Source organism: Nonomuraea sp. NPDC004580, from assembly GCF_040609855.1.
Lineage (GTDB): Bacteria > Actinomycetota > Actinomycetes > Streptosporangiales > Streptosporangiaceae > Nonomuraea > Nonomuraea salmonea.
In genome coordinates this window covers 388,207-432,750 of the sequence record NZ_JBEXLH010000002.1, presented here as the reverse complement: position 1 = coordinate 432,750, position 44,544 = coordinate 388,207, and the positions used below count along the sequence as shown (strand labels likewise).

Here is a 44,544-nt window from a genome sequence, read left to right as displayed (position 1 = left end):
TCAACGCCGCAATCTGGCACAACTGGAACACCGACGCACCGGTGAAACGGTCCCTGACCGCCTACGACCACTAACCAATTTCACATCAGCGATCTAGCCCCCGCGACGGCTTCGCTCAGGCGCCGCTTCCGACTACGGCGGTGGCGCGGATCTCGACGCGCATCTTCGGGGCGCCGAGTGCGGCGACGCCGATCTCCGTCCAGATGGGCGCGCGGTCACCCATGCGCTTGCGGAACTGCTCCACCATCACCCGGTTGTGCACCTCGCCGATGAAGTCCGGCGAGTCGGGGATGTGGTACGAGTCCACCGCCACGACGTCGCGCCAGGTGGCGCCGGCCGTGGCGAGGGTCCGCTCCACGTTGTCGAAGGCCCGCACGATCTCGTCCTCCAGGGACTCAGGGAAGTGGAAGTCGTCGTCCCACCCGCCCTGCCCCGAGATCTCCACCCGGTCGCCGATGCGCACCGCCTGGTGGTAATGCATGGTGGTCAGCTGCCGATCGCCGTACCCGGGGGTGGCGAAGAACTCCGGCTCACTCATCACGAATCCTCACTGGTTGACTTCACGCTTGAAGTGAAAGCTACCACCTATTCACTTCAAGCGTGAAGTGACGAGCCCCCGATAGGCTGAACCTCATGGCCAGCACCCCTGACGAGCCGCTGTGGCTGACCCCGGACGAGAAAGAGGCGTGGACCGGGCTCGTCTCCCTCGTCCTCCTGCTGCCGGGCAGGCTGGAGACGCCCCTGCAGCACGAGTCCGGCCTGAGCCTCTTCGAATACCTGGCGCTCAGCCACATCTCCGAGGCCCCCGGCCGCCGCCTGCGCATGAGCGAGCTGGCCTACCTGGCCAACGGCTCGCTCTCGCGCCTGTCCAACGTGGTCAAGCGCTTCGAGCAGCGCGGCTGGGTGGAGCGCTCGCCCGACCCGGAGGACGGCCGCTACACGATCGCCGCGCTCACCGACGCCGGCTACGAGGTGGTCGTCGCCGCCGCGCCCACCCACGTACGCTCGGTGCGGCGCTTCGTGCTCGACCCGCTCACCGCCGCCGACCAGAAGGCGCTGGCCCGCATCGCCGCCAAGCTGCGCATCCGGCCGATCGACCTGGCCTAGGCTCCGACGTCCTGGCTGCCGAGGACGTCGAGCAGGGCGAGCTTCTCGGCCGCGTCGCCCCCGGCCGGCGCGGTGAACCACAGCAGGCGCTGCGAGCCGTCCTCGCTCAGCAGGCTGAGGCAGTCGAGCTCGATGACGCCCAGCTCGGGGTGGACGAGCCGCTTGCGGTCGGCGCGGCGTACGGCCACCTCCTGCCGCGCCCAGAGCCCGGCGAACTCGGCGCTCGTGGCGAGCAGCTCGTCGATGAGCCCGCTCACCTGCTCGTCCCCACCGCGCCGCGCCGCCACGGCCCGCAGGTCGGCGACGAACACGCGCGACTGATGACCGTGCTCGTCCGGGTGGTAGCGGGAGCGGGCGTCCGGGTCGGTGAACCATCGGTGGACGAAGCTCGCAGCGCGGCCCTGAACGGGCGGGATCGGGCCGAGGAGCGCGGTGGCCAGGCGGTTCTGGACGAGGACGGCGTGCAGGTCGGTGATCACCGCGGCGGGCGTCGCGGGCAGGCGTTCCAGGAGGTCGAGCATGCCGGGGTGCACGTGGGCGGACAGGCTGTGCCGCGGCGGCACCGGGCGTCCTGCCAGGAAGTAGAGGTGGGAGCGCTCGTCGGCGGTGAGCCGCAGCGCGCGGGCCAGCGCCGCCACCATCTGCTCGGACGGCTGCGCGCCGCGCCCCTGCTCCAGCTGGTTGTAGTAGTCGGTGGACGCCCCCGCCAGCACCGCCACCTCGTCCCTGCGCAGCCCGGGGACCCGGTGCCGCGTCCCCGCCGGCAGCCCCACCTCGCCCGGCTTGATGCGGTCGCGCCGCGACCTCAGGAACGCCCCGAACTCCTGCAGATCCATGCCTTCCATTGTGGTCCCGCGGCCGAGGTGGAGGCAGGCGCTGCCATCACCAGTGTGAGCTCCGCCTTCCCGTACGGACCCGGCCAGGCGAGCGTGGGTCGCATGAAGGCACTGCAGTACACCGCGTACGGCGTCCGCCCGGTCGTCACCGAGATCCCCCAGCCGGAGCCCGGCCCAGGCGAGGTCCTGGTCGCGATCGCCGGGGCGGCGCTCAATCCGCTGGACGTCAAGATCGGCCACGGTCACGTCAAGGACTTCTTCCCGGTCACCTTCCCCTCGGTGGTGGGCACCGACCTCGCCGGCACCGTCGTCCGGCTCGGGCCCGGCGTCACCGGCCGGAGCGTCGGCGACGCGGTGCTCGCGCGTACGGACCCGGCCGGGGGCGGGGCCGTCGCCGAGTACGCCGCCGTCCCCGTCACCCATCTCACCGCCGCGCCGCCGGCGGTCCCGCTCGGCCTCGCCGCAGGGCTCGCGACCGCCGCCGCGACGGCCTGGCAGGCGGTGCACGAGGTGGCCGGGCTCCGGCCCGGCCAGAGGGTGCTGATCCACGGCGGCGCCGGGGGAGTGGGCGGCTTCGCCCTGCAACTGGCCAGGAAGGCGGGCGCCCACGTCCTCACCACCACCTCTCCGGCTGGCGCCTCGCTCGCCGGGAAGCTGGGCGCCCACGAGGTGATCGACTACACCGCGGCCGACTTCCGCGAGCGCGCCTCGGAGGTGGACGTGGTCATCGACCCGATCGGCGGCGACGTGGAGACCGCCTCCCTCGACGTCCTCGTCCCCGGCGGCCTGCTGCTCGCCCTGAACGTCCCACCGGACGCGGACCGCGCCGCCGCCCGCGGCCTGCGCGCCGCGTTCGTGCACCACGAGACGGACGCCGCCCGCCTCGCGAAGGTGGCCGCGGCGGGCCTGGAGATCGTCGCCGACCGCGCCGTCCCGCTGGCGGACGCCGCCGCCGCGTACGACCACGTCGCCGCGGGCCATGCCAAGGGCAAGGTCGTCGTCCAGCCGCTCAAGGCATAGAGACGACCCACTTGCCGCGCGGGCCCGGGTCTTGAGGCGGGGTCAGCTCAGAGCGGCGATCAGCGCGAGGGCGACGACCACGGCCTTGGCCAGGAACGCGTCCGAGCAGGTGGCGGCGTCCCTCGTGCGGAGGGGGTTGAGTGCGCCAGAACAGCACGAACGCCACCACCGCCACCACGAGTCCCGCCCACGACGACACCGCCGAGATGCCCGCGACCCATCCCAGCGCCCCAGCATCGTGAGGGCGTGAATCGTCACCGCGCTCCTGCTGCGGAGCCCCGCCGCCTTACCGCAACCAACAGGGTTGCGGTAAGGCGGCGAGCGGCAATCTCAGGCGTACTGAACTCCACGACCTGCGACGTCCCCGCTCGCCGCCGAGTTCCGGCGATGCGCGAAAGACCGCCCTGCCCCGGTGACGGGTAAATCAGGCCGCGGCCCAGAAATACCAGCCGATGTCATAGAAGCAAGGACGGGTCTGCGTCCCGCCCGCCTGCACGCCGTTCCTCCAGTATTCGCAGATGCCCTGCGTGGAGTAGGGCCCGTACCAGTGGCCGGCCGCCTCCTTGGCCTGCGCGGGGCTGACGGAGACCACGAGGGCCGCGAGCCCGCCGACCGCGGCGACGGCGATTCTTCCGGCTACTTTCCGTTTCATTTCACACGTCCTCTCGTCGTTGTTCTGGAAACGCTAATGTTTGCCGCGAGATAATGTCAGGTAATAAGCAGGGCATTCACCGGACATTTCCCGGCGTGAGAGAGGCCCTTCCTCGGTCCGGCCGGGGCGGTTATCGTGGACGGTGGTGCGAAGCCAGGTGCGGCGGTGACAGCCCGCCGGTTCCTCCCCGCAGGAGGAACGATCCGGTGCGATTCCGGAGCCATGCGGTGATACCCCGCCCCTTCTCGGACTCCGATGACCGGGTCCCTGACGCCATCGGCCACTTGTGCGAAGGGGAAGGGCATGTTCACCGGCAGAATCCACGAGATCGGCCTGATCGAGTCCGTCGGCGCGAACGACATCGAGATCCGGGCGGCCAAGAGCGCGGAGCGGCTGGCGAAGGGCGGTTCGCTGAACGTCGCGGGGGTCCAGCTGACCGCCGAGCACGTCGAGGGCGACCTGATCAGGGTGTCGGTCAGCACCGAGACCCGGCGCCGCACCACGTTCGACGAGATGCGGGAGCCGGGACGGCGGGTGAACCTGGAGACGCCGCTCGCCGTCGGCGACCCGCTCGACGGGCACCTGGTCCAGGGGTACGTCGACGGGGTCGGCAAGGTCGTGCGCGCCGACGACGACCCCGGGCTGGGGCGGCGGCTGTGGATCAGGCCGCCTGACCGGTTCATCGGCAAGGTCATGGCCAAGGGCTCCATCGCGGTCGACGGCGTGAGCCTGACCGTGGCCGAGGTGGTCAAGGACCGCTTCTCGGTGGCGCTGATCCCGTCCACGCTCGCCGGGACGACCCTGGCCGCGCTGTCCGTGGGCGACCGCGTCAACCTGGAGTCCGACATGGTGAGCCGGCTGGCGGCGGGCGGCCCGGCCTCCGCGAGCGCCCACGTCGCCAAGGCGGTCGCCGCGCTGGGCTGGGCCGGGCATCTGTCGGGCCGGGTCGGAGTGGAGAAGGTGGTGCGCCAGCTCGCCGCCGGCGGCGGTGTCATGGTGTGGGATCCGGCGCGCGAGGCCGAGGGCGACGTCATCTTCGCCGGGGCGGACCTGCGTCCTGCCGCGTTCACGTTCCTGCTGACCGAGGTGTACGGCTACCCGTGCGTCCCGTGCGCTCCCGAGGTCCTCGACCGGCTGGAGATCCCGGCACTGGAGGGCGCGGGAGACCGCCACGGCACGGCCTTCCACACGCCCGTCGACCTGGCCGCCTCGACCGGCACCGGGGTCAGCGCCGCAGAACGCGCCGCCACCGTACGCCACCTCGCCCGCCCCGACTCCACCCCCGCCGACTTCACCGCACCCGGCCACGTCATTCCGATCGCCTCCCGCCCCGGCCTGCTCCGGGAGCGCGCCGGCCACACGGAGTCGACCGTCGCGCTGTGCCTGGCCGCGGGCCTGCCGCCGGTGGGCGTGTGCTGCGAGGTGATGCGCCGCGACGGCACGATGGCCGGCGCGGCCGACCTGGAGGCCTCCGCTCTCCGCTGGGGCCTGCCCCTGGTCGACATCGACGACCTGCGTACGTGGTTGTGAGCCGCCTCGGCAAGGTGACGTTCAAATCCTGTTGGGGTTGAGCGGGGCTTGGAGGCGCGAGTGCCGGTGCCCGCCCGGGTGGAGCACCAAGAGCCGCTAAGTGCGGTCCGCACCTAGGGGAGTGGCTCACCTACTTGGCCTGGGACGGCGTGGCTATACCCAAAGGGTCACGTAGGACCAGGGCAGTAAGGGGGCCACTCGCCGTGGACGCGAACGGCATCGATGCCGCGCCCGGTTTCCGCGCGGCGCTGGCGGTGGCTGACTCCGTCCTGTACGAGGGCTACCTGCTCTATCCCTACCGGCGATCTTCGCCGAAGAACCAGGTCAGGTGGCAGTTCGGGGTGCTGCTGCCGGAGCGGTGGGCCAGGGCGCACGGGCTGGAGGGCGGCGGGGTCGCGGGCTCCGCCGAGTCGTGGTGGCAGCAGACCGAGTGCCTGCTCCTCGCGCCCTCCGACGCCGTCGTGCTCGGCAGGCTCCGCTTCCTGCAGGTGCGCCGCCGTACGCCCGAGGAGCGGCTGCCCGACGGCGGTCACCGTGCGGCGGATCGGGTCGGTGAGGCGCTGAGCTTCGACGAGGCGGTGCCGTGCGAGCTGGACGTCCAGGCGTCGGTGGCGGAGCTGCTGTCCGGTGAGAAGCGGCTCGACCTGCGGATTCCCGGCTCCGACACGGTCACCCCGCTGCCCGGCTCGGCCGGCCGGACGCGCCGCCGCACGTGGCCGCTGACCGCCCGTGTGACGCTGTCGCTGACTCCGTGCGAGGGGGAGTCGCTGTTCAGGCTCCGCGTACGGACGGAGAACGCCGCGCGGGAGCCCTCACCGGACACGCCCAGGGAAGAGGCGCTCCGGCACGCCCTGATCGCCTGTCACACCCTGCTGACCGTGCCGGGCGGCCGGTTCGTCTCGCTGCTCGACCCGCCTGACTGGGCGGAGAAGGCGGCGGCCGAGTGCGTGAACGCGCACACGTACCCGGTGCTGAGCGGCGACCAGGTGGTGCTGTCGTCGCCGATCCTGCTCTACGACAACCCGCGCGTCGCCCCGGAGAGCCACGGCGACCTGCACGACGCGGCGGAGATCGACGAGATCCTGTCGCTGCGCACCCTGACGCTCACCGACGCGGAGAAGCGCGAGGCGCGCGCCACCGACCCGCGCGCCGCCGACATCATCGACCGGGTCGAGGCGATGACCCCTGAGGACCTCGCCCGCCTGCACGGCACGATCAGGGATCCAGAGACGGAAGCGGACACGGACGTCGTCGAGGTGGCGGGGACGCTGGTCCGCAAGGGCAGCAGGGTGCGGCTGCGGCCCCGGCTGCGCGGCACCGACCCGCAGGACATGTTCCTCGACGGCAGGACGGCCGTGGTGGAGGCGGTGCTGCTCGACGTGGACGGCGCCCGCCACCTCGCCGTGACCCTGGAGGACGACCCGGCGGCCGAGCTGAACCAGTGGTACGGCCGCTACCGCTACTTCGCCCCCGAGGAGACCGAGCCGCTGGAGGGTGAGCCCGCATGAACAGGGTGCTGGTGGCCGGGATCGGCAACGTGTTCCTGGGCGACGACGGGTTCGGCGTCGAGGTGGTCAGGCGGGTGGACGCCGCCGCGCTGCCCGGCTCGGTGTCGGTGTCGGACTACGGGATCCGCGGCGTGCACCTGGCGTACGAGCTGCTCGGCGGCGCGTACGACACGCTGATCATGGTGGACGCGGTCGAGATCGACGGCCCGCCCGGCACCGTCGCGGTGCTGGAGATCGACGACGAGCCGGTGGGCCTGGCCCAGGTCGACGGGCACGGCATGCACCCGCAGGCCGTCCTCGACCTGCTCGCCAGGCTGGGCGGCCGGGTGCCCAGGGTGCTGCTGGTGGGCTGCAGGCCCCAGATCATCGACGAGGTCATGGGCCTGTCGGAGCCGGTGGCCGCCGCCGTCGAAGGCGCGGTCGCGGCGGTGACGGCGCTGGCACGTGACGAGGCGTACCGACGAACCGACAGGGAGCGCGCCGATGCATGAGACAGGGATGTGCGACGAGATCGTGGAGGCGGTCCTGCGCAGGGCGGAGGGACGGCAGGTGGCCGCGGTACGCGTCCGCGTCCCCTTCGCCGGGCACCGGCCCGATCCAGCGGTCGTCGAGCAGGGCTTCCGCGTGGCCGCGGCCGGCACGCCTGCCGAGGACGCGCGGATCGAGCTCGTCGCCGAGCCGCCCGCGGTGAGCTGCGGCGGCTGCGGCGCGCGGACGCCCGTGACCGACGCGCTCGCGCTCGTCGCCTGCCCGCGCTGCGGCGGCGTGGACGTCGAGCTCGCGCCCGACACCGGGGTCGTCGTCGAGTCGATCACCTACCAGCAGGACGAGGTGCGCGCATGACACAGACGGAGCAGAAGGGCGGTCAGACCGCCGGCTACGACGAGATGCACATCCTGTGGATATCCGAGGGCATGAGCTGCGACGGCGACACCGTCTCCATCACCGCGGCGACCCAGCCCGCGATCGAGGACGTCGTCGCCGGCACCATTCCCGGCCTGCCCAAGGTGCACCTGCACAACAAGGTTCTCTCGCCCAGCCTCGGCGGCGAGGACTACCTGGCGCCGTTCAGGGCCGCCGCGCGCGGGGAGCTGGAGCCGTTCATCCTCGTCATCGAGGGCTCGGTGCCCAACGAGAACATCAACGGCGACGGCTACTGGACGTCGTTCGGCAACGACCCGAGCACCGGGCAGCCACTGACCCTGAACTCCTGGATCGACCGGCTCGCGCCGCGGGCGTGGGCGGTCGTCGCCATCGGCACGTGCGCCACGTACGGCGGCATCCACGCGATGGCCGGCAACCCGACCGGCTGCATGGGCCTGGCCGACTACCTCGGCTGGGACTTCCGCTCGACCGGTGGGCTGCCGATCGTGAACGTGCCGGGCTGCCCGGTCCAGCCGGACAACTTCATGGAGACCCTGACCTGGGTGCTCCACCACGCCGCCGGCAGCGCGCCGCCGCCTCCGCTGGACGAGCTGCTGCGTCCCCAGTGGCTGTTCGGCAAGACGGTCCACGAGGGGTGCGACCGGGCCGCGTACTACGAGCAGGGCGACTTCGCGCACGACTACAACTCGCCGAAGTGCCAGGTGAAGGTGGGCTGCTGGGGCCCGGTGGTGAACTGCAACGTGCCCAAGCGCGGGTGGATGCGCGGCATCGGCGGCTGCCCGAACGTGGGCGGCATCTGCATCGCCTGCACCATGCCGGGCTTCCCTGACAAGTTCATGCCGTTCATGGACATGCCGCCCGGCGGCGGCCTGTCCTCGATGCTCATCAAGCCGTACGGCGCGTTCATCCGCCGGATGCGCGGCATCACCAACCACACCGTCAACAGGGAACCCCGGTGGCGGCACAACCGTGAGGCGCTGACCAGCGGCTACGACCCGCGCTGGCGCCCATAAGCCGTCGGCTCCGACGAGAGAGGAAAGCACGGCCGATGGCCATCGAACAGCAGGAGAAAGCGGCGCCCACCAAGGGCCGGCTCGTCGACATGTCCTGGGACCCGATCACCAGGATCATCGGCAATCTCGGCATCTACACCAAGATCGACTTCGAGAACCAGCGCGTGGTGGAGTGCCACAGCACGTCCTCGCTGTTCCGCGGCTACTCGGTCTTCATGAAGGGCAAGGACCCGCGCGACGCCGGCTTCATCACCAGCCGCATCTGCGGCATCTGCGGCGACAACCACACGACGTGCTCGGTCTACGCGCAGAACATGGCGTACGGGATCAAGACCCCGAAGCTCGCCGAGTGGATCATCAACCTCGGCGAGGCCGCCGAGTACATGTTCGACCACACCCTCTTCCAGGACAACCTGGTGTTCGTCGACTTCTGCGAGGCGATGGTCAAGGGCACCAACCCGAGCGTGCTCAGGCGGGCCACCACCACCGAGGCGCCGAACGCCGCCATCCACGGCAAGCGCACGATCGCCGACATCATGCAGGCGTTCAACCCGTTCGAGGGGGACGCCTACAAGGAGGCGCTGACCGTCAGCCGGGTCACGCGGGAGATGTTCTGTCTGATGGAAGGCAGGCACGTGCACCCCTCGACGATCTATCCGGGAGGCGTCGGCACGATGCCGTCGCCGTCGGTCTTCACCGGCTACCTGTCGCGGCTGATGAACATCATCGACTTCGTCAAGAAGGCCGTCGCGCTCAACGACGACGTCTTCGACTTCTTCTACCAGGCGCTGCCCGGCTACGAGGAGGTCGGCCGGCGCAGGGTGCTGCTCGGCTGCTGGGGCGCGTTCCAGGACCCCGAGGTGGTCGACTACCGCTACCAGACGATGAACGAGTGGGGCAGGGCGATGTACGTCACCCCCGGCATCGTCGTGGACGGCGAGCTCATCACGACGAACCTGGTGGACATCAACCTCGGCATCCGCATCCTGCTCGGCAGCTCCTACTACGAGGACTGGGTGAACGAGGAGCCGTTCGTCACCCACGACCCGCTCGGCAACCCGGTGGACATGCGCCACCCGTGGAACCAGACCACGCTGCCCGCCCCGCAGAAGCGCGACTTCGACGGCAACTACAGCTGGGTGATGAGCCCGCGCTGGCTGGACCCGCGCACCGGCGACCACCTGGCGCTGGACACCGGCGGCGGCCCGTTCGCGCGCCTCTACACCACCGCGCTGGCCGGGCTCGTGGACACGCCGTACGTGAAGTCCACCGGGTCGAGCGTGCAGATCAACCTGCCCAAGGGGCCCGAGCTGCCCGAGGTGACGCTGGAGTGGCGGATCCCGCAGTGGTCCAACGCCCTTGAGCGCAACCGGGCCCGCGTGTACTTCGTGGCCTACGCCGCCGCCATGGCGGTGTGGTTCGTCGAGCGGGCGCTGGAGCGGGTGCGCGGCGGGGACACCAAGGTGTTCCAGGACTTCGACGTGCCCGACCAGGCCATCGGGGTCGGGTTCCACGAGGCGGTGCGCGGTGTGCTGTCGCATCACCTGGTGATCGAGAAGGGGAAGATCGCCAACTATCATCCGTACCCGCCGACGCCGTGGAACGGCAGCCCGCGCGACCGCTACGGCACTCCTGGGCCGTACGAGGACGCCGTCCAGGACATGCCGATCTTCGAGGAGAACGGGCCGGAGAACTTCAAGGGCGTCGACATCATGCGCGCCGTGCGCAGCTTCGACCCCTGCCTGCCGTGTGGCGTCCACATGTACGTCGGCAAGGGCCGTACCGTGCGGAAACTGCACTCGCCCATGTTCGGCGGCGGCCATGACTGACGGCCGGCCGAGGCTGGACGAGCGGGCCGTCGCCGGGCACCTGGAGCTGCTCGACGAGCTGCTGAGCGAGCTGGAGCCGGCCTCCGGGCATACGGCCGAACTGGCGCTCGACGCGCTCGCCACGCTCGCCGGGGTGTACGGGGAGGCGCTCGCCCGCATCGCCGAGCGGGTCGTCGCCGCCGCGCCCGAGGTGGGGGCGGCGCTGGCGGACGACGTCCTGCTGGCGCACCTGTTCGTGCTGCACGGGGTGTCCGTCGGCGCGGCCCAGGGGAGCGGCGGGGCCCAGGGGAGTGCGGCGGCTGCCGGTGGTGCGGCGTTCATCCCGCTCGACGCGCTCACCCGCCGCCCCGCCACCTCAAGGGCGGCCCTATGACCGGCCCCGCGACGGGCCCCGCGACGGGCCCCGCCACGGGCGCTGGGACGGGCGCTGGGACGGGCGCTGCCACTGGCGCTGTGACCGGCGCTGTGGTCGGGGCGGGGGCGCTTGGACGGGTGGTCAGGCGGCCGGTCGGTGGGCGGCGGGCCGCGGAGCCGTGTGAGCTGTGCGGGGAGCCGCTGCGTGACACGCACGCCCACCTGCTGGAGGAGCGCAAGGACCTGGTGCTGTGCGCCTGCCGCGCCTGCGCGCTGCTGTTCGAGCACGGGACGAACGGTCCCGGCAGGTTCCTGCTGGTGCCCGACCGGCGGCTGCGGCTCACCGGGCCGCCGCCGTCCGAGCTGGGCGTGCCCGTGGGCCTGGCGTTCTTCGTCCGCCGCTCCGACGGCACGGTCGTGGCGCACTACCCGAGCCCGGTGGGCGCGACCCGCTGGGACGTGGACGCCGACGCGTGGGACCGGCTCGCAGGGCACTACGCGGAGCTGGCGTCGATGCGGCCGGCGGTGGAGGCGTTCCTGGTCGCCGTCGTGCGCGGCCTGGACGAGCGCTGGCTCGTCCCGATCGACGACTGTCACCGGCTCGTCGCCCTGGTACGCCAGGAATGGACGGGCATGTCCGGCGGCCCCCAGATCTGGGACCGGATCGCGGCCTTCTTCGCCGAACTCGACCGATGAGGAGGACGACATGGCACGAATTCGCGTAGGCGTTCCCGACGTGGCGCCTGACACGCCCTCGCACGTCAAGGGCGTGCCCCAGGGCAACGCGAAGGGCTCCTACCGCCGTCAGCGGGGCCACCACAAGGACGGCACCGCCGACGCGCGGCGCTCGACCGGCGTACGTCCCCGCCACGGGAACCCGATCGCGCCGACCATGCCGAACCTGTCTCCCAGCTGAGACGCGAGAGGAGGTGGAAGCCGACATGCGGCAGCTAGGCACGTTGCTGGCCCTGTTCGCCGGGGCCGCGGTCATCGCGATGGTCTGGCGGGAACTGCCCGCCCTCAAGCGCTACATCACCATGCGACGAATGTGAGAGGAGCGAGGCGGCCGATGTGCCTGGGCATTCCCGGCGAGATCGTCGAACTCATCCCCGGACAGCCCGAACTCGCCAAGGTCGAGGTGGCGGGCGTGCGGCGGGTCATCAACGTCGGGCTGGTCGACCAGGACGGCATCCGTCCAGGCGACTGGGTGCTCGTGCACGTCGGCTTCGCCATGTCCAAGATCGACGAGCGGGAGGCGGCGGCCACGCTCGCGCTCCTGCGCGGTCTCGGACAGGCGTACACCGACGAGCTCGAAGCGCTCGCGGAATCCGACATCACCTGAGAGGCGGGACAGTGCGGTTCGTCGATGAGTACCGCGACGCGGGCGAGGCCAGGAGGCTGGCGGCGCGGATCAGCGACCTGTGCGAGCCAGGGCGGCGCTACACGTTCATGGAGGTGTGCGGCGGCCACACGCACACCATCTACAAGCACGGCCTGGAGGACTACCTGCCCGAGCCGGTGTCGCTGGTGCACGGCCCCGGCTGCCCGGTCTGCGTCATCCCGATGGGACGGGTGGACGACGCCATCGCCATCGCCCGCGAGCCCGGCGTGATCTTGACGTCGTTCGGCGACATGATGCGGGTTCCCGGCGGCCAGGGCTCGTTCTACGACGCCAAGGCCGCGGGCGCGGACATCCGCATGGTGTACTCGCCGCTGGACGCGCTCAAGATCGCCCGGCAGCACCCCGACCGCACGGTCGTCTTCATGGCCATCGGCTTCGAGACCACGGCTCCGTCCACGGCGATGACCGTGCTGCGGGCCGCCGCCGAGGACGTCCCGAACTTCGCGGTCTTCTGCAACCACGTGACGATCATCCCGGCGATCAAGGCCATCCTAGACTCGCCCGACCAGCGGATCGACGGGTTCATCGGGCCCGGCCACGTCTCCACCGTCATCGGCTGCACGCCCTACTCGTTCATCGCCCGCGACTACGGCAAGCCGCTGGTGTGCGCCGGGTTCGAGCCGCTGGACGTCCTGCAGTCCGTCCACATGCTGCTCCGCCAGCTCGCCGAGGGGCGGGCCGAGGTCGAGAACCAGTACACGCGGGTGGTGCCGTGGGAGGGGAACCCGCGGGCGCTGTCGGCGATCTCGCGGGTGATGGAGCTGCGGCCGCACTTCGAGTGGCGCGGGCTGGGGTTCATCGCGCACTCCGCGCTGCGGATGCGGGAGGCCTACGCGGCGTACGACGCCGAGGTGCGCTTCGCCGTACCGGGGGTGCGGGTGGCCGATCCCAAGGCGTGCCAGTGCGGTGAGGTGCTGAAAGGTGTGCTGAAGCCGTGGGAGTGCAAGGTCTTCGGCACCGCCTGCACGCCCGAGACGCCCATCGGCACCTGCATGGTGTCGTCCGAGGGGGCCTGCGCCGCCTACTACAACTTCGGCCGCTTCGCCCGGCGGCGTGCGCCCGTACCGCTGACTCTGGGGAGCCGGCCGTGAACGACGAAGCTGTGGCCTCCCGTGAGGTCCAGGTGCTGGAGCGGATCGAACGGGCCCGCCGTCGCAGGCCCAAGCTCACCGAGGAGCGGGTGACGCTGGCGCACGGCGCGGGCGGCAAGGCGTCGCGGACGCTGATCGAGGCCGTCTTCGCCGACGCCTTCCGCAACCCGGCGCTCGACCCGCTCGACGACGGCGCCACGCTCGACCTCGGCACCGGCCGGCTGGTCCTCACCACCGACGCGTACGTCGTCTCGCCGCTGTTCTTCCCCGGCGGCGACATCGGCGACCTCGCCGTCAACGGGACCGTCAACGACCTCGCGGTGTGCGGGGCCAGGCCGATGTACCTGTCGGCGGCGTTCGTCCTGGAGGAGGGGTTCCCGATCGCCGACCTGCGCAGGATCACCGCCTCCATGGCGGCCGCGGCCGAGCGGGCCGGTGTGCGGGTGGTGACCGGCGACACCAAGGTGGTGCAGCGCGGCAAGGCCGACGGCTGTTACGTGACCACGTCCGGCGTCGGGGCGCTCGAACGGCCGGTCACGCTGGGCGACGCGCAGGTCAGGCCGGGGGACGCGGTGATCGTGTCGGGGCCGGTCGGCGAGCACGGCATCACCGTCATGATCGCCCGGGGCGACCTCGACATCGAGGCGGACCTGACCTCCGACACCGCGCCCCTGCACGACGCCGTCGCCGCCCTCCTCGACGCCGCCCCCGTGCGGATGATGCGCGACGCCACCAGGGGCGGGGTCGCGACCGTCCTGAACGAGGTGGCCCGCGGCGCCGGGGTGGCCGTACGGGTGGACGAACGCGCGGTCCCGGTCCGCCCGATCGTGAGCGGCGCCTGCGAACTGCTCGGCCTCGACCCGCTGTACGTGGCCTGCGAGGGCAGGTTCGTCGCCGTCGTGGACGGCGAGCACGCCGACGCGGCCGTCGCGGCGCTCCGGCGGCACCCGGTGAGCGAGGGCGCGGCGGTGGTGGGCACGATCGAGCCCGACCCCGCGGGAATGGTCCTCCTCAACACCGCCTTCGGCGGCACCAGAATCGTCGACCTCCTGGTCGGCGACCCCCTCCCACGCATCTGCTGACCACCGCCCGCCGGCGGGCGGCGCGGTCAGCGGCGGTCGTGGGCGGCGGCGATGACGGCCTGGCCGAGGGCGAGGCCGCCGTCGCCTGGCGGGACTCGCGAATGGGTCAGGACCTGGAAGTGCTCGCGTTCCAGGCCCGACACCACCGCCTCCAGCAGGACCGTGTTCTGGAAGACGCCGCCGGACAACGCCACCGTACGGAGTCCCGTCTCCTCGCCCAGGATCGTGACCGCGCGGACCACCGCGGCGGCCAGCCCGTGGTGGAAGCGGGCGGCGATCCGTCCCGCGTCCACACCGGCCGCGACGTCCTCCGCCGCGGCTCCGACCAGGTCGCCTGCCGCGATGACCAGGGGCTCGCCGGCGATCACCCGCGCCGGGTACGCCCCCCGCTCCCCGGCATCCACCCGGGCCTCCAGCTCTGCGGCGGCCTGCCCCTCGTACCCGATGACATCGCGCACCCCCGCGATCGCCGCCACCGCGTCGAACAGCCGCCCCGCGCTGGACGTGAGCGGCGCGTTCAGCCCGGACCGCGCCATCCCGGCCACCACCGGCCACTGCTCCCGATGCCGCGCGGCCACCGCCAGATCGGGCAGGGCATCGGGCAGGGCGCCGCCGTGGAGCCGGTCCAGCCAGGCCGCCGCCATGCGCCACGGCTGGCGTACGGCCGCCGCGCCGCCCGGCATCGGCACCGCCTCCAGATGCCCGGCCCGCCGATAGGAGAGCAGGTCGGCGACCAGCAGTTCCCCGCCCCACAGCGTGCCGTCGTCACCCAGGCCGAGCCCGTCGAACGCCACCCCGATGACGGGCCCGCCGTGCCCGTGCTCGGCCAGGCAGGAGGCGACGTGCGCGTGGTGGTGCTGCACGGCGACCAGGTCCACGCCGGTGCGCTCGCGCGCGTACGCGGTGGACAGGTACTCCGGGTGCAGGTCGTGGGCGACCACGTCAGGGCGGACGCCGAACAGCCGGCAGAAGCGCTCGACGGACTCGGTGAAGAGGCGCAGGGTCTCGTAACTCTCCAGGTCGCCGATGTGCTGCGACAGGAACGCCTGGTCGCCCCTGGCCACGCAGAACGTGTTCTTGAGCTGGGCGCCGCAGGCGAGCACCGGCCGGGAGAAGCGCCACGGCACGGGGACGGGGGCGGGGGCGTAGCCGCGCGATCGGCGCACGACCAGCTCCCGGCCGCGGAAGACCCGCACCAGCGAGTCGTCGGCGGGCGCCTCGATCCGCCGGTCGTGCACGAGGAACCCGTCGGCGACGCCCGCCAGCCGCCGCAGCGCGTCCTCGTCGCGGTGGGCGATCGGCTCGTCGGTGAGGTTGCCGCTGGTCAGCACGTACGGCGCGGCCAGCCGGTCGGCGAGCAGGTGATGCAGCGGCGTGTACGGCAGCATCACCCCCAGGTCGCGGGCCCCGGGCGCCACGGCGTCGGCCACCGGGGCGGCACGGCGGCGCGGGGCCAGCACGATCGGGCGGGGCGTGCCGGTGAGCAGCCGTTCGGCCGCCGGGTCCAGGTGGACCAGCGTCCCGGCCGCCGCCACGTCCCGCGCGAGCACGGCGAACGGCCGGGACTCGCGGCGCTTGCGGGCCCGCAGCACGGCAACGGCGGTGTCGTCGGCGGCCAGGACGGCGAGGTGATAGCCGCCCAGCCCTTTGACCGCCACGACCCGCCCCTCCTCCAGCCACCCGGCCGCCACCTCGACCGGATCCCCGGGCACCGGCCGGCCGTCCGCGCCGAGGGCGCGCAGCTCGGGGCCGCACGCCGGGCAGCACACCGGCTGGGCGTGGAAGCGGCGGTCGCCGGGGTCGCCGTACTCCCGCGCGCAGGCGGCGCACATCGCGAAGTCCGCCATCGTGGTGGCGCACCGGTCGTACGGGACGCCGGTGACGATCGTGAACCGCGGCCCGCAGCCGGTGCAGTTGGCGAACGCGTACCGGTGCCTGCGGTCTCCGGGGTCGCGCAGCTCGCGCAGGCAGGCGGTGCACGTACCGGCGTCCGGAGGCACCAGGGCGGGGTTCGGCCGCTCGCCGCGCCTGCTCGGCACGATGCGGAAACCCGGCTCGCCCACCGGCTCCGCCGCCTCCACCGAGACCCGCTCGACCAGCGCGAGCGGCGGCGCCTGGCCCGTCAGCCCGGCCGTGAACGCCTCCAGCCTCCCCGGCTCGCCCTCCGCCTCGATGAACACCCCGCCGGGGTCGTTGCCGACGAACCCCGACACCCCGTACGTCCCGGCCAGCCCGCACACGAACGGCCGGAACCCCACACCCTGCACCAGCCCCTCGACCCGCACCCTGACCCGGCGCACCCCCGTACCGGCCATGCCCGTCACATCTCGCCGGCCAGCACCCGCTGGGTCAGCTCCCACAGAACGTGGCAGAGCGTGATCTGCGCCTCCTGGATGCGGTGCACGGACGCCGACGGCACCACGAACAGGTACGCCACCCGCCCCTCCTGCGCCATCGCCCCGCCGTCATAACCCGCCATCCCCACGGTCACCATGCCGCGCCTGGACGCCTCCGCCATGGCATCGACCACGTTCCGAGACCCCCCACTGGTGGACAACCCCACGGCCACGTCACCCCGTCGCCCGAGCGCGGCGAGCTGCCTGGCGAACACCAGCTCGTACCCGACGTCGTTCGACAACGCCGTGACCAGCGCGACATCCTGCGCCAACGCCACCGCCGCCACCGCGCGGGCCGGCTGCGGCGGTGCGGCGGTCGCGCGGGCTGCCTCGGGTGGGGCGGCGAAGAGCTGGGCGACGGCCTGGGCGTCCGTGCTGCTGCCGCCGTTGCCGAACGCGAACAGCCGGCCCCCTGCCTCGATCGCCGCCGCCATCGCCCGCGCGCACGCCACCAGCCGCTCGCCGTGCGAGGCGACCAGGGACCGGCGCAGGGCGACGATCTCGCCGGCCTTCCTCCGCGTGGACGCGCACAGGTCGGCGACGACCGCCTCCCTGTCCGCGGGCGCCGGGGCGAGGAACGGGTACAGGGCCTCGATCCCGCCGGGCTGACCGACCGTACTCAAGGGTCCCTCCTCGCGATGGCCTCCTTGGCGTGCACCAGGACGACGTCACCGGGCCGCGCGTCCACCAGCGCCACGCTGACCTCCTCCGCCGTCCCCGACTCCGTCTCCACCAGCGCCATCCCGTCCTCCAGCAACCGCACCACGAGCACCGGCACCGCCACGTCCGAGCACGTGACGCAGACCCCGTCGTGACACGACTCCGTCATCGGACCGCCTCCAGCTCGTAGAAGACGTGCACCAGCTCCCACAGCACGTGATAGATCGTCATGTGCACCTCCTTGACGACCAGCGGATCGCCGGAGCGCACGACCACCACGTGATCCGCCTCAGACGCCGCGTGCCCTCCTGCGAGCGCCACCGTCAGCAGACCCAGCTCGCGCGCCGCCGTCAGCCCATCGCGTACGGCAGGGCAGCCGGGCTCGGCCGACAGACCAAGCGCGATGTCGTGCGGCGCGGCCAGCAGCCGCAGCTGGGCGGCGAAGATGCCGTCCAGACCCTGGGTGCGAGCGATCCCCGTGGCCAGGGCCAGGTCCGTGGTCAGCGAGAGGGCAGGGAGCGCCGGCTTGCCGACGACGACCGGATGCGCGAACTCGACGGCGACGTGCTGAGCATCGGCCACCGACCCGCCGCTGCCGAACACCAGCAGCTTCCCGCCCGCGCGGAACCGTTCCGCCATCTCCTGGCAGGCGCGGACGATCAGTTCGGCGTCCGCACCCACGGCCGCCGTCGGCTGCGCCCGCCGCTCGAACACGGCGGACACGGCGGACACGGCGCTCATCGCCGGGTCCTCGCCCACGACGCCTCCTCCCACCCCGACCCTTCCCGCACGCCCGAGCCCCGCCCACCCGCACCACCTGGGACGTCGTGGGTATCGGCTGCCGAGCTGATCCGCGTCCATCTGTCCAGGCAGGTCTCCAGCAACCCGCGCACTTCGGTCAACCGGCGCATCCACGCCTGCAGTTCGGCCATCCCGCCGGTGGTCAGCTCGTAGCGCCGGCGGGCGGGCCCCGCCTCGGAGGCGACCCAGTCGGAGGCCAGGTGGCCGGCGCGTTCGAGCGAGCGCAGGGCCCGATAGACCTGCCCCGGCTCCGCGTCGGACGCCCCCAGCCGCGCCAGCCGCTCGATCAGGTCGTACCCGTGACCGGGCCGCTCGCAGATGAGCAGCAACAGGAAGGGAGAGAGCAGGCCGCGGACGTCACTGCCCGACATGGATCCCCTCCTCCGGTGCGGGAACGGCCGGTCGGTAAGGACAGTAGGCCGCCGCATGCCAAAGGCCGGGGCGGCACGTCCGGCATTTGCACGAGTCATCGCCGTGGGCAGGCCAAGGATTTCCCGAACGCCCGCGTAGCGTCAGAGCGTCGCCGATGAGGGGCCTCGCCCTCACGCACCCCTTTTCACACGCGGCACGATGCCCTCCGCGCACAGCACGATCCTGCGGCACCCCCGCCGGGCAACTGGCCATCCGGCGTGCCCTCCTCGACCCCCCCGTTCACGAGGGGGGAGGATGTCAAATCCTGGTCCGATCCGATGCCCCGGCCACAGCGCCGAGGTCGGGCGTCGCACTGCGCGTATGCCGGGAGGGCGCGTCATGACGTGGTGGTCGGTGGTGCGGTTCCTGCACGTGCTCGGGGCCGCGCTCTGGGTGGGCGGGCAGCTCACGGTGTCGCTGGTGGTGCTGCCGCTGGCCCGCCGCCTGCTGGACGACGAGCGGCGCGGCCAGGTGCTGAACGCGGTCGGCCGGCGCTTCGGCCTGCTCACCGTGGCCGCGTTCCTGCCCGTGCAGCTGGCCACCGGCGTGGCCATCGCCTGGCACAAGGGCGTCACCTGGGCCTCGCTCGCCGAGCCCGGTTATGGCCGGATCCTGGCCGCCAAGCTCCTGGTGTTCTGCGCGGTCATGGCCGCGGCCGGCGTGCACGGCTGGGCGAGCGGCACGGGCCGTCCCCTGCTGGCCCGGGTCATGGCGGTGGGCTCGCTGGCGGGGTCGCTCGGCGTCGTCCTGCTGGCCGCCGCATTGCCCGTCACCTGATCGCGCGCGCTCAAGAGCGACCTCAACAGCGACCCCGAGCTGGTCGAGCTCGCCGCCGCCATGGCCACCTGCCTCAAGGGCAAGGGCAACGCGATCAGCGACACCACGCCGCTGGCCATGGCGAGGCGCGGCCAGGAGATGTTCCGTGCCCAGGAGGACAGGCTGGGCCGGGCACAGCGCGACGACGTGCCCGACGTCGCGCCTCCGGCGAAGGAGGGCGAGCTGCCGATGATCTACGCGCCCACCCTCACCCCCGAGGAGGCGCGCCCCTACCTGAACAGGGAGATCAAGGCGGCGCTCGACGACCTGGAGTGCGGCAGGGACTTCTACCCCGCCTACCTGCCGCGCCAGGCGGCGATCGACGAGCAGGTCAACGACCGGTTCGGCATGTGAAGCCGCCATGAGGTCGCCACGCAGGCTCATCGCCGGCATCATCGCCGGCGTCGTCGTCATCGCCGCCGCGGGCTGGGCGCTGAGCACCCGGTTACGCTCGCCCGCCGACGAGGCGGCCCGCAGGGCCGCGCCCAGGCCCTCGCTCGTCACCGCCGCCGTCGAGCGCCGCGAGCTCGTCAGCACCGTCGTGACCAGCGGCACCCTGGAGTACGGCTCGCCCCTGCCCATCACCCTCGCCGGAGCGGTCGGCGGCGCGGCGGAGCTGCAAAGGGCGACCAGGGCGCCGCGCAAGGGCCGCATCAAGGAGGGCGCGGTGCTGATGGAGGTCAACGGCCGCCCGGTGTTCGCGCTGCGCGGCTCCGTGCCGATGCACCGCACGATCGCCCCGGGCAGCAAGGGCGCCGACGTCAGGCAGCTGCAGCGGGCGCTGCGCAGGCTGGGCTTCGGCGGGCCGCTGACGGGCGTGTTCGACCAGGCCACGATCGCCGCCGTCACCAGGATGTACACGAAGAAGGGGTACGAGGCCCAGCAGCCGTCGCTGGCCGACCGGCAGGCGTACGACACGCTGCGCAAGGCCGTACAGACGGCGCGGGAAACCCTCGCGACCGAGCAGCAGGCGCTCGACCAGGGCCGTGACGTGCTGCCGCTGAAGGTGAAGCTCGACAACGCCGAGGCGGACCTGACGGCGGCGAAGCGGGCGCTGAAGCAGGCCGAGGAGCGGCGGCTGACGCCCGAGGACGAGGCGAAGCTGGCGGCGGCCGACGCGGCCGTACGCGCGGCGGAGGAGAAGCTGGCGGCGGCCGAGCAGGAGCTGGAAGCGGCCAGGACCCGGCCGACGCCCACCCCCACCCCCAGCCTCACCCCCACCCCCACCTTCATCTCCGCGAGTCAGCCGCCCGCTGACACGGGCCTGTTGCGGATGCGGGTCGAGAACGCCAGGGCCGACCTCGCCGCCGCCCACGAGGCGCGCGGCCTGGCCATGGAGGAGGCGCGGCAAACCAGGGAGAAACGGCTGGAGGAGCTGCGCAAGGCCGTACGCACCGCCAAGGAGAGCCTGGTCACGGCCCAGCAGGCGCTGCGGCAGGCCAGGAGGCTGTCACCCACCCGGCTCAAGGTGGCGGGCGCCAGGAAGGACGTGGCGGCGGCCAAGGAGATGCTGGCCGAGTACGCCCGCACGTACGGCACCTCCGTCCCGCCCGGCGAGGTGGTGTTCCTGCCGAAGCTGCCCGCCCGGGTGCAGAAGGTGTCGGTGAAGGCGGGGCAGCGCGTCGAGGACGAGGTCGCCACCGTCACCAGCTCGTCGTTCATGGTGACCGCGAGCGTCGAGGCGGCGGAGTCGGAGCTGCTGCGCGCCGGCATGGAGGCGAGCATCGAGCTCGGCACGGGCAGAACGTATCGGGCCACGCTCACCGCGGTCGGCGACCGGGCGAAGGTGCCGGGCGCCGAGGAGCCGCCTGAAGGCGCCGTACCGATCCTGCTCACGCCCGCCACGAGCAAGGCGCTCAAGGCCGGCACGGCGGTCACGGCGCGGGTCACCGTGGGCGCGACCGAGGAGCCGGTGCTGGTGGTCCCGGTGGCCGCGGTGATCACCTCGGCCGACGGGAAGGCCCGCGTACGCGTCGAGCACGCGCCGGACGAGACCAACGACGTCGAGGTGCGCACGGGCCTGACCGCGGACGGGAACGTCGAGGTCACCGGCGCGCTCAAGGAGGGTGACCGGGTGGTGGTCGGCGGTGGCTGAGCCGGTCATCGAGCTGACGGAGGTGTGCAGGGAGTTCCCCGCCCAGCCGCCGGTCCGCGCACTCGACCGCGTCACGTTGCGGGTCGGCAGGGGCGATTACCTGGCCATCACCGGCCCGTCGGGGTCAGGCAAGTCGACCCTGCTCAACGTGCTCGGCCTGCTCGACCGGCCGAGCACCGGCAGCTACCGGCTGGACGGCGTCGAGACCACGACCCTGCGCGACGGCGCCAGGACCCGGTTGCGCGCCGACCGCATCGGCTTCGTCTTCCAGGCCTTCCACCTGCTGTCCCACCGCAGCGTCGTGGAGAACGTCATGCTCGCCGAGGTCTATCGCGGACGGCGGGGCACGATCAGGCAGCGGCGCGTGCGGGCGATGGCCGCTCTGGAACGGGTCGGCGTCGCCCACCGCGCCGACTTCGCGCCCGGCCTGCTGTCCGGCGGCGAACGACAGCGCGCGGCCATCGCCAGAGCCCTCATGGGAGAGCCGCCCCTGCTGCTGTGCGACGAGCCCACCGGCAACCTCGACAGCCGCAACACCGAGGCGGTGCTCGGCCTGTTCGACGAGCTGCGCGGGCAGGGGCTGACGATCGTGGTCATCACGCACGAGCAGGAGGTCGGCGCGCGTGCCGGGCGGCGGGTGCGCATCACCGACGGCGTGCCGGCGGAGGAGGCGTGATGCACGTACGCGACCTGGTCGGCGAGTCCGTCGCCGGCATGCTCGCCAGGCCGGTGCGCTCGGCGCTCACCACGCTCGGCACCGTGCTCGGCATCACGACGCTCGTCGTCACGCTCGGCGTGGCCGCGACGGCGGGCAACCAGATCGTCGGCCGCTTCGACGAGCTGGTGGCCACGGCCATCACCGTGGAGGTGCCGGAGCAGGAGTTCGAGCCGCTCGTGGAGTGGACCGCGATCGACCGGCTGACCAGGCTGCGCGGCGTCGAGTCGGCCGCCGCGGTGGCCGAGAGCGACGACGGCTCCAACCTGTCCGTACGCTCCAACGACATCGTGGACCCGTCCAGGGTCACCACGCAGTCCTTGACCGTGCTGGCCGCGACGACCGGGCTGCCCGAGGCGGCGCGCGGCCGGATGCTGCAGGGCCGCTTCTACGACACGGGACACGTCCAGCGGGGCGACCGGGTGGCGGTCATCGGCGACCAGGCGGCCAGGGCGCTCGGCGTCACCCGGCTCGACCGGTCACCGGCGATCTTCATCGGCAAGCACGCGTACACGGTGATCGGCATCATGGGCGACCTGCGCCGCGAGCGGAACCTGAGCACGGCGGTGATCGTGCCGCCGACGGCGGGCCGGCAGTTCGGCCTCCGCGACGTCACCCGGGTGCTGGTCAACACCACCTTGGGAGCCGCCGGGCTGATCGCCGGCCAGGCGCCCGCCGCGCTCAGCCCGGGCAACGCGGACATGCTGCACGTGGTCGCGCCGCCCAGCCCCACCAGGGCCCGCGACCAGGCGCAGGACGACGTGAACGCGCTCTTCCTCATCCTCGGCCTGGTCTCGCTGGTCGTGGGCGCCGTCGGCATCGCGAACGTCACCCTGGTCACCGTCATGGAACGGGTGCCGGAGATCGGCCTGCGCCGCGCGCTCGGCGCCGCCCGCCGGCACATCGCCGCGCAGTTCCTGCTGGAGTCGACGCTGATCGGGCTGATCGGCGGCGTGGTCGGCGCGGCGCTCGGCGTGGTCACCGTGGTCGCCGTCGCGGCCGCCAAACAGTGGACGCCGCTCCTGGACGTCCGCCTGGCCGTCGCCGCACCCGTCGCCGGCGCGGTGGTGGGCCTGCTGGCCGGCCTCTACCCGGCCCTGCGCGGCGCCAGGATGGAGCCGGTGGACGCCCTGCGGTGAGCCGCGCACCCACTAAGGTGACGCCATGCGGGTCGCGAGCACGTTCGAGGAGGCGCTCGGCAGGGCGCACGCCCGCGGCGACTGGTCCACCTGCTCGGACCTGCTGCGCACCGCCGCCTTCGCCCTCCCGATCGGCGACGAGGCGGCGCGGGGTGAGACGCCGGTGGTCTGGCCCACGTTCACGGCCGACGGGCGCACGTGGCTGGCCGTGTTCACCTCGCCGGAGTCGATGGGCGAGGTGGCCTCCCACTTCCGGGTCGTGACCCTGCCGGAGCTGGCGGCCCGCTGGCCCGACCCGCACTGGGGGCTGGCGGTCAATCCGGGGCGGCCGGTCTGCTTCTACCTGGAGCCGGGGACGGTGGCCAGGCTCGCCGTGCCGGCGCTGCGGGAGGCCGTGGCCTCGGCGCCGGACGCGGGCGTCCCGATCGTGCAGAAGCTGCTGCGCCCGTTCGACGTCCTGGAGCTGCTGAGCACGGGGGAGCCGCGGGTGTCCGGCTACTGCCACCTCGCGACGGACGTGGCGCACCTCACGAAGCCGGCCGCCCTGACGGAGGCCCTGGCCAGGGACGAGGCGCTCACTCGCGACGGCACCGTGAACATCCTGCGCTGGCCGGCCGTCGGCCTGTCCCTCTACCGCACGCCCTACGGCGGGACGGACGAGCAGAGCATGCGGGCCGTCGCCGGGTGGGTCGTCGAGGAGCCGCCGTTCGTCGGGATGGGCCTCGCGCCCAGCGCGGACGAGCTCGTCAGGGAGTACAAGATCGACGGCATCCTGCTGCCGTACGGGGCGGAGATCCTGGAGCTGGGCACAGGCGGCGTGGAGCGGCTGCGCGCGCAGTTCGACGCCGATCGCGGGAAGTGGCTGGTGGAGGAGCCCGGATGAGCTATCGGGCCTCGTGGATGGGAGCCGTGTACGACGCCGCTCCACAGCTGCTGGAGGACGGACTGTGGATCCGGTTGCGCCGCGCCTCGCCCGCCGCCGGGTTCGAGCGGCTGGCGGACGACCTGTACGTCAGGCCCGTCCCCGCCGCGGAGTGCGCCTGGGTACGCCACGTCGTCACCGTCTGCACCTGGCGGGACGCGCCGTTCCGGCTGTGCGCGCAGCGGGGGGACAAAGTGCTCATCGAGTACGTCGGCGCGCAGGTCACCGTGGCCAAGGAGCTGGACCTCGACCGGATCGACCGCGGTGTCCACAGGCTGTGGGTGCCCAGGGCCGAGGTCTCGGAGGTGCAGGAGCTGGCGGTGGATGTCCTGTTGTGACGGGTGTTGTCATTGGTACGTTACCGGGCAGACACTTTGGGGGATATGTCGATGAACGTTGATGCGGGCGGGCTGCAGGCCTATACCGACGAGCTCCAAGCCCGGTTCATGCGGTTGCAGAGCGAAGCGCTGTCCCTGAACGAGCAGGCCCGCGCCGTCGAGGTCACGGAGAAGTCGGCGGACGGCCTCGTCTCCGCCACCGTCGGCGCCCGCGGCGAGCTGATCAGCCTCGACCTCGACCCCCGCGTGTTCCGCCGCCCCGACGCCCGCGGACTCGCGGACACGATCAAGGACACCATCCACCGGGCCACGCTCGCGGCCCAGGAAAGGGTGGTGGAGATCTTCGCCTCGATCGTGCCGCCCGAGCAGATGCGCGCACACGTCGAAGGCGACGTCGAGGCCCTGATGCGGCAGCTGGCCGGCCAGATGGCCGAGGGGGACGGTCACCGGTGAGGAACGAGGAGGGCACCGAGATCGTCGAGCCGATCTCCACCGGCATCTCCCAGTTCGAGCTCATGGCGAGTGATCTGGACACCGCCTACCGGTCGGACGAGACGGAGCTGCGCGGACTGCTGGCGGCCAAGATCTGGGGCACGGGAGCGGCCGGCACCGCGTTCATCCGGGCCCTTGAGGCGAACGGCGGCCTGGACCTGTGGCTCCACGACACCGGCGCGCTCGTGCAGGACATCAACAAGATGCCGGCCAAGTTACGCAAGGCCGTCGGCAACTCGCTGAGCACCGACGCGGAGCTGGCGCAGCGCACGGCCCGCATGCTCGGCCCCACCTGACGGAGCACGGCGTCAGATGGCGACAGCGAAACCGATCAATCCGAGTTACGTCCCGGGCAGAGGGTCGCCGATCCGGCGGGTCCCCACGACCGAGGTGCGCCCGGCCTGGGAGACGTCGGCGTTGCCCGACTGGGTCAATTACACGTTCATCCCGCTGTTCACGGCGGGCGAGCCGTGGCCCGCCGACACCAGGACGGTGGAGCTGGGCCGGGCGGCCCAGCTGTTCGACTCCTTGGCGGCCACCATGGGCGACGCGGTGGACAAGACCGGCACCGCCGTCAGCGCCATCGACGCCGGATACACCTCCCCGGCCAAACCGCCCGCGTTCACGGTCGTCCGGCGGCAGTTCGACGACAGGACCGGCGTCGTCGCCAAGGCCAACCAGGCCGCGCAGCTGGCCGAGCACTTCGCCTCCTTCGCGCTGGAGGCCGACTTCACCAAGCGGTCGATCAACATCGCCTTCTGGGTGTCGGTCACCGCGGCCGCGCTCGGCATCGTGGCCGTCAGCAGCCCTTTCGCGGCGCTGGTCGTACGCCTGTCCGCGCAACTGGGCAGCGTCCGTGCCCAGCTGCTGCTGCGCCGGCTGCTGCTCGTCGCCGGCCGCGCGGGACCCGCCACGGGCGCCGGCCGTACCGTGCTGGCGGCCGGCGCCGGCAGCCGCTTCCTCGCGTGGGAGCTCGCGACCGAGATCCCGGAAGAGCTCCTGGAAGGTCTGGCCAGCCTGAAGGCCCAGCGCGACCAGATCAAGGAGGGGCTGCGGGACGAGTGGGACTGGCAGCTGACCAACGCCATCATCGTCGGCACCGTCATCGGCACCGCGACCGGCGTCTGGCTCGGTCGCCACCTGGTCAGGTACATCGACCGGCTGCCCGGCATCGGCACGCTGTACCGGACGGCGGGCGCCCGCACCGGGGTGCTGCCCGCGTTCCAGCGCTATCCGAGGGCCGTGCTTGCCACTGCCCTGCCGAACGTGCCCGGCTCCGTGGCGGGCCAGGTCGGGGCCGGGGTCCTGGTGTACGGCGATCCCGGACGGATCACCCTGGAGTCCCTGGTGGGCGCCGCCGCTGCCGGCGGGTTCCGGGCGAACACGTACAGCCCGTTCAACGTGCACGTCATGGGCGCGGCCGTCCGCCCGATCACCACCCTGTCGAACTACGCCGCCAGCATGGGGACGCACCTGGCCGGGACGAGCACGGACGGGTACGGCCCGGCCACGCACGGGCACGGCCCGGCCACGCACGGGACAGGACCGTCGCCGGACGGGCCCCGGCCGACCGGTCCTGACACCGTCGCAGCGCAGCCGCAGGTCCTCCCGCACCAGCGTGCCATGCCCGACCTGTCGGCGCAGAACACCCGCGACGTCGCGGACACCGACCAGCAGCGGCCCGCCACCGGTGATCTGCAGCGCCTCCTCAACGGCGACCGCCCGCAGCGCCCCACCTCACCGACGCCGACCCCCGACACCCAGCAGCCGACCATCCCGAACCACCGCCAGGCACCGTCGCACCCCCAAAACCACGCTCAGTCCGCCCCCGAGCAGCACCCGCAGGGCCAAGCCGCACCCGAGCCGAAAACCGTCACCACTCCCACGGCACCCGCAGAACCAGCACAGAACACCCAGGCCCCGCCGGATGCCCAGCCCGCGCAGGACCCCCAGGCCGCGCCGGATGTCCGCACCACGGCCTCCACGGACATCTCGGACGCGCCCCTCATGACCGTCGCGGACCTGTCCGCGCAGGCCGAACCCGCTGGTCAGGCCGTCACCGGGCAGGGCGGGCCCCGCAGCACCGACCTCGACCCCGACACCCGGCCGCCGCTGCTCCCTCAGCACGACGAGCGGAGCCTGGCCGCGCTGCGCGACGGCAACGCGTACGCCATCGACCCGAAGAAGGCACTCAAGGCATCGCAGTGGGCCGACCTTCGCCGGTTCCGCGGCGAGGTGGTCGAGGAGCGGGAGCACCGCAAACAAGTGCTGTCGCTCCTCGAAGTGCGCCTGATGGATGTGACGGACGAGGCGGGCACGACCCACCCCATCACCGAGTTCACCCTCCTGGTCCGGTTCAGAGCCCCCGATCTGAGCAGGGAGGAACTGCTGAAGGAGCAGTCGGACCTCCTCGACTCCATCGATCTGTACTACAACCACCAGCACAGGCTTCGCGACGGCTCCCAGCTGCACCTGCGGGTGGAGTTCGTGGAGGCCAAGGGGAACGAGCCCGCCGTCCTGCTGGCCCCCGACACCGGGCGACGACCCGACTACGCCCACTTCTCCGTCGGCCAGGCCATCACCTTCTACGCCCACGAGCTGGGCCACCATCTGGGCTTCCCGGACGACTACGTGGACGAGACCGAGTACGGGCGGCGCACGCTGACCGCCCCCTACGTCCATCGGGATCGCACCCTCATGGGCGCCGACCGACCTTTCTGGGCCTCATCGGCGAGAGTCGTGCGTGACCATCAGGGACGCGAGTTCCCGGCGGTGGTCGGCCTGCGCCCGCGTCACCTGGAGATCCTCTCCGACCTGGCGGAGACCAAGGAGGTCACCGTCCCGCGGCGTCGCGACAGCCGCCGCCTCATCGATCGGACCACGACGGCGTCACGCAACCTGCCGGTCGTCGCCGGTCCCGCGAGTCCGGCGGTGCCGTACGAGACGATGCGCCTGCCGGTGCCCACGGCGGAGAACACCCGGCTGCCCGACCACGTACGCGACCTGCTGGAGAGGTTCCCGGTCAGCGGGCCCGAGTTCTTCCAGCACGCGCTCAGGCTCGACCGCATGGCGGCCCTGCACCGGGACGTCCCGGTCGCGGACCTCACCCGGCACCATCTCGCCTACACCGACGCGCTGATCTCCACGGCGGTCGCCATGTACGACTCGGTGCCCGACCACGCGTTCGACGGCCCCGACCTCACCCGCTTCCGTGCCCTGCTGGAGCTGGTCGCCGATCAGGACGGTGCGGTGCCGGACGCCCGTACCCTCGTCCGTCAGCTGGCGGAGGCGATGGGCATGGACCGGTTCCGCATCAGTGACGTGGAAGGGCTGGCGCGCTTCGCCGAGTGGTTCCGTGCCACGGGCGGCCAGCGCTTCCCCGGTGAGCGAGGCGTGAAGGCGCTGACGCGCGCCGCCGGTGAGTTGTTCGGCGACGTCGAGAGCACAAGAGCCGTGGTCGAGGTCGCCCGGCTGTTCGCGTCCGCGGCGGAGGCCTCACAGTCCATGGCGTACGGCGAAGTGGGCAAGGACTTCCGCGTCGTGGTCGACGCCATCCGCGACGCGCTCGCCGCCAGGCAGCCGGGCACGAAGTTCTCGGGCTATGACCTGGCCAAGCTGGTGGAGAACGCCGTGACCGCCGCACGGGCCGCCGCCCCCGTGACGCGTGGCACCAAGGACCCGGGCGCCACCGCGTATGCACCGGAGAACCCGGTCGACCCGCTCACCGGAACGCCCGTGCGCGACGTGCGAGGACGCGCCGGGTTCGCCGGGCTGCCCACCGGCGCGGTGGCCTTCCACCACGACCCGGACCGGCCGGATCCGGCCGGGTGGCAGGCTCCGCCGTCCGAGCGGAAGATCGAGGTCCGGCCGATCGGGGACTGGTTCGTCGCCGACGGCAGGCAGGCCGCGCTGGACGACCTCACCGTCGCCGAGGCCCGCGCCGCCTTCGACGCCGAGGTCGAGCCGGCCGACCTCGGCAGCCGGTCCATGACCTGGAGCTGGGTGGACGACACCACCCTGCTCATCGGCGACCGGCACATCACCTTCGAGGTGGGGCCGGTGGACGGCGCCGCGCTGAGCCACGTACGGCTGGGCGAGGGCACCGCGCAGGCTCCCGACCGGGTACGCCTGGCCGCCAGGATCGCGCCCGACCAGGTGGCTCCCACCGTCCTGGCCGTCGTCTCCGACGTCTTCCAGCAACTGACCGCCCCGCGCACCACGATGGCCGCGCTGACCGGCCACCCGGACGGCCGCGACACCTCCCACAACGCCCGCCAGAACGTCTTCCGCCTGCTGTCGCGCCAGTACAGGACCGCGAGCACTCCCGAGGCCGGAGCCGAACTGCGGGCCAGACTCGACGCCATCCTTGCGACGTTCGCCGAGGGCGTCCCCGAGGGAGCCGGCCGTGAGCGCCTGGACAGGCTCCGCACCCTGGCAGAACCACCGGAGACTCCCGCGCCGGCCGCCCCGGCACCGCCACCGCCACCGCCACCGCCGACGCGGGAACCGCGCAGCACCGACCTCGACCCCGACACGCGCCCACCCCTGCTGCCGCTGCACGACGAACGCACCCTGGCCGTCCTGCGCGACGGCAACGCCTACGCCATGGACCCGCGCCAGGCGGTCAGAGCGTCACAGTGGGCGCGACTGCGCCAGTACGCGGGCGAGGAGGTCAAGGAGCGGCACCCATGGGAGCGGAGCAGGTCCCGGCTGGAGGTGCGCTCGCTGCGCGTGACCGACGAGGCCGGCACGACGCACGCCGTCACGGAGTTCACCTTGCTCCTCCGGTACGCGGCCGACCCCGCCATGAGCGAGGCCGAGCTGCTCCTTGAGCAGTCGAACATGCTGGACGCGGTGGACGTCTACTACAACCACCAGCACCGGCTCCGCGACGGCTCCCAGCTGCACGTCAGGCTGCGGTTCGTGCCGGCCCAGGAGAACGAGCCGAGGGTCACCTTCCACCCCAGGACCCCGGGCGCCCGTCCCAACGCCGAGCACCTCTACGCCGGCTGGGGGCTCGCGCTCGCCGCGCACGAGCTCGGCCACCACCTGGGCTTCGACGACGAGTACATGGAGGCGGCCAAGCACGACCGGCGCACGCTCGCCGGCACCCTCGTGCGGCGTGACCCCAGCTTCATGGGCTCGGAGCGGCTCTGGTGGGCCGAGGACTCCGTCTCGGACGTGCACGGCGGCCCGTTCCCCGCCAGGGCCGGGATGCGCCACCGCCACCTCATGGCGCTGTCGGCCCTGGCCGAGACCATGGAGGTCACCGTCCAGCGGCGCCCTGGCGCGATGCGTCCCGGCGCCTTCGACCTCTCCTCCGCGCGGACGGAGACCCGGCCGCGCCGGCTTCCGGTCGCCAGGGGCCCGGCCGAGCCCGCCGTCCCGTACGAGACCATGAGCCCGGCCACGCCCACGCCGGACACGATCCGGCTGCCCGAGCACGTACGCGAGCTCCTGGCGGCCTTCCCCGCCCACGGCCGGGAGTTCTTCGACCACGTGCTGCGGCTCGAACGCATGGCGGCCGTGCACCGCGAGGTCACGGTCGACGACTTCACCCGGCACCACCTCACCTACACCGACGCGCTGCTCTCCACCGCCGCCGCCATGTACGGCACATCGCCCGAGTTCCCCTTCAGAGGAGCCGACCTCAGGAGGATCCGCGCGCTGGTCGAGCTGGTCACCGACCAGGATGGCGCCCCGCCACGCGCCCACGCCTTCCTCCGCATGATCGCCCAGGCCATGGGCCGCGACCGTCTCTCCGTCCTGGACGTGGACGGCCTGGCCCGCTTCGTGGAATGGTTCCGCTTCACCGGCGGCCACCGCTACCCTGGCGAACAGGGCGTGGCCGTGCTCCGGCGCGCCGCCGGAGAACTGTTCGGCGACATGGACAGCACGCGCGCCGTCGTCAAGGTCGCCCAGCTGTTCGCCGCGGCGGCCGACCACTCGCCCCACATCGCCCTCGGCCACGCGGGAGACCGCTTCGCCACGGTGGCCCAGCGCATCGGCGAAGCCCTCGCCACCCGAGCCCCCGGCCAGTACTTGTCCGGCTACGACCTCGCCACACTGGTGGAAGAGGCCCTCGCGGAGACCGAGCCCTGAACCGGGTCGTCGAGGGCGGCGAGCTGGGTCTGGACCCGTTCTGCGTCGGCGCCGCGCTGCTGGGCCCGGTACAGATCGAGAGCCTGACGCCAGGACCGCCGGGCCGGTTCGGGACGGTCGAGCGCCGCCTGGGTGTGGCCGACCCGGCCGAGGGTGTCCGCTTCGTTGTAGGGGTGACCGAGGTCCTGGAACAGGGTGCGGGCCGGAGGTTGGGGGTCAACAGTTCTTCGCAGGCTTACTGAACGTGCGTTGATGATCGGGTAGCTCTACATGTCGGCGTACAGCGGAGAGCCTTCTGAGGCGGGCTACGTAACGGCTACGGCTCAGAGGCAACCACATGCGCTGAAGCAACGAAGTTGGAGGAGCCACACCAGGCCAGCACGGGCTGACCCCCGAGGCCCGACCTGGTCACCGCCGTACTACCCCGGGAAAGCAGAAAGCCCTGGCCACGTCTGTTCGTGACCAGGACCCTGGGTGCCGCTGGTAAAGGAGAGCTCAGACCTTCCATTCATCGGTGAGCCAGGCCAGATCCGCTTGGTGGCGCTCGCGGGCGCGACGCTCGCGTTCGAACAGGGCTTCTGTCTTGGTCAGCACCAGGGTGTACGGGCGGCCCTGCCGCCTGGTCTCGTGATGGACAGGCAGCTCGGCCTCATCGATCCTGGCGTGGATGTGCCTGCGCCTGTCCTTGGCGAGCGGCCATTCGTGAGCGCGTCGCTCAGGGGAGCGGAGGAACGTGTCGAGCATCTCGCACAGCTCGCACGCGCATCCGGTGGGCAGCTCGATCGACCAGTCGCCCGGCGCGCGTTGTGGCTGCGCCAGTGATAGGCGGATTCGGTCGGCACAGTTGAGGGCCAGTTCGTCGAAGCCCCCTTGGCGCGTCCCGGCGGCACGCAGCGTCGCCATCGCCAAGGCGTGCGCCCGATCACCGGCCGTTCGCGCGAGCTTGTGGGCGTCCTCCAGAACGCCCGTTGATTCCAGCCCGGCCGCAGCCGCGATGATCCCGGAGCATGGCGCCCCCAAGGCGGTCAGCCATGCTTCCCGTCGGGAGGTGAGCGGCCCGTCGAGTGCTGGAGCGACCTGACCCGCGAACATCGTCCATGACAGTTCGACGATGCGGCGGGCGGCTGCGGTGGACGCGCTCCCCTCCGCCGAGAGTGCGGCACACAGCGCTGGGAGATCTTCGAACCACTCCAACGGCGCCTGAGCGAGGCCGTAGGAGCCGGGTCGCCAGCCCTCTGTCCAATGGTGCAGCAGGCCGTCCGTCCAGATGTCGCCGTAGTGCGCGGCCAGGGCCGCGAATGCAGGACCATGAGGAGGGACCAGCCGCTCCAGCGCGAACGGCCGCAGCAGCATGGTCGCGACCGGCGCGTCATCCAGCTCTCTGGCCGCTTCCAGCGCCTTGCCGAGGAGTTCGGTCTGGCCGGGGTAACGGCCGGCGGCGTGCCAGAAGGACTCCAGCGATCGCGCGGCCTCACGAGCCTCCGCGATCTTTCCGGCACGGGACGTCGCGGCGAGTTCGTCCAGCGCCCATCCTGGAGACGCCTCGGCGCGGCTGGCGAAGCCCTGGTTCCGGGGCCAGATGACCAGCGCCGCCCGCCGGTACCAGCGGTCCAGGGTGTTGCCGTAGTTGCCCATGTAGCCCTCGTATTCGGAGGAGTAGGGCGTCATGCCGGCCGTCGGGGTCGTCGAGGCCACCTCGGCGTCGCTGAGGTCCAGCGAGATGTCCTCCAGCCGTCCCGTATCCGGGCCGATCCAGTGGGCGAGGGTGGTGGAGGTCTCGATGAGGTCCTGAAGGACGTACTGCTTGTCGTCAGCGCTGCCCGGGTCCTCGTAGTCGTCGGGATCTTCGTCCTGGTAGTCGCCGTACCACGCGTCCTCGTCCTCGTCGGGGTCGTAGGCGTCCCAGGTTTCCTGGATCTCCGCGAGGGCCAGGGTGCTCTCACAACCAGCCCGCTCGGCCGCGGCCCGCAGCAGGGCGCCGGTGTGCGCGGACGGCAGCGACACCACCAAGGTCGCGACCATGGCGTCGTCCTTCTCGGAGTCCTGGTGCGGGACGAAGAACTGCCCGGTCTCGTACAGGAGCATGGAGTGCAGCTCGGGCATGAGCCGGCAGTGCGGTGGCAGCCCCAGCTCCGCGCGCATCCCGTCGAGGACGGTCGTGAACGCTTCCGTCCACTCGACGCGCACCAGCTCCTTGGGGATCTCCCAGGTGTCGCGCACCTCGGGGTCGGTCAGGGTCTGCTCACCCCGCCCGAACCGCGCCCGGCGGCCGAGCTCGCGCAGCTGGACCGCCTGCTCATCGGAGACGGGAAACCGCAGCGGGCCGAGCCCGTCGACCGCCAGCGAGAGATCGGCTGCTGAAAGCTTCCGCAAGGCGCTGGACGCAGCGGGCTCCGCCGACGCGGCGAGTAACTCGGCCACTCGTTCACGAGCCATGTAGGGCACGGAATCCTCCTTGGACCACGATCGGGACGGCAACAAGGCCTACCGGTACCCGCGCTTGATCACGGGAGGAGGCGGCGTGCGAGTCGTTCGGCGTTGAGGGCGTGGATGGCATCGTCGACGGCTTGCCGATCGGTGAGGTCGATGCCGCGGTCGGCGAGGGCGGCGGCGATCTGTCTGGCGGGCCCCCAGGAGGTGTCGTCATCGAACGCCTGCTGGAACTCGCGAAGGTGGTCGTCGACCGCGTCGACCACCGGGGTGATCCAGCGTGCATCGACGCCGCGACGGCCGAGGGCGTAGGCCACCCACCGGCGCAGGACATCGGGAAGGGCCGCGCGCTGGTCGTCGTCGAGCACGGCCCTGCGGGGCAGCCAGTCGGTGAGCAGCAGCATGACCTCGGCCGGGCTCCAGGCCAGCGGGCCGGAGATCATGTAGCCCTCGCCGTAGTCCAGGAACAGCTCGGCCAGTGACCTGCTCACTTCGTCGTCCAGATGGTTGGCGGTGGCGAACTCCTGGATCAGGCGGTGGCGTTCGGCTTCGGGCAGGTTGTCCCGTTCGGGGCGGGCGGGCAGGTGGTCGCGGCAGCGTGACCAGGCCAGCGCCCGATTGTCGACGAAGTCCTCGTCGTCGTTGCGCGGCCAGGTGATATCCGTGGTGCGCAACGCGTCGGCCAGGTCGGCGAGCACCTCAGCCACCGGAGCCTGGTTGATCGGCATGGGCACCTCGTCGGATTCGTGCCGCTGGTCCCACTGCGCGGCGGCGCCGGGTTCGAGGGCCGCGATCTTGCCGATCATCAGCCCCCCGGGCTTGAGTACCTGGGCCATCAACGTGTGGGGATGCGGGCCGTCGTAATCGACGAGCAGCACCTGTTCGCTGTCCCACACGTCCACCGCTCGCCACGCCGATGCCGGGGTCCATGCCGTGCCCGCGGATGCGGCGGTGTACCAGGGAGGCAGTGGCTGCGTCTCGGCCAGGATGTCGATCGTCTCGGTCAGCATGGTGACGTCGGTTGCTGGTGCGACCCGGGCCAGCGCGGCGATCGCGGCCAAGCCGTACGGTGTGGGCTTGGCGCATGCCCGGCCGGTCACCTCCATGCACAACCGATGCTCGGCCTCGCGTTCGCCCAGCTCCGCGGTCACCCACGCTTGACCGAGCCAACTGCTGGCCCAGACCTCGGCCATCAGCGGATCGGTCAGGCCGGTGAGCTGCCGTGCGTCACGCAGCAGCAGGTCAGATCGGCGCGGTGGCAGGGGCGAACGACGGACCGGCTTGCTGCCGGTGGCCTTACGGCGGCCGCGGCTCTTGGGCATGCTCCAGTTCATCACACCCGGCGACCACGCCGCAGGTGTCAGTGATGTGGGGGATACAGGCGCTCGAGTCGGTCGGTGTGGACGGCATAGATGAAGGGGCCAGGACTGCTGGAGGCGGCGAAGATGGGCTGTTGGTTGGTGATGAAGCGTTCGGCGTAGGCGGCGGACGTGAGATCGCCGCGGGTGATGACGAAACAGCGGGCCTGATGCTCGATGACCGCGGCGATCTCTGCTTGCCGGTAGCGGATGCGTTTGTCTTTCATGAGGACGGCCCAGCCGAGCTTGGCGCTGTCTTCGATCCAGCGGGTGTCCTCGATGGTCTCGTCCTGGGGGACGCCGTAGTGTTCGGCCAGGGTGATCAGGTCTCACCCGGCTTCACGTAGCAGCTTGGGCACCGCGACCCGGCCGAGACTGCGATCGACGAAGAACCTACGCGGCTGTTCGGGTGGCGACACGCAGGACATCCTCGATCTCGTCGCGGGTGAGCCCGTACTCCTCCGCTACGACATCGACGGGCTCTCCGGCCCGGAACAGGTCGATCGCGTCCTCGATCTTGGCGCCCCCGCGGGCGAATCGGGGCCGGCCGAAGGCGTGGCGGGCATCTATCGTGACCTCGGCGACGCGGTATTGCGGAAGGGTGATCACTTCGGCGTATCCGTCATGTGCGAAGTGCACGCGGCGCAGGTAGTTCTGCACGATCTCGGTGAAGACTCGTTGATTGTTGCGGACGACGACCAGTTCGCGGGCCGAGTCGTCGCCGACGTGCTCGGCGTAGTCGTAGAGGACTTCGGCGCCGTCGGTGAAGAGCCGGCGGCTGGCCAGGGCGTGTTCCAGGCCGAGCTCACGCTGCAATGCGTCGATCGCCGGCCGGATGCGCTGCAGTGGTACGCCAGCCTGCCGGAACGCGGCCAGGGCATAGCCCTCGGCCAAGCCGATGAACGGCACGGATGCTTCGTTCGGCCGCTCTGCCCGGGTGGCGGTGATGACCGGCTTGGCGCGGATCGCGCGGCCGTCGTGCTGACGGCGTTGGTAGCCGAAGGCCCAGTTGGTGAAGGTGGAGGCGGGGATCGCGAGGTAGCCGGCAGCTTCGGCGATGCCGTACAGCGGCGTGGTGAACCGATCGATGGCCATGCTCACCTCCTGGATCACGTCGTTGAGCCTCTCCATGATGCCTCATGGTGTGGTGCCGTAGGCGGCGCATTCCTGCGTCAACTAGATATGTCCTCTTTGTTCGACAGCTGGGTCCAGCACAAGGTCATCAGTCCGCGATCTTCTCGCCGTCATTCGAAGGACGGGCCGTTGCGGTTCGCCCTCTACGCGCGGACCTCCACCAAGGATTTCCAGGATCCCGTCTCCTCGTGCGGGTGGCAGCGCGAGGCGGCGCAGATCCTGGTCACGGGTCGGGGCATGATCGTGGCTGAGTTCGTATATCGGATATTCGCGGCGGTTACCGTGGAGCGAGCGGCCGCAGTCCGCCGAACCCCTGATGGCTTTGACCGATCCGGGCCGTGGCTGGGACGCGATCGTGGTCGGCGAGTACGAAAGAGCGTTCTGCGGGGATCAGCTCACGCAGCTTCTGCCGCTCCTTCAGTCCTATGGCGTCCAGCTGTGGATGCCGGAGGCGGGTGGGCCAGTAGATCCGGAGAGTCCGACGCATCAGGCGTTGATGCTGTTGCTGGGCGGGCAATCACAGCGGGAGGTGCTGCGTGCCCGCTACCGCGTGCTGGCCGCGATGCGAAACCAGGCTGCCGACCAGGGACGCTTTCTTGCTGGACGGCCGCCGTACGGCTACCGCTTGGTAGACGCGGGTCCGCATCCGAACCGGGCGCACGCCCGCTGGGGACGCCGTCTGCGCCAGCTTGACGCCGACCCGGCCACGGCACCGCACGTACGGTGGATGTTCGCGCAGCGACTGGCGGGCGTCAGCGTGGCGGGGATCGCCCGGATGCTGAACGAACGCGGCGTCCCGTGCCCCTCGGACGTGGATCGCCAGCGCAACCCACACAGGTCTGGACATGCTTGGACGCTACGGACCGTCGCTGCGATCCTCAGCAATCCGCGCTATACCGGTCGCCAGGTCTGGAACCGCCAGAACAGCGGCGCCACCGATGCAACGGCGCGCGGCTGGAACGCTCCTCAGGAGTGGGCGATCTCGACGAAGCGGAGCCATCCGGCACTGGTCAGCGACGACGATTTCGTCGCCGCGCAGGCGATCCGGGCTACTCGACCCACCCAGGACGGCAGTCCGCGCGTCTATCTGCTCGCGGGCCTCGCTATCATGCACGGCTCAGATGCTGGGGACTATCGGCCGGATCGGGAGGCCGCCGGTGGCCAGTCGATTCCCCCGGCTTGGCATCCTCCCTGAAGCAGAGAAAATTGCTCGACACGCTAACGAGCGATTCGCAGACCCACGGGGGTTTGAACATTATGTAAAAGGTGTGCGTCCCGATGATTTAGATGCATACGTTGATGGCGTCCTTGAGGGCGTAGTCCCGAACGTTGAGAAAAGATACCTCGACCGAGGTCGCATCGGATACTGGGATCCGGACAAGAAGGCCGTTATCATCGAAGAAGGTGACGGTGGTACGGTGTTTACGCCAACGGAAGGAAAGACGTACTTCGATGAACTCGACTGAGAGGAGTCCACGCCCAAGGCAATCTATGCATCTAACGCCTGAGGAGTTTCGCATACTATTTCAGATCACAAAGGAGTCTTTCGGTCTGCCTGCAGCGATACTGGATGACATCGGTGTACAGAGAAGCGATGTGGAACTTCTCGTAACTCTCATGAGAGCTATCAGGGCGCGCATGGAAGGTGTGTCATCAGTTTGGATGCACCTACAACCAGAGGTAGATGAAGGGTTCCCTGCCCAGCCCAATGTGAGTTATAGCCAACTGCCGACAGGTCTCGCCAAGGAGATCGATGCGATACTGCCATCTCGCCTTGGTAGCGGGTGGCGAAAACTAGCAGAATCAGTAGTATCCTCGTTGGGGCAACGTGAGCTCTTTTTGCGGACAGGCTTTCATGGCAGCGAAGTTGCAGCTACGCTAGACCGCCTGTCATTTGGCAGCATAGACCCTGACGAGTAAGGCGATGGCGGCCCCACAGTGGCGGCATTAGAAGTACCGTCAAGAAACACGGCCATTCGCCGTAGCTTTTGTTGATAGGACCCTCTGATGTTCGGGGCCGATTCAGCGACTCATGCCTGGTCGCGGTCGACGCCTCGGCTGGATGGCGGACGGTACACCGCGCGCTGGCCCCGTTCACGTTGCCAGCCGGACGTTGGGCGGGTCGGCCCGTCGCCCTGGGCGGCCGGGTCGCGCTGGCGCTGCGCTGCTCGGCGTGGGCAGCGCGTTCGACGCTACGCTGATCGGGCGGCAGGTCGGCGCGGCGCTCGTGTTCCTCCTGCCCGGCGGCGAGCTCCGCGCCAGCTGGTGCACGTACCGGGCCTGGGCGGAGCTACTGGACGGCGGCGTCGACGTCGCGGGCGGAGGCGTCGGGCTGGGCAGAGTCGAGGTCAGGATCCCTCGGGCCGACCTTCCGCCGCCTCCCACAAGGCCACCAGGAGATTGTCCGCGTGGAGTACCTGATCAATCGCCTGCACGGCTGGACGGGACAGGAAAGCGACGCCATTCCCGGCGCGGGAGGTGCTGCTGTGGCTCACGTGCGCGATGCTTGGCCAGACCACGACCCGTGAGGTCGCCCACGGACTCGAACCAGACCCCTACACATACCTGATGGTGGTGAGGATCTTCGCCGAGTACATCGCCGGCGAAGGGGCTCTACGCCATCGCTGAAGGACTTACGAGCGATGGGATCCCGTGCCCGTCCGCCTACGATCCTGGCCGCAATCGCCACCGCAACACGCTGGCCTGGGGGAAGAGCGCCGTACGTGTCATCCTCACCAACCCGCGCTACACCGGTCGCCAGGTCTGGAACAAGCAGCGGAAGGACGAGGTCCTCATCGACGTGCAGGACGTCGCCCTCGGGCACATGACGAAGCAGCGCCGGAACCCGCGAGACAAGTGGATCTCGTCCGACCAGCTCACCCATGAGCCGCTGGTCAGTACCGAGGACTTCGAGCAGGCATAGGCGATCCTGGCCAGTCGCGGACGAGGCCCGGCCGTCCACAAGCCGCACCCGACCCGCCGCCCCTACGCCCTGCGCGGCGTGCTCTTCTGCGGTTACTGCAAGCGCCGGATGCAGGGCAACTGGAACAACGACCAGGCGTACTACCGCTGCCGGTACCCGGCCGAGTACGCCATGGTGAACAACATCGATCACCCCAAGGTGGCCTCTTTTCGCGAGATCGACCTGCTCGGCCGGCTCGACGCCTGGCTGGCCCGGGTGTTCGAGCCCGGCCGGCGTGAGCAGACGATCAAGACTCTCGCCGAATACGGCCAGGACGCCTGCACGCCGGACAGCGCCTTGGAGACGGCTCGCTCGAAGGTCGCCGAGTGTGATCGCAAACTCGCTCAGCATCGGGCGGCGCTCGAAGCCGGAGCCGATCTGGGAATCGTCACCCAATGGATCGCCGAGACCCAGACGCAGCGGGTGGCCGCTCAAGCTCAGCTACGGGAAGCGAGCGGGGCGCGGCGGATGAGCAGGAAGGAGATCGACGCGCTGGTGACGTCTCTTGGGGACCGCGTGGCCGCTATAGGAACGCCGATCCGAACGATAAGGCTGACATCTACTCACAGATTGGACTCAAGTTGAGCTACCGACCCCAGAAACAACTAGTGGAGGCTCGGGTTGAACCCGGCCTCCACATGTGCGTGCGGTGTGTGTCCGAGGGGGGACTTGAACCCCCATGCCCATCACTGGGCACTAGCACCTCAAGCTAGCGCGTCTGCCTATTCCGCCACCCGGACTTGGTGCCTGCACGCGAGACCGTCATCCCGCGTCGGCTCCGTAAGGTTAGCAAACTCTGAGCACTGAGTCATACCGAGAAACCGGCGAGGGGGCGGGATGGGGAGATCGGGGGCTCGGGAAGGGGGTTCCGTGGGGCTTGGGGGAGGGGGATGGGGTGGTTGGGGTGGGTCTGCGTACGCGGGAGTTGGGGATTTTCTGGCCGTCGGCTGAAAAGTGCTTGCGGCAACTTTGGGTGCTGCTACGGTTACGGATCGTTGAGGGGTGAGTCCACGGACCGGCCTCACATCGTGAGGCCGGTTCTGGAGCTTTGGAGGGCACATGACGCGCGAGGCGGACAGGCAGGTGCGGGCTTCGGCCCCGGCTGCTCGCCGCCCGCGTGTCGCCATCTCAGCGCAGGGCGTGACCATCGACCGGGCGGACCGGATGGCGCGGTTCGCGGCCGGCGCCCGGCGAGTCATCCTTCGTGCAGCCGCCACCGGGGCCCTCGTGGCCGCAGGGTGGCTGCTCGCTGTTCTGTTCGGCATGCTCACCGCCGCTCCGGCGGCCGCGGAGACCACCGCGGCGACAGGGGCGGCGGCAGAGACCGGATCCCAGGCTTCGGAGGCCGGCTCTCTTGATGAGACCGCGTCCCAGGCTCATCGTTCACTCACCAGCCCCGTGACGGCGTCAGTCAACGCCGAAGCCATGGCGGGGCGCACGGTCGACGGCCTCAACAGCCAGCAGGATCCTGGCCTGCCGTCACCGTCCAGCGCCGGAAAGATCCTGGACACCAACGGTTTGGTGCCCAACGGCGGTGGCAGCGGGCCGTTCGGGTCCGTTGCGGGGGACGTCGCGAGGTCCGCTTTCGACCCGCGGCTCGAGGCCGGTCGCGCACCTCTGGCGCGCCTGCTTCCCCCCGTCGTCCGCACAGCGGCGGACGACCCCTCTTTCTCACCTGACTGATCCCGCGAAGGTCCGGGGCGCGGGCCGGCCATAGCCCGGCCGCCCACCGGACCCCGAAGAGCGCGGCTTCCCGGATCGAGCTCTCCGGAGCGAGCGCTGCTTCCCAGTACGAACGCGGCGGCGAAGCGTACCGGTTCACCGGTAGCGCAGGCGCATCAAGGCGCCACCGCAGCTCGCCGCCCGCGGGTGAAACCAACGTCAGTTCACGCGGTTCGCGCATCCCCTGGGTCTCCCGCTGCACGCGGTGACAACGCGTGGAACGCACGGCGTCTTAACAGCCGTGCCCCGGGCAAGGCGCGCGCAACCGATTCACATCATCCCCCCAGAACCACTAGGAGCATCCATCATGCGTACGTGGGCGAAGGCATCGAGCCCTGCTGCTCTGCTGGCCGTGGCCGTCATGTCGTTCGGCGGCGGCACCGCGCTCGCCGACACCTCCGGCAACGGGTCCGTCGGCGGCGGCAACCAGGTCGACCTGCCGATCTCGCTGCCGATCGACATCAGCGGCAACGCGATCGCCGCCGTCGGCAAGTCGGAGGCGACCTCGCAGGGCGGCGCGGAAGTCGTCAACACCGGCCGTAACGGCATCCCCAACAGGACGTCGGGCAACGGCAGCGTGCTGGGCGGCAACCAGGTCAACGCGCCCATCAGCGTCCCGGTCAACGCGTGCGGCAACGCCGTCTCCCTGATCGGCAAGTCCGACGCGGGCTGCAAGGGCGGCTCGACCGTCCGCACCCACGGCAAGGGCGGGGCCGGCGGCAACCGCACCTCGGGTGACGGCAGCGTGCTCGGCGGCAACCAGATCACCGCGCCCATCTCGGCCCCGATCAACGCCTGTGGCAACGCGGTGGCCATCTTCGGCGACGCGACCGCGGGCTGCAAGGGCGGCGCGACGGTGCACAACACCGGCAAGGGCGCGGGCGGCAACCGTACGTCGGGCAACGGCAGCGTCCTCGGCGGCAACCAGGTGGTGGCGCCGGTCAGTGTGCCGATCAACATCTGCGGCAACTCGGTCGCCGTGGTGGGCCGGGCGTTCTCCGGCTGCCAGGGCGGCTCGTCGGTCACCAACAACGGCGGGCCGGGCCACCGCTACCACACCCGCCACCAGGCGCCGGGGTCCAGGGGCAACGACACCGACGGGCGCTTCGGAGCCGGGAGCGGCAACCAGGTCATCGCGCCGATCAGCGTGCCGATCGACGTCTGCGGCAACGCCGTGGGCAACGCCTCGGCCGGGTGCCGCGGCGGGTCGAAGGTGGAGCAGTCGGGGCAGTCGGGCGCCGGTGGCAACCGCACGTCGGGTGCGGGCGGCGTCCTGAGCGGTAACCAGGTGGTGGCGCCGATCACCGCGCCGGTCAACGTCTGCGGCAACGCGGCGGCGGTGGTGGGGCACGCGTTCGCCGGGTGCAAGGGCGGCGCCACGGTGAAGAACTCGGGGCGGGGCGCGGGCGGCAACCGCACGTCGGGCGCCGGCGGCGTGCTGGCCGGCAACCAGGCGGTCGCGCCGATCACGGCCCCCGTCAACGCCTGCGGCAACGCGGCCGCCGTGCTCGGCCTCTCGCGGGCGCAGTGCCACGGCGGTGCGAGCGTCCATCCGCAGCACGGGGTCGGCGGCGGCAACAACCGCACCTCGGGTGCGGGCGGCGTGCTGAGCGGTAACCAGGTGGTGGCGCCGATCACCGCGCCGGTCAACGTCTGCGGCAACGCGGCGGCGGTCCTCGGCGACGCGGCGGCCGGCTGCCTCGGCGGCGCCCGGGTCGGCAAGCCGGGCCACCAAGGGCCGAGCAGGTTCGACCGCTTCGCCCGTACCACGACCAAGTTCGCGTCGGCCAAGGGCGGCCTGCTGCCCATCGCGCCCGCCCTGCCGGTGCTGGGCGGCGGCGGCCAGGAGGTCGGCGCCGCTGCGGCCGGCCTCGCCCAGGGGCTGCCCGCCACCGAGGTCACCAAGCACCTGCCCGGCGCCGGCGACCTGAGCGGCGTCACCCGCGGGCTCGAAGGCGTCGGCAACGTCAAGGAGGCCACCAAGCCCGCCGCGGCCCCGCAGGTCCCCGTCGTCGAGGACATCTCCAAGACCCTCGGTCTGCCCCAGCTCCCCGAGCTGCCCGGCCTGGCCCAGGCCCCGGCCACGCCGAAGCGCAAGCACGCCGCCGCCCCCGCCGACCGCAAGCGCCGCACCGCGTCGTCCAGCCCCATCTCGGCGCTTTCCCCGGCGACCGACCTGGTCGCCTCCACCCCGGCCGGCAGCACCGTCGCCTCGGCCACCCGCAGCCTGCCGATCGGTGGCATCGGCCTCATGAGCGCCGAGCAGCCGGCGGGCGTCACCGGGATGAACAGCGGATCGCTGATCGCCCTCGTGTTCGGCGGCATGCTGGCCGCCTCCGCGACGCTGTTCGCCTCTGCTCGCCGGTTCCGGCTCGGCCGTAAGTAGCAGAAAGGAGGTACTTATCTGAGGTACCCCTACGTTCATCCACTACCTGGTTGAACTTTGCCCGTTCCGGGGGCGCGGCCCGGGGCGGGCAAAGTCATGCCCGGTGGTCACAGGGTGCGGCGGACTCGCATGATCTTTCTGCGCAGGCGTACGTGACGGCTGCCGTCGGGGTGCACCCGCACGCGCGCCAGCTCCCACTGTCCGTACTCTGCGTGTTCGGTCAGCAGTTGACGTGCTGCTTCGCGAGTGAGGTCGCGCGGAATGAAGATATCCATGTAGGAGTAGTCGAGCACAACGATTAGTCTCCAGGGTGGGTCAGGGCGCCTTGCCGCTCGATGAGCCTTATTCTGCGTGCTTGTGGGTGGACCCGGAAGCTAGTGGGTAGCCCGGGGGAAGGAAAATTCCGCGAGTCGGGTTACCTTTCAGTCTGTGCCGACTCCCGGCAGGGGGATTTGCAAGCGAACAGCGAGGTAGGAAGCAGCGTGCCAGCCAAGAACGGCAGCGCCGGCGGAACACGCCTGGTGATCGTCGAGTCGCCCGCCAAGGCGAAGACGATCGCCGGGTACCTGGGGCGCGGCTACATCGTCGAATCGAGCATCGGTCACATCCGCGACCTGCCGGAGAAGGCCGACGACATCCCCGAGAAGTTCAAGGGGGCGCCTTGGGCACGTCTCGGTGTGAACGTCGAGCACGGGTTCGAGCCGCTGTACGTCGTCAACCCCGACAAGCGTTCCCAGGTGGCCAAGCTGCGGCAGCTGCTCAAAGACGCCGACGAGCTCTATCTCGCCACTGACGAGGACCGCGAGGGCGAGGCCATCGCCTGGCACCTCCGCGAGGTGCTCAAGCCGAAGGTCCCCGTGCACCGCATGGTCTTCCACGAGATCACCCCGCAGGCGATCCGCGACGCCGTGGCCAATCCGCGCGACCTCAACCTTCGCCTGGTCGACGCCCAGGAGACGCGCCGCATCCTCGACCGCCTCTACGGCTACGAGGTCAGCCCCGTGCTGTGGAAGAAGGTCAAGCCGAAGCTGTCGGCGGGCCGGGTGCAGTCGGTGGCGACGCGGCTGGTGGTGGAGCGCGAGCGCGACCGCATCGCGTTCACGCCCGCCCACTACTGGGACCTGCAGGCGCTGTTCGACACCGGCAAGGCCGACGAGCGGCCGCGCGACTTCACCGGCACGCTGACCTCGGTCGACGGCAAGCGGGTCGCCCAGGGGCGCGACTTCGCCAGCACCGGGCAGCTCAAGAGCGGCGCCGACGTGCTGCACCTGTCGGAGGCGGCGGCGGGCGAGCTGGCCGGGCGCCTGGCGGGCGTCTCGTTCGCGGTCAAGTCGGTCGAGCGCAAGCCGTACACGC

43 protein-coding genes, 1 tRNA gene and 1 pseudogene (1 of these 45 only partly in view) are annotated in these 44,544 nt (G+C 71.3%); 31 read left to right on the top strand and 14 right to left on the bottom strand.

The window, feature by feature from the left end; all coding sequences use genetic code 11:
- Positions 1 to 115: 115 nt before the first annotated feature.
- On the bottom strand, positions 116 to 538 hold the full coding sequence (locus tag ABZW11_RS05240) for a Rid family hydrolase (protein WP_355412848.1): 423 nt from the start codon (positions 536 to 538) through the stop codon (positions 116 to 118).
- A gap of 95 nt (positions 539 to 633) precedes the next feature.
- Between ABZW11_RS05240 and ABZW11_RS05235 the strand changes: the two genes are divergently transcribed.
- Positions 634 to 1,107: a MarR family transcriptional regulator gene (locus ABZW11_RS05235; RefSeq protein ID WP_355412846.1), complete on the top strand. Its 474-nt coding sequence runs from the start codon at positions 634 to 636 to the stop codon at positions 1,105 to 1,107.
- Here the strand turns inward: ABZW11_RS05235 and ABZW11_RS05230 are convergent.
- Positions 1,104 to 1,943, bottom strand: a complete 840-nt coding sequence (locus ABZW11_RS05230; RefSeq protein ID WP_355412844.1) for a helix-turn-helix transcriptional regulator — start codon at positions 1,941 to 1,943, stop codon at positions 1,104 to 1,106. The two genes, ABZW11_RS05235 and ABZW11_RS05230, sit on opposite strands and share 4 nt — an antisense overlap.
- A 102-nt stretch (positions 1,944 to 2,045) precedes the next feature.
- On the opposite strand from ABZW11_RS05230, the gene ABZW11_RS05225 reads away from it, so the two are divergent.
- Positions 2,046 to 2,963, top strand: a complete 918-nt coding sequence (locus ABZW11_RS05225) for an NADP-dependent oxidoreductase (RefSeq protein ID WP_355412842.1) — start codon at positions 2,046 to 2,048, stop codon at positions 2,961 to 2,963.
- 424 nt (positions 2,964 to 3,387) lie between these two features.
- Here the strand turns inward: ABZW11_RS05225 and ABZW11_RS05220 are convergent, their stop codons facing one another.
- On the bottom strand, positions 3,388 to 3,615 hold the full coding sequence (locus ABZW11_RS05220; protein WP_355412840.1) for a hypothetical protein: 228 nt from the start codon (positions 3,613 to 3,615) through the stop codon (positions 3,388 to 3,390).
- A gap of 303 nt (positions 3,616 to 3,918) precedes the next feature.
- On the opposite strand from ABZW11_RS05220, the gene ABZW11_RS05215 reads away from it, so the two are divergent.
- The 12 genes from ABZW11_RS05215 (at position 3,919) to hypE (ending at position 14,309) form a co-directional block, all read left to right on the top strand.
- Positions 3,919 to 5,145, top strand: a complete 1,227-nt coding sequence (locus tag ABZW11_RS05215; protein WP_355412838.1) for a riboflavin synthase — start codon at positions 3,919 to 3,921, stop codon at positions 5,143 to 5,145.
- Between the two features lie 203 nt (positions 5,146 to 5,348).
- Positions 5,349 to 6,653 (top strand): hypothetical protein, encoded by a 1,305-nt coding sequence (locus ABZW11_RS05210; protein WP_355412836.1) that lies wholly within the window; start codon positions 5,349 to 5,351, stop codon positions 6,651 to 6,653.
- Positions 6,650 to 7,144 (top strand): hydrogenase maturation protease, encoded by a 495-nt coding sequence (locus tag ABZW11_RS05205; RefSeq protein WP_355412834.1) that lies wholly within the window; start codon positions 6,650 to 6,652, stop codon positions 7,142 to 7,144. Before ABZW11_RS05210 ends, ABZW11_RS05205 begins: the two co-directional genes overlap by 4 nt.
- Positions 7,137 to 7,496 (top strand): hydrogenase maturation nickel metallochaperone HypA, encoded by a 360-nt coding sequence (locus ABZW11_RS05200; RefSeq protein ID WP_355412832.1) that lies wholly within the window; start codon positions 7,137 to 7,139, stop codon positions 7,494 to 7,496. Before ABZW11_RS05205 ends, ABZW11_RS05200 begins: the two co-directional genes overlap by 8 nt.
- The gene (locus ABZW11_RS05195; RefSeq protein WP_355412830.1) at positions 7,493 to 8,551 is read left to right on the top strand and encodes a hydrogenase expression protein HypE; all 1,059 of its coding nucleotides are present in this window, start codon (positions 7,493 to 7,495) and stop codon (positions 8,549 to 8,551) included. The genes ABZW11_RS05200 and ABZW11_RS05195 overlap by 4 nt, the downstream gene beginning before the upstream one ends.
- A gap of 35 nt (positions 8,552 to 8,586) precedes the next feature.
- On the top strand, positions 8,587 to 10,380 hold the full coding sequence (locus tag ABZW11_RS05190) for a nickel-dependent hydrogenase large subunit (RefSeq protein ID WP_355412828.1): 1,794 nt from the start codon (positions 8,587 to 8,589) through the stop codon (positions 10,378 to 10,380).
- On the top strand, positions 10,373 to 10,753 hold the full coding sequence (locus ABZW11_RS05185; RefSeq protein WP_355412826.1) for a hypothetical protein: 381 nt from the start codon (positions 10,373 to 10,375) through the stop codon (positions 10,751 to 10,753). The genes ABZW11_RS05190 and ABZW11_RS05185 overlap by 8 nt, the downstream gene beginning before the upstream one ends.
- A gap of 80 nt (positions 10,754 to 10,833) precedes the next feature.
- A complete protein-coding gene (locus ABZW11_RS05180; RefSeq protein ID WP_355412824.1) occupies positions 10,834 to 11,430 on the top strand; it encodes a DUF5947 family protein in 597 nt (198 codons plus the stop codon).
- 10 nt (positions 11,431 to 11,440) lie between these two features.
- Entirely contained in the window at positions 11,441 to 11,650 is a 210-nt protein-coding gene (locus ABZW11_RS05175) for a hypothetical protein (protein ID WP_355412822.1), read from the top strand.
- Between the two features lie 153 nt (positions 11,651 to 11,803).
- The gene (locus ABZW11_RS05170; protein WP_345392733.1) at positions 11,804 to 12,076 is read left to right on the top strand and encodes a HypC/HybG/HupF family hydrogenase formation chaperone; all 273 of its coding nucleotides are present in this window, start codon (positions 11,804 to 11,806) and stop codon (positions 12,074 to 12,076) included.
- A gap of 11 nt (positions 12,077 to 12,087) precedes the next feature.
- Positions 12,088 to 13,227 carry a hydrogenase formation protein HypD gene (gene hypD, locus ABZW11_RS05165; RefSeq protein ID WP_355412820.1) on the top strand — a complete coding sequence of 380 codons (1,140 nt, stop codon included), beginning with the start codon at positions 12,088 to 12,090 and terminating at the stop codon, positions 13,225 to 13,227.
- A complete protein-coding gene (hypE, locus tag ABZW11_RS05160) occupies positions 13,224 to 14,309 on the top strand; it encodes a hydrogenase expression/formation protein HypE (RefSeq protein ID WP_355412818.1) in 1,086 nt (361 codons plus the stop codon). The genes hypD and hypE overlap by 4 nt, the downstream gene beginning before the upstream one ends.
- A gap of 26 nt (positions 14,310 to 14,335) precedes the next feature.
- Here the strand turns inward: hypE and hypF are convergent, their stop codons facing one another.
- The 5 genes from hypF to ABZW11_RS05135 are packed head-to-tail and all read right to left on the bottom strand — an operon-like array spanning position 14,336 to position 18,537.
- Positions 14,336 to 16,624: a carbamoyltransferase HypF gene (gene hypF, locus ABZW11_RS05155; protein ID WP_355412816.1), complete on the bottom strand. Its 2,289-nt coding sequence runs from the start codon at positions 16,622 to 16,624 to the stop codon at positions 14,336 to 14,338.
- A gap of 5 nt (positions 16,625 to 16,629) precedes the next feature.
- Positions 16,630 to 17,328 carry an SIS domain-containing protein gene (locus ABZW11_RS05150; protein WP_355412814.1) on the bottom strand — a complete coding sequence of 233 codons (699 nt, stop codon included), beginning with the start codon at positions 17,326 to 17,328 and terminating at the stop codon, positions 16,630 to 16,632.
- On the bottom strand, positions 17,325 to 17,534 hold the full coding sequence (locus tag ABZW11_RS05145) for a HypC/HybG/HupF family hydrogenase formation chaperone (protein WP_355412812.1): 210 nt from the start codon (positions 17,532 to 17,534) through the stop codon (positions 17,325 to 17,327). Before ABZW11_RS05145 ends, ABZW11_RS05150 begins: the two co-directional genes overlap by 4 nt.
- Positions 17,531 to 18,124 (bottom strand): SIS domain-containing protein, encoded by a 594-nt coding sequence (locus ABZW11_RS05140; protein ID WP_355412810.1) that lies wholly within the window; start codon positions 18,122 to 18,124, stop codon positions 17,531 to 17,533. The genes ABZW11_RS05145 and ABZW11_RS05140 overlap by 4 nt, the downstream gene beginning before the upstream one ends.
- Complete coding sequence (locus ABZW11_RS05135; RefSeq protein WP_355412808.1) at positions 18,103 to 18,537, bottom strand: helix-turn-helix transcriptional regulator; 435 nt, start codon at positions 18,535 to 18,537, stop codon at positions 18,103 to 18,105. The genes ABZW11_RS05140 and ABZW11_RS05135 overlap by 22 nt, the downstream gene beginning before the upstream one ends.
- Positions 18,538 to 18,916: 379 nt before the next feature.
- Here ABZW11_RS05135 and ABZW11_RS05130 point away from each other — a divergent pair, with 379 nt between their 5' ends.
- The 10 genes from ABZW11_RS05130 to ABZW11_RS05085 are packed head-to-tail and all read left to right on the top strand — an operon-like array spanning position 18,917 to position 31,196.
- Positions 18,917 to 19,354: a hypothetical protein gene (locus ABZW11_RS05130; protein ID WP_355412806.1), complete on the top strand. Its 438-nt coding sequence runs from the start codon at positions 18,917 to 18,919 to the stop codon at positions 19,352 to 19,354.
- Between the two features lie 60 nt (positions 19,355 to 19,414).
- Positions 19,415 to 19,747 carry a hypothetical protein gene (locus tag ABZW11_RS05125; protein ID WP_355412804.1) on the top strand — a complete coding sequence of 111 codons (333 nt, stop codon included), beginning with the start codon at positions 19,415 to 19,417 and terminating at the stop codon, positions 19,745 to 19,747.
- 7 nt (positions 19,748 to 19,754) lie between these two features.
- Positions 19,755 to 21,488: a peptidoglycan-binding protein gene (locus ABZW11_RS05120; RefSeq protein ID WP_355412802.1), complete on the top strand. Its 1,734-nt coding sequence runs from the start codon at positions 19,755 to 19,757 to the stop codon at positions 21,486 to 21,488.
- A complete protein-coding gene (locus ABZW11_RS05115; RefSeq protein ID WP_355412800.1) occupies positions 21,481 to 22,164 on the top strand; it encodes an ABC transporter ATP-binding protein in 684 nt (227 codons plus the stop codon). Before ABZW11_RS05120 ends, ABZW11_RS05115 begins: the two co-directional genes overlap by 8 nt.
- Positions 22,164 to 23,342: an ABC transporter permease gene (locus tag ABZW11_RS05110; RefSeq protein ID WP_355412798.1), complete on the top strand. Its 1,179-nt coding sequence runs from the start codon at positions 22,164 to 22,166 to the stop codon at positions 23,340 to 23,342. Before ABZW11_RS05115 ends, ABZW11_RS05110 begins: the two co-directional genes overlap by 1 nt.
- A 25-nt stretch (positions 23,343 to 23,367) precedes the next feature.
- The gene (locus ABZW11_RS05105; RefSeq protein WP_355412796.1) at positions 23,368 to 24,225 is read left to right on the top strand and encodes an SseB family protein; all 858 of its coding nucleotides are present in this window, start codon (positions 23,368 to 23,370) and stop codon (positions 24,223 to 24,225) included.
- Positions 24,222 to 24,602 (top strand): hypothetical protein, encoded by a 381-nt coding sequence (locus tag ABZW11_RS05100; RefSeq protein ID WP_355412794.1) that lies wholly within the window; start codon positions 24,222 to 24,224, stop codon positions 24,600 to 24,602. The genes ABZW11_RS05105 and ABZW11_RS05100 overlap by 4 nt, the downstream gene beginning before the upstream one ends.
- A gap of 51 nt (positions 24,603 to 24,653) precedes the next feature.
- The gene (locus tag ABZW11_RS05095) at positions 24,654 to 25,055 is read left to right on the top strand and encodes a YbaB/EbfC family nucleoid-associated protein (RefSeq protein WP_355412792.1); all 402 of its coding nucleotides are present in this window, start codon (positions 24,654 to 24,656) and stop codon (positions 25,053 to 25,055) included.
- Positions 25,052 to 25,390, top strand: a complete 339-nt coding sequence (locus ABZW11_RS05090) for a hypothetical protein (protein ID WP_355412790.1) — start codon at positions 25,052 to 25,054, stop codon at positions 25,388 to 25,390. The genes ABZW11_RS05095 and ABZW11_RS05090 overlap by 4 nt, the downstream gene beginning before the upstream one ends.
- A gap of 16 nt (positions 25,391 to 25,406) precedes the next feature.
- The gene (locus ABZW11_RS05085; protein WP_355412788.1) at positions 25,407 to 31,196 is read left to right on the top strand and encodes a hypothetical protein; all 5,790 of its coding nucleotides are present in this window, start codon (positions 25,407 to 25,409) and stop codon (positions 31,194 to 31,196) included.
- 495 nt (positions 31,197 to 31,691) lie between these two features.
- On the opposite strand, the gene ABZW11_RS05080 is transcribed toward ABZW11_RS05085, so the two are convergent.
- The 4 genes from ABZW11_RS05080 to ABZW11_RS05065 form a co-directional block, all read right to left on the bottom strand.
- A complete protein-coding gene (locus ABZW11_RS05080) occupies positions 31,692 to 33,632 on the bottom strand; it encodes a hypothetical protein (protein WP_355412786.1) in 1,941 nt (646 codons plus the stop codon).
- 68 nt (positions 33,633 to 33,700) lie between these two features.
- Complete coding sequence (locus ABZW11_RS05075; protein WP_355412784.1) at positions 33,701 to 34,948, bottom strand: hypothetical protein; 1,248 nt, start codon at positions 34,946 to 34,948, stop codon at positions 33,701 to 33,703.
- A 38-nt stretch (positions 34,949 to 34,986) separates the two neighbouring features.
- Positions 34,987 to 35,301, bottom strand: coding sequence for a hypothetical protein (locus ABZW11_RS05070; RefSeq protein WP_355412860.1), 315 nt, complete (start codon positions 35,299 to 35,301; stop codon positions 34,987 to 34,989).
- A gap of 76 nt (positions 35,302 to 35,377) precedes the next feature.
- Positions 35,378 to 36,115 (bottom strand): DUF433 domain-containing protein, encoded by a 738-nt coding sequence (locus tag ABZW11_RS05065; RefSeq protein WP_355412782.1) that lies wholly within the window; start codon positions 36,113 to 36,115, stop codon positions 35,378 to 35,380.
- A gap of 319 nt (positions 36,116 to 36,434) precedes the next feature.
- Here ABZW11_RS05065 and ABZW11_RS05060 point away from each other — a divergent pair, with 319 nt between their 5' ends.
- From ABZW11_RS05060 to ABZW11_RS05045, 4 genes and pseudogenes are all read left to right on the top strand, one after another.
- Entirely contained in the window at positions 36,435 to 37,313 is an 879-nt protein-coding gene (locus tag ABZW11_RS05060) for a recombinase family protein (protein WP_355412780.1), read from the top strand.
- Positions 37,276 to 37,584 carry a hypothetical protein gene (locus ABZW11_RS05055; protein ID WP_355412778.1) on the top strand — a complete coding sequence of 103 codons (309 nt, stop codon included), beginning with the start codon at positions 37,276 to 37,278 and terminating at the stop codon, positions 37,582 to 37,584. The genes ABZW11_RS05060 and ABZW11_RS05055 overlap by 38 nt, the downstream gene beginning before the upstream one ends.
- A 1,151-nt stretch (positions 37,585 to 38,735) precedes the next feature.
- Positions 38,736 to 39,041, top strand: a pseudogene (locus ABZW11_RS05050) (recombinase family protein); the annotation flags it as partial.
- Positions 39,042 to 39,119: 78 nt separating this feature from the next.
- Positions 39,120 to 39,665 (top strand): zinc ribbon domain-containing protein, encoded by a 546-nt coding sequence (locus ABZW11_RS05045; protein WP_355412776.1) that lies wholly within the window; start codon positions 39,120 to 39,122, stop codon positions 39,663 to 39,665.
- A 69-nt stretch (positions 39,666 to 39,734) separates the two neighbouring features.
- On the opposite strand, the gene ABZW11_RS05040 is transcribed toward ABZW11_RS05045, so the two are convergent.
- Positions 39,735 to 39,820: transfer RNA gene (locus tag ABZW11_RS05040), tRNA-Leu, on the bottom strand.
- 319 nt (positions 39,821 to 40,139) lie between these two features.
- Between ABZW11_RS05040 and ABZW11_RS05035 the strand changes: the two genes are divergently transcribed.
- Together ABZW11_RS05035 and ABZW11_RS05030 are read left to right on the top strand one after the other, a co-directional pair.
- Positions 40,140 to 40,763 carry a hypothetical protein gene (locus tag ABZW11_RS05035; RefSeq protein ID WP_355412774.1) on the top strand — a complete coding sequence of 208 codons (624 nt, stop codon included), beginning with the start codon at positions 40,140 to 40,142 and terminating at the stop codon, positions 40,761 to 40,763.
- Positions 40,764 to 41,109: 346 nt separating this feature from the next.
- The gene (locus tag ABZW11_RS05030) at positions 41,110 to 43,188 is read left to right on the top strand and encodes a chaplin family protein (protein WP_355412772.1); all 2,079 of its coding nucleotides are present in this window, start codon (positions 41,110 to 41,112) and stop codon (positions 43,186 to 43,188) included.
- A gap of 107 nt (positions 43,189 to 43,295) precedes the next feature.
- Here the strand turns inward: ABZW11_RS05030 and ABZW11_RS05025 are convergent, their stop codons facing one another.
- The gene (locus tag ABZW11_RS05025; RefSeq protein WP_103957247.1) at positions 43,296 to 43,481 is read right to left on the bottom strand and encodes a DUF5703 family protein; all 186 of its coding nucleotides are present in this window, start codon (positions 43,479 to 43,481) and stop codon (positions 43,296 to 43,298) included.
- Positions 43,482 to 43,670: 189 nt separating this feature from the next.
- Here ABZW11_RS05025 and topA point away from each other — a divergent pair, with 189 nt between their 5' ends.
- Positions 43,671 to 44,544, top strand: partial view of a type I DNA topoisomerase gene (topA, locus tag ABZW11_RS05020; RefSeq protein WP_355412769.1) — the start only. 1,817 nt of this gene lie beyond the right edge of the window; 874 of the gene's 2,691 nt are visible here — the first part of the coding sequence; the start codon lies at positions 43,671 to 43,673; its stop codon lies beyond the right edge, outside the window.

What these genes read in the sequence shown, in the direction of transcription:
- ABZW11_RS05240 (WP_355412848.1), bottom strand. Translation starts at nt 538, where the DNA reads ATGAGTGAGCCGGAGTTCTTCGCCACCCCCGGGTACGGCGATCGGCAG.
- ABZW11_RS05235 (WP_355412846.1), top strand. Translation starts at nt 634, where the DNA reads ATGGCCAGCACCCCTGACGAGCCGCTGTGGCTGACCCCGGACGAGAAA.
- ABZW11_RS05230 (WP_355412844.1), bottom strand. Translation starts at nt 1,943, where the DNA reads ATGGATCTGCAGGAGTTCGGGGCGTTCCTGAGGTCGCGGCGCGACCGC.
- ABZW11_RS05225 (WP_355412842.1), top strand. Translation starts at nt 2,046, where the DNA reads ATGAAGGCACTGCAGTACACCGCGTACGGCGTCCGCCCGGTCGTCACC.
- ABZW11_RS05220 (WP_355412840.1), bottom strand. Translation starts at nt 3,615, where the DNA reads ATGAAACGGAAAGTAGCCGGAAGAATCGCCGTCGCCGCGGTCGGCGGG.
- ABZW11_RS05215 (WP_355412838.1), top strand. Translation starts at nt 3,919, where the DNA reads ATGTTCACCGGCAGAATCCACGAGATCGGCCTGATCGAGTCCGTCGGC.
- ABZW11_RS05205 (WP_355412834.1), top strand. Translation starts at nt 6,650, where the DNA reads ATGAACAGGGTGCTGGTGGCCGGGATCGGCAACGTGTTCCTGGGCGAC.
- ABZW11_RS05200 (WP_355412832.1), top strand. Translation starts at nt 7,137, where the DNA reads ATGCATGAGACAGGGATGTGCGACGAGATCGTGGAGGCGGTCCTGCGC.
- ABZW11_RS05195 (WP_355412830.1), top strand. Translation starts at nt 7,493, where the DNA reads ATGACACAGACGGAGCAGAAGGGCGGTCAGACCGCCGGCTACGACGAG.
- ABZW11_RS05190 (WP_355412828.1), top strand. Translation starts at nt 8,587, where the DNA reads ATGGCCATCGAACAGCAGGAGAAAGCGGCGCCCACCAAGGGCCGGCTC.
- ABZW11_RS05185 (WP_355412826.1), top strand. Translation starts at nt 10,373, where the DNA reads ATGACTGACGGCCGGCCGAGGCTGGACGAGCGGGCCGTCGCCGGGCAC.
- ABZW11_RS05175 (WP_355412822.1), top strand. Translation starts at nt 11,441, where the DNA reads ATGGCACGAATTCGCGTAGGCGTTCCCGACGTGGCGCCTGACACGCCC.
- ABZW11_RS05170 (WP_345392733.1), top strand. Translation starts at nt 11,804, where the DNA reads ATGTGCCTGGGCATTCCCGGCGAGATCGTCGAACTCATCCCCGGACAG.
- hypF (WP_355412816.1), bottom strand. Translation starts at nt 16,624, where the DNA reads ATGGCCGGTACGGGGGTGCGCCGGGTCAGGGTGCGGGTCGAGGGGCTG.
- ABZW11_RS05145 (WP_355412812.1), bottom strand. Translation starts at nt 17,534, where the DNA reads ATGACGGAGTCGTGTCACGACGGGGTCTGCGTCACGTGCTCGGACGTG.
- ABZW11_RS05135 (WP_355412808.1), bottom strand. Translation starts at nt 18,537, where the DNA reads ATGTCGGGCAGTGACGTCCGCGGCCTGCTCTCTCCCTTCCTGTTGCTG.
- ABZW11_RS05130 (WP_355412806.1), top strand. Translation starts at nt 18,917, where the DNA reads ATGACGTGGTGGTCGGTGGTGCGGTTCCTGCACGTGCTCGGGGCCGCG.
- ABZW11_RS05125 (WP_355412804.1), top strand. Translation starts at nt 19,415, where the DNA reads ATGGCCACCTGCCTCAAGGGCAAGGGCAACGCGATCAGCGACACCACG.
- ABZW11_RS05120 (WP_355412802.1), top strand. Translation starts at nt 19,755, where the DNA reads ATGAGGTCGCCACGCAGGCTCATCGCCGGCATCATCGCCGGCGTCGTC.
- ABZW11_RS05110 (WP_355412798.1), top strand. Translation starts at nt 22,164, where the DNA reads ATGCACGTACGCGACCTGGTCGGCGAGTCCGTCGCCGGCATGCTCGCC.
- ABZW11_RS05105 (WP_355412796.1), top strand. Translation starts at nt 23,368, where the DNA reads ATGCGGGTCGCGAGCACGTTCGAGGAGGCGCTCGGCAGGGCGCACGCC.
- ABZW11_RS05100 (WP_355412794.1), top strand. Translation starts at nt 24,222, where the DNA reads ATGAGCTATCGGGCCTCGTGGATGGGAGCCGTGTACGACGCCGCTCCA.
- ABZW11_RS05095 (WP_355412792.1), top strand. Translation starts at nt 24,654, where the DNA reads ATGAACGTTGATGCGGGCGGGCTGCAGGCCTATACCGACGAGCTCCAA.
- ABZW11_RS05085 (WP_355412788.1), top strand. Translation starts at nt 25,407, where the DNA reads ATGGCGACAGCGAAACCGATCAATCCGAGTTACGTCCCGGGCAGAGGG.
- ABZW11_RS05080 (WP_355412786.1), bottom strand. Translation starts at nt 33,632, where the DNA reads ATGGCTCGTGAACGAGTGGCCGAGTTACTCGCCGCGTCGGCGGAGCCC.
- ABZW11_RS05075 (WP_355412784.1), bottom strand. Translation starts at nt 34,948, where the DNA reads ATGCCCAAGAGCCGCGGCCGCCGTAAGGCCACCGGCAGCAAGCCGGTC.
- ABZW11_RS05065 (WP_355412782.1), bottom strand. Translation starts at nt 36,115, where the DNA reads ATGGAGAGGCTCAACGACGTGATCCAGGAGGTGAGCATGGCCATCGAT.
- ABZW11_RS05060 (WP_355412780.1), top strand. Translation starts at nt 36,435, where the DNA reads ATGGCTTTGACCGATCCGGGCCGTGGCTGGGACGCGATCGTGGTCGGC.
- ABZW11_RS05035 (WP_355412774.1), top strand. Translation starts at nt 40,140, where the DNA reads ATGACGCGCGAGGCGGACAGGCAGGTGCGGGCTTCGGCCCCGGCTGCT.
- ABZW11_RS05030 (WP_355412772.1), top strand. Translation starts at nt 41,110, where the DNA reads ATGCGTACGTGGGCGAAGGCATCGAGCCCTGCTGCTCTGCTGGCCGTG.